A 53,578-nucleotide genomic window follows, 5' to 3' on the forward strand; every position below is an offset into this window, starting at 1 on the left:
AGTGGTGACCGAAGACACTGCCGGTCTGGGTAATATGGGCTGGCGGGAACTCTTCACCGATCCTTATCTGCAATCCCTCATCGAAGTGGGATTGCAGACCAATACCGATTATCAGTCCGCCCAGCTCCGTGTGGAAGAAGCACAGGCCGTACTTATGTCCGCCAAACTTGCTTTTCTGCCCGCTTTTGCTCTTGCTCCGCAGGGGACAGTGAGCAGTTTCGATACGCAGAAGGCTACGCAGGCTTATTCGTTGCCCGTTACTGCCAGTTGGGAGTTGGACGTTTTCGGGCGTATGCGCAACTCCAAGAAACAGGCGAAAGCGCTTTATGCTCAAAGCGAAGATTACCGTCAGGCAGTCCGTACACAGTTGATAGCAGGTATAGCCAATACCTATTATACCCTGTTGATGCTGGACGAACAACTCGACATCTCCCGTCAGACGGAAGAGGCATGGAAAGAAACCGTTGCGTCTACCCGTGCATTGATGAATGCGGGACTGGCAAACGAATCGGCTGTGTCGCAGATGGAGGCTGCCTATTATCAGGTGCAGGGTTCGGTCCTCGATTTGCAACAGCAGATCAGTCAGGTGGAGAATAGTCTTGCCTTATTATTGGCGGAGACGCCACGCAACTATGAACGTGGGATGCTGGCAAAGCAGCAGTTTCCTGCTGACTTCTCGATAGGGATTCCTGTCCGGATGCTTTCTTCCCGTCCGGATGTCCGCTCGGCAGAGCGGACGCTGGAAGCGGCGTTCTATGGCACCAATGCGGCACGTTCGGCTTTCTATCCTTCCATCACTTTAGGCGGAAGCGCCGGATGGACAAACTCCGCCGGGGCGATGATTATCAATCCGGGCAAGTTTCTCGCGTCAGCGGTAGGTTCGCTTACGCAGCCGCTCTTTAACAGAGGGCAGGTGGTGGCACAATACCGCATTGCCCGTGCGCAACAGGAAGAAGCGGCTCTCGGTTTTCAGCAAACGTTGCTCAATGCCGGTAGTGAGGTGAATGATGCTTTGATTGCCTATCAAACCAGTCAGGGAAAAAGAATCTTGCTGGATAAACAGATCACTTCCCTGCAAACGGCTCTGCGAAGCACTACTCTGTTGATGGAGCATGGTAATACAACCTATCTGGAAGTGCTTACTTCCCGGCAGTCGTTGCTTAGTGCGCAACTCTCGCAGACGGCCAATCATTTTACTGAAATACAAAGTTTAATTAACCTATACCGTGCTTTAGGGGGAGGTCAGGAATAAACTGTATCATACTCTCTGTTTTCTAATTTAATGAAAGAAGGGCTGCCGGAGAAGTGATTCTGTGGCAGCCCGCTTGTTGGGCATATATATTCAACGTGTTGGATATATAGATCCAACACGCTGGTCATATATGCCCAACACATTGGATCTATATGTCCAATACGCACGGTATATATAGCTTGCAAGTCACTGATAAACAGCGTTATTCTACCAGACTTTTTGCTCTTTCCAATGCTACGTTGATATTCGGGCAGATATTCTCTTTTCCCAGCAACTCGTAGAATCCGGCTTTTTCCAGTACATTATGCACGTTCTCGTTGACTCCCGAAAGAATAATGGTAGTCTTTTCCTTCTGCGACATTTCGCAGAGAGCAGTCAGGTTATGAATACCTGTGGAGTCGATGAACGGAACCTTGCGCATGCGGATAATACGTACTTTCGGGCGGTCTCCCAGTTGTGTCATTGTCTCTTCAAACTTGGTAGCGATACCGAAGAAATAAGGGCCGTTGATTTCGTATACCTCTATACCTTTGGGAATCATCAGGTTTTCTTCGTGTACGGTAATATCCGATTCTTTATTCGGGTCAATCTCATCGGTAATCACCGAGATTTCGGTAGTCTCCATGACACGTTTCATAAAGAGGACGCAGGCAATCACCAATCCTACTTCGATAGCGACGGTCAGGTCGAAGATAACGGTCAGGAAGAACGTGATAAGCAGTACGGTAACGTCCGATTTCGGATTCTTCAGTAAAGCTCTGAATACACGCCATCCGCTCATGTTGTAAGATACGATGACCAGTACTCCGGCAAGGCATGCCATCGGGATATATTGTGCGAGTGGCATCAGGAAGAGCAGAATCAACAGTAATACTACTGCATGAATGATTCCGGCTATCGGTGTCTTACCCCCGTTGTTGATATTCGTCATGGTACGGGCGATAGCTCCGGTGGCAGGAATACCTCCGAACAGCGGGGCTATGATATTGGCTGCTCCCTGTGCAATCAGTTCTGTATTGGAGTCGTGGCGGTCGCCTATCACACCATCGGCTACCGTGGCAGACAGCAGCGATTCGATAGCTCCCAATACGGCAATGGTGATAGCTACCGGAAACAATTCCCTGATAGCTTCCCAATCCAACGCAGGCACAACGGCATCGGGCAACTCCGATTTGATGGTGAAGCGGTCGCCGATTGTCTGGATGCAGTCGATTCCTCCGAAAGTTTTCATCAGGTAAACAGCTACCGTCACTACGATGATGGCAATCAGCGAGCCGGGAATTTTCTTTGAGAACTTCGGAGTGATAGCGATAATAATAATGCTGACAATACTAACGATGGTATTCCACCAGTTGATCGTGTCGAAGTGTCGGAAATAAATCAGCCACTTCCCGACGAAGTCTCCCGGCACTTTCTCATCTCCAAAAGATAAACCGAAAATATCAGCAATCTGGGTTGTGAAAATAGTGACGGCGATACCGCTAGTAAATCCGACGATGATAGGGTAAGGAATGAATTTGATGACAGCTCCCAGCTTGAACACTCCTAATAATACAAGGAGTACGCCCGCCATCAGCGTGGCTACAATCAGTCCGGCCTCGCCGTATTGTTGTATGATGCCATAGATAATGACGATAAATGCTCCTGTAGGACCGCCGATCTGGACTTTGCTGCCTCCCAACAGGGAAATGATGAATCCCGCAATGATAGCGGTGATAATACCTTTTTCGGGTGAAACTCCCGAAGCGATACCGAAAGCGATAGCCAGTGGAAGCGCCACGATACCTACGATGATGCCGGCCATCAGGTCCGCCATAAACGTTTCTTTCGAATAATTCTTTAGACAAGAAACCAGTTTGGGTTTAAATTCAAATAGCTTCATTTTTATATGTTGTTATACGTGTACTCTGTTCTTTTTTGCAAAGTAGAGGTTGCAAAATTAGATAAAATAATCGAAATAAGTATATTTTTGAACATACTATTTGTCTGTTGATAGATTTCATCAATGAGGTGATAGTTTTTATTCATTAAGAAAAGATGGTTTATTGTGAACAAATCGCTTATATTTGCGTTATAAATAGTACGACAAGTTACGTTTGGTAATCAACCAATTTAAAATATATATAGAATTATGGCTAAGAGTATTAAAGGAACTCAAACAGAGAAAAATCTGTTGACTTCATTCGCAGGAGAATCACAGGCTAGAATGCGTTACACTTATTTCGCAAGTGCAGCTAAAAAAGAAGGCTACGAACAAATAGCAGCTATTTTCACTGAAACTGCCGATCAGGAAAAAGAACATGCAAAACGTATGTTTAAGTTCCTCGAAGGCGGTATGGTAGAAATCACTGCCAGCTATCCGGCCGGTGTAATTGGTAATACACTTGAAAATCTTCGCGCTGCCGCAGCAGGTGAACATGAAGAATGGTCACTGGATTATCCTCACTTTGCCGATGTGGCAGAACAGGAAGGTTTCCCAATGATTGCTGCTATGTACCGCAATATCTCCATCGCAGAAAAAGGTCACGAAGAAAGATACCTGGCTTTCATGAATAACATCGAAAATATGACTGTATTCGCTAAAGAAGGCGAAGTGGTATGGCAATGTCGTAACTGCGGTTACATTGAAATCGGTAAGGAAGCTCCTGAAGTTTGCCCGGCATGTCTGCATCCACAGGCTTATTTCGAGGTGAAGAAGGAAAACTATTAATCTACGGATGGATAGATAAATCTCGGATGATTTAGATAAAGAAAATGCCGCTTGCAGTAATCTACAAGCGGCATTTTTGGGTAACGAGAAATACAAATTGCTATCTGAATGACAGATTGGCAGGATTTATCTATTGATTCCGGTAATCTTTGGGAGATACACCGTATTGCTTTAAAAACTCCCGATAGAAATAAGATTTATTAGAGAATCCACATTTAAACATAATCTCGGATACGGTCAACTTGGTTGTCCTTAATAACTTGGCTGCATATTCCAGTCTGATGCCTCGTACAAATTCACTCGGAGTCTTATCTATTATTTCTTTGAACTTCCGATACAAGGTAGCTTTGCTCACTCCTACAAATTCGGCAATAGAAGAAGGGCTTAATAACTCATCATCTATATTATTCTTTATGAAGTCTGTTACATTCTGTATTAACTCTTCGTCTTCCGGATGAAGAACAATCCCGTCTTTTACTTTCACAGAAGACATGCTGGAATTGAAATAGTCCTTTAAAAGCATTTGTCTCGACAGCAGATTTTCTATGGTGGATATAACCTGCCTCGGGTGAAATGGTTTGACGATATAAGCATCCGCACCATGGTTAAAGGCATTAATCTGGTCTTCTACAGAAGCTTTTGCCGATATTCCTATGATCGGAATATAACTTGTTTTCAAATCGGATTTCAATTTATTAATCAAGCTCAAGCCGTCCATGTTGGGCATAACAATATCACTTATAATTATATCAGGATGATTATGTTCTATCTCTTTCAAAGCCTCTACGCCGTCTTTTGCTTCATGTATCACATAATCAAAGAGGACATCTTTCAGCAGGTCTCTGATATTCTTTTCATCTTCCACTATCAGTATGACAGTATCTTTGCGAGGGGATAAGTGATCCTGCCCGTTCTTTTCTTTCTGCAACGAATCTTTTTCATCCGTTACAACAAGTGAATGATCGGATGGTAGAGAAGGAATCACGACTGAAAATTCAACACTTTTTCCCAGTTCACTATTTACACTTATCTGCCCGCCTAATAATTCAACCAGACTCTTTGTTAGATTTAAACCTATGCCATTGCTTACAGAGTTACCCAATTTCGGAGTATCAAATATCTTATACTTATCAAATATCTCTGCCATCTGTTGCTCGGTTAACCCCTTGCCGGAATTTCTTACGAGCAAGTATAAGGTTTTATCAGGTTCATTTTGTGATATCTCAACATGAATATATCCATAACGAGGAGTATATTTGAAAGCGTTCGACAGTAAATTGAATATAATTTTTTCCAAAGCATTGCGGTCGGAATAGATCTCTGACGTATCATGAGTCTCTACCTTGAAGTCTATTTTATTCTCTTTCAGGATATCCACATAATTGTTGGAAGCATATTCCATCAATGATTTTACGTTCACATTTTCAGGATGCAAATCCATATTGCTCGATTTAGTTTTACGAAACTCCATCAACTCACTAATCAGCTTCTGCATCCTTTCGGCATTATTCTTTATTATTTGGAGATATTTCTTTGTACTACCATCTAACCCGTCCTGTTCCAACAAGTGCTGTGCAGGTGTATAAATCAAAGTTAGGGGGGTAAAGAATTCATGTGCCACATTGGTGAAGAAATTGAGCCGGGATTCATAAATCTTCTGTTCATGCCGTTTCTCTACCTGGGCTATAAGAACCTGGCGGCTTAACCGTATGCGATTTTTGATAACAGACTTTGTGATGTAGAAGATAATAATGCACAATATGGCATAGATAATCAATGCAGGAACACTAAGCCACCACGGATAACCTACTTTTATAGTTAAGCGATAAATGTTATCTCCCCATACTTTGTCGCCATTCGTGCTCTTCACTTCAAGCTGGTACTCACCCGGAGGAAGTTGGGTAAAGATAATATTCGGATTATTACCCATCCCCACCCAATCATCCGAATGGTTCTTCAAGCGATAAGCATATTCACAGTTTTCATTATTAATAAAGTCTTTGGCTATGAAATTGAAAGTCATGAATCTTTCTTCATAGCTAAGTTTCAACACTCCTTTTCTGATACGTTCATTAATGTCCTGTACCGTATTATATATCTTCAAACTACTTAATATAAGTGGAGGATTAAACTCGCGCAAATGTATATTTCGAGGATTGAAATAACTAAATCCGCTTACTCCTCCAAAGTACAAGAAATCACGATGATCCTTGAAGAAAGCTCCATCAGAGAATTCATCATTCTGCAATCCGTCATTCAAGGTATAATTATCTATTTTATTGTTTTTTACATTCAGGCTAGACAATCCCTGGTTGGTGCCAATCCATATCTTTCCTTCGTGGTCTCTTAATATTCCATGAATCGTTTTATTATTCAATTTCTCGTCGGCATATTGTATCAGGTGAAAATCATTCTCCTCCTTTTTCAATTCGTTCAGTCCATAACTTGTTCCTATCCATATATTGGCATCATCACGCAGTAAGCACAATACATCATTATTGGTGAGTAAAATCCGACTGTCCATATCCTCCAATGATTTTATGCTGTTATCTTTCATATTGATACAGTTCAAGCCTCCGCCACGTGTGCCAAACCATAACATATTGTCTTCCGGATCGGATGTAATGGCATAAACAACATCGTTATTCAATGAGATATTCTTATCCGACGAATTATATTGCCTGAACCCTTTAACGTGATAACGACCTTGCTCTCTGGAAATATTTATTTTGATTAAACCATATCCTGATGTCCCCACCCATAAAAGAGAATCATTGTTCGTAAAATAAATGTTGTACACAGCCTTGAAAGGCGGGTATTTGTCAGGTATCTCTAGCTTTTCCAACCGTCCCGTAGCAGCATTCAATATATTGATTCCGGTTCCTTCCGTTCCGATAAAAATGTCATTCGCTTTATTTCTCCTCAAGGCATAGACAGAATTGGAAATCAATCCTTTACTCTCATTCAGATAATCTGTCAATTCTTTCGTTGCAGGATTCAACAGTTTTATTCCGCTTCCTTTTGTTCCTATCAGAATATTACCATCTTCATCTTCACAAAAACATCTCACAGGGTGACTGGTGTGAACGGTTTCAAATAAAGAGTCGTAATGATAAAGTTGAATTAATCCTTGTCCGTCCGTTCCTATCCACAATATGTTCTGACTACCGGAATAAAGAGTGAAGACTGATAACTGACTGGATAGTTCGTTCAGGTAGGTAAAAGTATTCTTTTTTAAATCATAATGAATACATCCCCCTTCTATAAAGCTGACGTACATCTTGTTCTCTGCTAAAATAACCTGCGATACAGGTTTGCTACTATCCAGCTCAATGCATTGGGAAACTGTAAAGTCGGGATTTAAAAGGAAAAGTTTGTTGTCTTTGTTTAAGATAAATCTGTCTTTCGACAGAAATATCTTATCTACAGGCGTCTGTATGTCGACTGTGCGTAAATCACTCTGTTTTCCTCCGTTAACGAGTAGATTGTAAGTCAGATGCACGGTATTTCCATTATTTAAAAGGAAAAGCATACGATCGGAATCACTCACGGAATAATCCTTTATATGACTTGCAAAGTCTGTGTTAATCGGATTAAACTCATCTTCAGAATCATTGTAGACAAAGAACCCCAGCCCCTTTATGAGGCAGATAATATCTCCTGCCGCACTCTTTCCTAAAATAAAAGACTTTTCCTGATTGGGTACTTTATTATCTGTTCTTAAATAATACCTTGTTATCTGACGGGTTCGTTTATCTAACCGATTGATTCCATTATCTGTTGCTATCCATAAACTGCCCTTACATTCGATAATCTGGCGGATAACGTTATTACTTATAGAATTCGGATTGTTTTTGCTATATCTGAATGTCGTAATTTCTCTTCCATTATATGCATTCAGTCCATCCCATGTCCCAATCCAGATTGTATGTTCTGCATCTTCCAAAATACAGTTTACTGAATTATTTGTCAGTCCGTTAACATTTGATATGTGTTTTGCCACATTAAAAGCATAAGACTTTGTGGAAGTGACAAATGCAATAATCAGAATAAAAAATAATTGTGCGTATAAGATGTTTCTCATGTAAATGAATGTTATTTATACGGTTAGGATAATAGCAAATATAAGGAATTTATTTTATTCCGCGCATATTTTCATCGGTAACGGAGGACTTATACAATTGTGGAATAGTCAAAATTACAAACGATAATCTACGATTTCACCGTCAACAATCAATTTACCATGTTTCTTTGTTTTTTTAGCGGAAGCAGGAATACAAACAATAGTTACGGCATTGTCCGGGTTCAGGATAATGCTTGTTTCGCCGGTACAATTTTTCTTTATGTATTTTTTGGATACCAGATCGTACAAGTCCGTCGGTTCCGTAAAGTGTTGATTCAAAGTTACCTCTTTTGCTTCAAAATAAGGATTGAATAAAAGATAAGTAGGATATTTTCTTGTGGAATAAAAGTCTGTGGCATTACAATCCAATTGAAGAATACATTCCACATTAGTAGTATCTACAATAGAGGCTAGCATACCCACCCAGGCCGAGCCATACAAGCAAATATCTGTAGCTGAAGACATGGTTTTTACTTGATCCCCAATAGCATAGGGACCCTCATCGGACAATAATCCCTGGAACGGTTCAAAATGATTGCCATGATACAAATCCTTCCTCAATCCTTCATAGCAAATGACGTGTTGAGGATCACCTTCCCAGATAGAACTCGACTGACGGTTGCGGGGGTGCTCGTCTGCATAAAATAAGCGGCAGGCGTTTGCCAGGTTCAGCATCCACTTGCCTATTGTGGAAGCATAAGCCGGGTTGTATTTTACAATTGGGACAAGTGCGGCAGCTTGTGAAAAGGTGTTCATGGCAAAAGCATATTGTTCATCCTTTTTTTGTCCTACCAATCCGTGTACGTCGTATTTGTTCCAACGCTCACACATCACTCCCCATCCGTCACGGTCTGAATTATTACCGTCGAAGCACCAGTTCAGCATTTTCAGCTCATCATAAGTAGTTCCAAGTTCCGCATTCATGCACACTGCCAGATAAGCCCCATAGGGCATCATTATCTCATAGAAAGTACCTTCTTTCTGGGGACGGTTTTGCAAGAATGCCATGCATTGGCGTGTAGCATTCAGATACTTTTTATCTCCGTATTTAATCCAGGAGATGTATTGCAACCAAGCAAGTCCTGCGGCTGCATCCGGTTCACGCCATACTTTATTATGGTACCCTTTACGGTTCTTAAAGTTGAAGGCGGTGAAGTTGAAGTCCGGATATTCTCTACCTTCACTCAAGTCTTGGATAGCAGCATACCAATTGTCAACAGTGATCTTCATCGGCTCCTGCATCTCTGTTTTTTGAGGATATAAATCTACCAGCATCGAATAAGCCATTGCCGGCCATATCTCGTACCAGAAACTTTCTCCGGCTTTCCTGTCGAGGCCGTTCAATATAAGATTGGTTCCGTTCTTCTTGTTGAAGAATTGTCGTATCATTGATACATAATCTTTTCCGTCATCATTGCTTTTGTCTACTCCTATCAGACTTGCACTAATGAGTGAGCCCATAGTGGGAAGAGATTCATAAGAATTTCCTCCTAACCGTCTTTTATCTACGTAGCTTGGAAGTCCGAAAGTGCGGAATGGAAAGTTTACTTGCGAATCGTCCCACCAGATAAGAGGCAGGTTCTGCCCTTTGGCGTTGAAATCGTAAAATAGTCTGTCCTGTTTCGTGGCTATATCTTTCCAGTTTTTCATTTTATAGGGGAAAGGTATATTGGGCATATACTGTACTAAGCGGATCTCTTTTTGTTCTATCGGCTTTTGTGCCGGCAGGTTGTTGAGAAAGAAAAAACCTGCTACGAGAAATAATAATGTCTTTTTCATGGTCAGTTGGTTGTTAAAAAAGGGCGGATTTTATAATCCGCCCCCTCATTTTATTCATATTAAAAACCCGGATTTTGGGAAAGAATATTGTTGCTCTTATCCCTTTCACCTTGCGGTATCGGAAACAGATAATCTCTGTCGTCCCTAAAATTGGCACCTTTCGAGGTATTATATTTGGTTGCATAAGCACGCATAACGGTTCCGAAACGTTTTTGTCTCATCAGATCATCCCGTCTCCATCCTTCCATCGCTAATTCACAACGGCGTTCCTTCCAGATGATTTCTTTCAGACGCTCTTGGTCGGTTTCTGTTATGTCGGGCAGTGTATTAGTTGTTGTAGCAGGGATATACGCCTGTTGATCTCTTCTCGGATCTATCGGATTAGTTTTGCGGGCTCTTTCTCTTACATCATTCAGGTAAGGAAGTGCAAGCCCTGGTTTTCCATTTTCGTTTAATACTTCGGCATACATCAAGAGAACATCGGAATAACGGATCAAACGAATGTTGTAACTAATCATCCAGACGTCGAAACCTGTTTTTTCTACTGCTGGCACAGTCATCTTGTAATCATGATAACCGCTTGGAGATTCAGCATTGTCCTGCGCTTCAGTATCACCTTTATATCTATCACCAGTTTGTGTGAATACATAAGTAATACGTGGGTCATCTGCGTCAAAGGCATCATGGAGATCTTGGGTTGGTACGTGAAATCCATATCCTTGATAACCGGAGATGCGTCTGCTTGTGAAGAAGTGAGGGACATTGGTACCTGTGGCTATGTTTTTGTCATATACTTTGTTAGCAATCTCAAATACTGATTCCGAGCTGTTTTCATATTCAGTACGCCAGTTCATGCCGTAATCGCTCAACAATGTATAGTCTTTGTCTACTTCAATAATATCATGAAGTACAGTTTCGGCAGAGGCAAAATCACCTTTGAACATGTATGTTTTAGCAAGCATTGTTTTAGCAAAGCCACGTGTTGCACGATAAGCATCATCTTCAGAGTAATCTCCTTTTGCAGGAAGTGCGGAGGCATCAGTTAAATCATTTACAATACATTCATATACCTTCTCCAATGGGGAGCGGGGTATTTGCAGTATTTCAGCGGGTTGCATCGGCGTAGTGATTAGAGGCACTTCTCCGAATGTAGTGACCAGACAATAGTACCCGAATGCTCTCAATGCTTTTGCCTCGTTTGCATAACGTTTCAATAGTTCTTCGTTTCCTATTGCATCAGGAGCATAATAAATCACATCGTTACAGCGATTGATTAATCTGTACAGAATCTCCCAACGACGTCCTACTTCACCATTGGTTGTGTAGATCGTAAAGTCGGACAAGTCGCGTACTTCGGCACGGTCACCGTCATTTCCTCCTCCTTTTAGAGCATCATCCGTACTGCAATCACCTACAAAATAATGATTTAATGCATATTCATTCCAAGTTGTACGTAATTGAAGATAAGCTCCAGTCAAGGCTTGTTCAATATCGCTTTCCTTCTGATAATAATTATCGCTTGTGGTTTTACCATAACTTGGTTCGTCGAGAGAGCAGCTATACAACCCCACTCCGGCAAGAGCCCAGCATATTATAAATAATATTTTTCTCATAATGTAATGTCTTTTTAGCTAGATTTAAAATTGCAAATTAACTCCAAAAGTGAATGTACGTGAAGACGGATAACGTGTAGTATCCACTCCCATATCCAATGGGTTATTGATACCCAGTTCCGGATCAAGTCCGGAATAACCGGTTAAAGTAAATATATTCTGACCGCTCACATAGAATCTACAACTTGAAAACAGTTTGCTCTTCTGGCAAATGTGACTCGGCAGTGTATAACCTATTTGCATATTCTGCAAACGCAGGTAAGAACCGTTCTCCACATAGAAAGAAGAACCTCTCATATTATTGTTAGAGTCAGAGTTGGTTATGCGTGGATATACAGCATCCAAATCCCCGTCTTTTGTCCATGCTTTTGTGTAAGCATCCGCCAACGCATTCTGGCGTCCTGCTGAAGCAAGGCTTCCTTTAGCAACGTTCCAGATGTCATTTCCAATAGTTCCCTGGAATGCCATACTTACATCAAAGTTCTTATAACTGAATCCTAAGTTGAAACCATAAATGAGGTCCGGATTAGGATCACCGATAAAAGTACGGTCATCATCATCGTTCAATTCGCCTGATTCTCCTAATTTGGCAAACTTAAAATCACCCGGTTGTGCATTAGGCTGAATCTTGGTACCATTCTTATCCACATAATTGTCTATCTCTTCCTGATTCTGGAATATTCCTATTTGTTTGTACCCCCAGAAACGTCCGATAGGACCTCCTACATACGTACGGCTGGTATTCCCACTCAAATATTCCGATGTAAGTTTGGTTACCTCTGTCTTATAAGTAGACATGTTCAGCCCTACATTGTAATTAAAGTCTTTTCCTATCTGGTTACGGTAGTTGACTACTATTTCAAAACCGGTATTCTTCAAGTCTCCCGCATTAAAGAAGGGGCTGTTAGGGAAGGCGCCAAAAGAAGGAATAGGCATATTCAGCAACATGTCACTTGTTTTCTTTACATAAAAGTCCATACTTACATCAAGGCTGTTTTTAAAGAAAGACATATCTAAACCGACATTGGTTTGCTGGCTGGTTTCCCATTTGATATCTGCATTTCCCACATAAGTCGGGACGTAACCTTGTGAGTACCCGTTTCCAAAGTACCACTGATTCTCATTATTGGTGCCAATCAACGTAAGAGGCGCGTCTCTATCAATTCGTTGGTTACCATTCTGTCCCCAACCTACACGCAGTTTTAAATTGGAAATTGTATTTTCAATGTTCAGGTTCTTAAAGAATTCTTCATTGCTCACTCTCCAACCTAATGAAACTGATGGGAAATAGCCCCAACGGTTACGTTTGGCAAATCTTGAAGAACCGTCGGCACGGAAATTGACTGTAGCAAGGTATCTGTCATCATATACATAGTTGATACGTCCCAGGTACGACAACATAGAAGATGTTTCTTTACCTCCCGAGGTGTTATCTCCGGCTGTTTGTGCATCAAGTATCTGATAGATTTCATCGTTACCTAAAGCCTTTCTCTTAAATGCATTAATGCCTTCGCTGCTGTTCTTCTCATAAGTCATGGCAACCATTGCATCCAGTTTATGCCTGCCTATTGTCGTGTTGTAGTTAAGGCGTTGTTCCACTTGATAATTAGAAGTAACAGCGCTATTATTATTCAATTGAGTTTCTTTATTATATTTACTTTCCTGATTCGCTAAGTTATCTTCCGAAAAAGTAGACGAATAGACAGGGCGGAAGTCTTTGAAAGTATCATGGTATCTTTCGAAGCTATACTGTACCCGATAGCTCAATCCTTTATACAATTTGATTTGGGCAAACACATTACCAAATACATTGAATATGTCATTGTATCTATTAGGAAGTTCGAGCATGGCTACCGGATTAGGGTCGTAAGACCACTCGGTAGGCGCATATTTGTTATATTCGTAATTTTCAGAAGACGGATCTACCAACGGGCTGATAACAGGGGTAAAAGGATCAGCTTTTTGAATGAAATCGAATGAAGGAATTGCTCCTGCGTCACGTTTTCTTATCTTTGCCAGATTGACATTGGCGCCAACAGTGATAAATTTGTTAATATCATATTCAAGATTCGCTTTAAGTGAAAGTCTCTTGAATTCAGTAGTGATGATTGCACCCTGATCGTCTACATATCCTAAACTTAAAGAAGATCTCGAATTATCTGTCCCTTTACGGATGCTTAGATTATAGTTCTGGTTGAAAGCTGTACGGGTTACTTCATTCCACCAGTTGGTATTATAACCTTTCTGATACTGATTGGTAAACTTATCCTTCATTGAGTTTTGAAAGCTTGCATCGTTTTCATACGCTTTCATGATGAAGTTGTAGTATTGGTCGCTGTTCATCATGTTCAATGCTTTATAACTGTTTTTTACACCTACATAAGCATCCAATGTTACAGTCGTTTCACCTTTCACCCCTCCCTTGGTAGTAATGAGGATTACTCCATTAGAACCTCTCGAACCATAGATAGCGCAGGCTGAAGCATCTTTTAATACTTCCATACGTTCAATATCAGATGGATTCAGGCTACTGATGTTATCCATGAACTGTCCATCAACTACGTACAATGGATTGTTGTCATTGACGGTCCCTAAACCTCTCACGCGGATCACTGCATCCGATCCCGGCTGACCGGAACTGGCGGCAACAAATACGCCGGCTGCCTTACCTGTAAGTAGTTCGGATGCATTGGATACTGCATAGTTCTTAATATCCTTACTACTTATAGAAGCCAAAGCACCGGTAAGGTCACTCTTTCTTTGAGTACCGTAACCAATAACCACAACCTCATCCAATTCATTATCGGACACTAGATTTACATTGTACGTTCCGCTATTTGTTACGTTTACAATTTCAGTTTTAAAACCGACATACGAGAATGAAACTTTATTTGACGATACTTTTAATGTATATTTACCGTCAAAATCAGTGATAGTACCATTGGTCGTTCCCACTTCAAGAACAGAAACTCCAATTAAAGCCTCTCCGGTATTACTGTCGTATACCACACCCGAAATACTCTTGGTTTGCTGTGCAAAGACATTTGTGCAAACAGCAAGAATAAGAATGAATAATAAATGCTTACTCATAGTTTATACACTTAGATTTAATTATATGAAATGATATTTTGTTTATTCGCAATAATCTTACCATCTTTCAGTTCTAATTCTGTTCCAGCGGGAAGTTCCACAATTACTCTTGCGTCATTGGCCGGGATCTCAACGGAACCATTTGTCTTTATATTTTTTGCTATATATTCTTTGGCAACAATATCAAACAAATCACATGGTTGAGTAGCCTGATAAGTAATGGCTTTGGTCTCTTTATGAGGGTTATAATAGAGATAGACCGGATAAGGTTTCTCTGTATAGAAGTCTGTGACATTACAATCCAGCCGGAGAATACCCTCCACATTCGTTTGACAAACAATGGCCCCCAAAATACCAACAGGAGAAGAACTGTAAACGCTGAACATGCTCTCCGTCGGATTACCTTTTATCCATTTGGGACCATCGCCGATTGCAACCGGACTAACTCCTTTTAATGATGCTTTTCCATAGTCATCCGTTTTTCGTAAACCTTCATAAGAAACATTATCATAAGTAATGTCCTTCAATTCCGGAGCCCATTGATGTGTTTCATCTATTTCCCCCGGATAGAACAAACGACATGCACTTGCATTGTTCAACATCCACTTGCCGATAGCTTTTGCATATTGAGGCTGATATTTCACCATCGGAATGAAAGGCCAGGCGGGTTTGATACTGTTCATAAGGAATGCATATCCTCCGCCGTCTGTGATACTTCCTTGCAGACCACTTACATCATAATCACCCCATTTTCCTACAATAATTCCCCAACCGGTTCTTCCTGCAGGGCTTTTACATCCGTCAAATACCCAATCAAGAAGTTTGGCTACATCATAGTTGGCTCCCTCTACTGCATTCAAATAGGCTGCCGTATACACTCCGAGTGGTAAAAGAGCCTCGTAAAAACGGCTTTCTTTCTGGGCAAGCAGGGCTTCGATGGCACTTTTACTATGTTGCAGATAACGTGGATCACCAAACTTATGATAAGCACATAACAATACATAAGCATGACCACCGGCGGCGTCTTGTTGCAATGGAATATTATTCACCATTCCTTTCATTTGGGCATAGTCAAAATAAGAATAGTCGTAATTTCCATTCAATACGGAATCTGCTTTAACAAACTGCTCCGCAATGCTTTTTTGTATCTTCTCTGCCCCGTCTACATCGGGGAAGACATCACATATCGCATAATATAAGGCATTGGGTAATACATCATACCACCAGTCGCGGCCATAGCCTCCTCCTAAAAGGGCTACTGACGGAGTCGTATTGTTCATGACTATATTCCAGCCGTTATCAGAATTGAAATAATTCTGCACCATTTTTACATAGTTATATCCGTCTTGATTCGTCTTGTCAATCCCTACAAGGCCGGCACCAAGAATAGCAGCCAATGAGTTCAGACTTTCATGGAACTCTCCGTTATTGGCATTCTTTCCCTGACGAATATCTTTAATGGCAGTATATAAGCCAAATGTAGTCTGGTCCATATTTCTGCGGGCGTCATCTAACCAGATTAATGGTCCGACTTCACTTTTATTATTCCAGTCAAAAATAAACTGGTCATACTTTTGGGCTTTTTGCTTCCAGTCCAGCATTTTATAAGTTTCAGGCATATCAGGCATAGAGTCTACCCTATGGATGGAAACCTGCTTTACCTTTTCACCAAAGTTATTTCCGTTGCCCGAGCAAGATGCCAGGAGACAAACGGTCATAAGTACAAAAACACCTTTACTTGTCATTTTCATGTTCAATAGTATCAGTTTGATTAGTAATATTCTTAGCTAAAGGATATGCCGCTAATTGTAATCCGGCAACAATCACCAGCGCATATTTCAATGCAAAATCCTGCGATACACAATAAGCAAGGAAGATAAACAGTAGTAAACCGAAAGCTCTTCCAAGGAAAAGGCCGAACTCATGACTTAGGATATATGCATATTCGTTTCTATTCTCAATCTTTGCAACTGCATCAATTGTTCTCATCATAATGGGGAAGTAAGCCAGGTCGAACAAAGGCTGGAATATCACTTTGCAAAGGACGAAAAGGATCACTCCCGTAGCAGAGAAGAGAATTCCGTTGAATAGTGTACCGACAAAGAATACGATTAGTCCTCCTACAAATATTTTCAAACGGTCTTGCGGGCGGGCCATACGTCCTAATACATACACCAGGACAGCGGTCAGTGCCCCGCTAACTCCCTGAATCAATCCTAACGCTCCTTCATCTCCTACCAGCTTCAATACCAATATAGCCGGTGCCGTTACTAAAAAACCTTGAACCATTCCTTTCAATCCGGCTAGCCACAGCATCTTTTTCCAAAGTATGTTGAAGCGGAAATAGAGGAAGTTCGTTTCTTTGGGGTTCTCGAATTTACCTTTCCACAGTGTCATGCAGGCGATAACGGTAATGACTACTGCTGCCATCGTAACTACACAGTAAGAGGTATTGATATTGAAGAGGAATCCGAAAACTTCTTTTCCATCTATCTGGCTGATAAATGCGCCTATAATTAAAGGAACACCGATGGAGGTAATAGAAAAGAAGAAAGACTCTAGTCCGAAGAAATAGTTACGGCTGTTGTCGTTGGTATTATAGAGAGCCAGCAGGTATCGGTTGGTCCAGAAGAAACCAGAAGCTGCTCCCATTAAAAAGCCGGCCAGACCAAGTTCGACGAAGCCAAGTGACTTGATAGTCATCATACCGAACATGGAAATGCCACTTACCAGGATTCCTACCGAATAAAGTGTCTTCACACTGTATTTCTTTAGCAGATAACCGTTAACAAGAGAGGTAGTAATGATGCCTATATACATTGCCAGCTGATAAAAAGCAACCATCACGGGGTCACTCGTGTTTCTCATGATATAGGCTCCCACAAAGATTTCTACTATCGGTAGTACCAATGCATAAAGCATATTGGTAACCAACAGTGTTCTCATGTTAGGTTCCTGTTGCTTAAAGAACAGATATTCTTTTTTCAGTTTATTCATTACTTCTCTTGTGTCTGTTTTAATACATTTAATATCTCTGAAATGGAAAGCTCTGCCTTACAAATCACTTCATCGCTTGCTCCATAATACATGGTTATCGTATCGTCGTCCACCAAATGCCCATTAGTGAAAACTACATTTCCGAAGAAACCTGTTTGCTCATAAGCGGCGATAGGTTCCATGATCGGTTCTTCGCTTCTTGCAATCACTTTTGACGGGTCATTTAAATCGAGTAATAAAGCCCCCAAGCAATAACGGTGATTAAAATCGGCTCCATGATAAATCTCCAGCCAGCCTTCTTCTGTCTTTATTGGAGCTGCTCCTGCCCCTACACGTGCGCAATCCCACATTCCGTCACGAGTGGTTGCCACACATTTGTGGTTTCCCCAATGCAAGCGGTCGGGCGATTCTGCCAACCATATATAATTGCCGCCAAGTTCGGGACTGCTTGGGCGATGAAGAGCGAAATACCTGTCACCTATCTTCTGTTCGAACAATGCACAATCTTTATTATGTGGTGGGAATATCATCCCATGCCGTGTATAGTTTTTCCAATCATTGGTGTGAATCAGTCCAACTCCTACAGCTACCGACGATACTTCTGTGAAAGTAAGGTAAAAACCATCTTCGGTTGTTGCAACACGGCAATCCTCAATACCGAATGCTTCCAGCTCTCCTTTTCCGAAAATAGGTGGAAATTCCGGTTCATCTTTGAAGTGAATACCGTCGGTACTTGAAACCAATCGTAAGTAAGACATCGTGGTCAGATAATTCTTTCCTTTGTAACCGATAACGCGTGGGTCTGAAGCATCCAAATCGGGATCATTCTTTAGAAACGAAACCACTTCTATTTTTCCTTTTTCATTATATATAGGAAAACTGATAATTCCTTCTTTCTGTATAGGTCTCTCTGCGACGCGCAAAAGTAACCAAATTTTGCCTTGATATTTGAAAACTCCGGGATTTAACAAACATGTAATTTCCATTCCGTTGATTCCCGCTTTTAAATCTTTTGGAGCCAGTAGGGGGTTCTGCTCACATCTTTTAGCTATATCCATAATATTTCGATTAGTGATTATTTCTGTGAACAAAAGTATGAGATGAGAGACAGGAAAGCGTTTACTATATTCTCAAAGAGGTGTACACATGCTCAAGAACATGTTTTTAAGAGGATGATATTAGGGAATGATTTTAGAAGAGGCAGAGATATTCGTATTTATATGCTGTTACAGTTTAAATGATTGGTTTATAGTTGAATAGACAGTGTGTTGAAGTGTATTATATTCTCATAAGTGTATAGTATAGTTTCTTTGAAGAGTGAAAAAGAAACATATAAAGATAAAAAAATAAGAGGCCAAACTCAAAAATATAATTTGAGGAAACCTCTTGTTTTTTCTTTTTAATAAAAATAATACTGTAAATCCTATTTCTTCACGTACGGATAATCTATCGTACATAATCTGTCAGAGTTTGTTTGATAGAGGTGAAGCCGTTAAAAAGAAATTTGTTAGACACCCTCTTTTCGTTATCGGTTTGGTATACTGTCTTTATAAATAGTAATTGTCCTTTTTCTTGTTGAATCATTCTTGATACTGGTTACATCTCCCCGGGTCGTGAAATACACATAGTTTCCCAGATCGAGAAAACGGTACACTTTCACTCCGTCGTGCTCGAACAGATAACTGATTTCATAAGTCTGGTTATTTTCCGATTTTCCACTTTTCAGTGGAATACCTGCATAGCAGGAAGCTAGTCCCGTTATGCAGAAGAAAAGAATAAAGGTCCGAATCAATGTTTTCATAATCATTTCTTCACGTGCGGATAATCAATCGTATAATGCAGTCCGCGGCTTTCTTTGCGTTCCATCGCCTGACGCATAATCAGATAACCCACATTCACCATATTACGCAATTCGCAGATTTCTCTGGACGCTACGCTACGTTTGAACAGGCTTTCAGTCTCTTCGTAGATAATATCGAGTCTGTCCCAGGCACGTTTCAGACGGAGGTCGCTGCGGACAATACCTACATACGTACTCATAATCTGGTTCACTTCTTTCATGCTTTGCGTAATGAGCACCATTTCTTCCGGCGAACGGGTTCCTTCATCGTTCCATTCGGGAATATCTTCATTATAAGAATATTGATCGACCACTTGTAGACTGTGTTTGGCGGCAGCGTCGGCATATACGACTGCTTCTATCAGTGAGTTGGAAGCCAGGCGGTTGCCCCCATGCAATCCTGTGCAGGAACATTCTCCCACGGCATAAAGACGTTCGATGGAAGATTGTCCGTCCAGGTCGACAAGGATACCTCCGCAGAGATAATGGGCGGCCGGGGCTACCGGGATATAATCTTTCGTGATGTCGATGCCCAGGCTAAGACATTTCTCGTAGATATTGGGGAAGTGTTTCTTTGTTTCTTCGGGATCTTTGTGGGTGACGTCCAGATATACATGGTCGTCTCCACGGTTCTTCATCTCGTTGTCGATGGCGCGTGCCACGATGTCACGGGGAGCGAGCGAAAGACGGGGATCATATTTCTGCATGAACTCTTTGCCGTCCATTGTACGCAGTACACCTCCGTAACCACGCATTGCTTCCGTTATCAGGAAAGAAGGGCGGTCTCCCGGATGATACAGGGCGGTAGGGTGGAATTGTACAAACTCCATATCCTTCACCGTACCTTTGGCACGGTAAACCATGGCGATACCGTCTCCGGTAGCGACTAGCGGGTTAGTGGTTGTTTTATAAACGGCTCCTACTCCACCGGTAGCCATCAGCGTCACTTTAGCAAGATAGGTATCTACTTTTCCCGTTTTCGGATCGAGGATATAAGCACCATAACATTTGATGTCCGGTGTCTGGCGGGTTACAGTCACTCCCAGGTGATGCTGTGTCAAGATTTCAATGGCAAACTGGTTTTCGATGACCGTGATATTCGGATGGCGTTGTACGGCTTTAATCAGGCTGTCTTGAATTTCTGCTCCTGTATTGTCTTTATGGTGAAGAATACGGAACTCCGAGTGTCCGCCTTCGCGGTGCAAGTCAAATTCGCCTTTCTCGTTTTTGTCAAAATCCACTCCCCACTTAATCAGTTCTTCAATTTGTGCGGGAGCTTCGCGCACTACCTTTTCTACTGCGGCACGGTTACTGATCCAATCGCCGGCAATCATTGTGTCTTCAATGTGCTTGTCGAAATTATCCACCAGAAGGTTGGTGACGGAGGCTACACCTCCCTGGGCGAAGTACGTATTGGCTTCTTCCAGCCCACTTTTACAGATAAGAGCAACTTTACCTTTGTGCGCCACTTTCAGCGCAAAACTCATACCGGCAATTCCGGAACCGATAACGAGGAAATCGAATTTTCTTACCATAATCTTGTTATTTCTCACCGCAAAGCTACAAAATAAGTTACTTCGTTGTACTTTTCGTTGTCACTAATTCATAAAATTGCTACCTTGCAGGCAAAAATCTGACAAAATGAATCGAATTTTTCATGCCCGCATCGCCTGGTACCAATATTTCCTGTTGGTGGTGCTTACTGTGAATGCCGTCGGCGCATTGTGGTGTAAGTATATCTTAGTGGCGGTACTGTTTATGTTGATGCTGATTGTAGTGATCGAACAAATTATACACACTACTTATACATTGACAACAAACGGTGATCTGGAAGTCTCACGTGGTCGTTTTATTCGCAAGAAGATCATCCCGCTTTCCGAAATTACCGCAGTCAGGAAATACCATTCCATGAAATTCGGCCGCTTCTCGGTGACGGATTATATCTTGATAGAATACGGAAAAGGGAAGTTTGTTTCGGTGATGCCTGTCAAGGAACAGGAATTTGCAGAACTACTCGAAAAGAGAATGTTTGAAAAGAAGATAAAAGAGTAACTGATTATATACTATGAAATATCAAGTGATTATCATCGGTGGCGGTCCTGCGGGATATACGGCTGCCGAAGCTGCCGGTAAAGGCGGTTTGAGCGTATTGCTTATCGAAAAGAATAGTCTGGGTGGCGTCTGTCTGAACGAAGGCTGTATTCCTACGAAAACATTGTTGTATTCGGCAAAGACTTATGACAGTGCAAAACATGCATCGAAGTATGCAGTCAATATCCCGGAAGTCTCTTTCGATTTGCCTAAGATAATAGCGCGTAAAAGTAAGGTAGTGCGTAAACTGGTGCTGGGAGTGAAAGCGAAGCTGACTGCCAACAATGTTACAATCGTATCGGGAGAAGCGCAGATCATTGATAAAAATACGGTTCGCTGCGGGGAGGAAATTTACGAAGGGGAGAACCTGATACTTTGTACAGGCTCGGAAACTTTCATTCCCCCTATTCCGGGAGTGGACGCGGTGAACTACTGGACGCACAGGGATGCTTTGGACAGTAAAGAATTGCCGGCTTCTTTGGCTATTGTTGGTGGCGGGGTAATCGGTATGGAGTTTGCGTCGTTCTTCAATAGTTTGGGAGTACAGGTGACGGTGGTTGAGATGATGGACGAAATCCTGGGTGGAATGGATAAGGAGCTTTCCGCTTTGCTCCGTGCAGAATATACAAAACGAGGTATTAAATTCCTGCTTAGTACGAGAGTGGTCGGCTTGTCGCAAACGGAAGAAGGAGCTGTTGTTTCTTATGAGAACGCAGAGGGAAACGGCAGTGTCATTGCAGAAAAGCTGTTGATGAGCGTCGGTCGCCGTCCTGTGACGAAAGGTTTCGGGCTCGAAAACCTGAATTTGGAGCAGACAGAGCGTGGCGCTATCAGAGTTGACGAAAAGATGCAGACTTCTGTGCCGGGCGTGTATGTTTGTGGTGACCTGACAGGATTCTCTTTGCTCGCTCATACGGCTGTTCGTGAAGCGGAAGTTGCCGTACATTCCATCTTGGGAAAGGAAGATGCCATGAGTTATCGGGCTATTCCGGGCGTAGTCTATACCAATCCGGAGATTGCCGGAGTGGGTGAAACGGAGGAATCGGCCTCAACGAAAGGAATCAATTATCAGGTTATCAAACTTCCGATGGCTTACTCCGGTCGTTTTGTGGCGGAGAATGAGGGCGTGAACGGAGTCTGCAAAGTATTGTTGGATGAACAGCAGCGGGTGATTGGCGCTCATGTGTTGGGAAATCCGGCTTCGGAGATTATCACTCTTGCGGGCACTGCCATTGAGCTCGGATTGACGGCAGCGCAATGGAAAAAGATTGTTTTCCCGCATCCTACGGTAGGAGAAATCTTCCGGGAAGCTCTATAAACGGATTCCGATATCTGACATCGTTCATTGATGAAGATACCTATCTGATTCATTGATGAGGGGGTATCTCACTGATAAATCGAATATATGATGAGAAAATATATAATCACTCCGGCCTTATTGGCAATAGTTTGTATGGTGATGTGTCATTGTACATTCAATCGTAAAGCGTCAGTTGCCGCAAATGAATATTTGATTCAGGGCGAATTGGCCAATCTTCCCGACAGCATTGTGATCGGCCTGTATGAGGAAGACGGAAGTATTCTCAACTGTGTATGGAGAGATACGCTTATGAATGGACAGTTCTCTTTCCGCGACACGGTTTCTACCACACGGAAAATGCTGATTATGTCTGATAATCGGGGCTTCCCGGGTACATGGCTGGAAGTGTGGATCGCACCGGGAGAATACATCGAAATCAAGGGGCAGGACAAACTGGTGAAAACATGGGAAGTAGTAAGCGATGTGCCGGAACAGCAGGAAGAAAACCGCTTTACGGCTTGCGCGATGGCCCAACAGAAAGAACTGATGCAATACATGGCAGCAGAATATGACTGGCAACGGATGATGTTCATAGACCATCCGGGCGACCGGGAGTTTGAAAGCCAGGCCTGGGCCAAAATAGATTCTATCCGGAAACTGTCAATGCCGTTGCAGCAGGAAATCTGGAAAAAGGAAATGGAATACATGGAAGAAGCGCCCGTCTCTCCGGTGTGGATGGACAGATTATTGTTATTTGCTTCCATGATGAAATATGAAACCATCATACCTTATAAAGAAGAGGTAAAAAAACTCTATGCCCGAATGTCCGAAGCCGATAAACAAACAGATGACGGACAGGAGATTACAACCTATGTTTATCCTCCCACTACAGTAGGGATTGGAGATATGATGGTGGATGGAGACCTATATGATGCGAATGATTCTCTCCGTCATATTTCCGAGTTCAAAGGAAAATTCATCTTACTCGATTTCTGGAGTAGCGGGTGTGGTCCTTGCGTGGAGTCGATACCCGAAATGGAGAAGGTGATGGATCTGTACAAGGATAAAATGACTGTGATTAGTATTAGTGAGGACCCGAAGGCACGTTGGAAAGAGTATATCAAGACGAAAGGAATGGGCGGTAACCAGTGGAACGAACTTCGTAAAGGACGTACCGGTCTTGCCCTAAATTATCAGGTACGGGGAATCCCTCATTATGTATTGATTGCCCCTGATGGAAAAATCCAGGATGTATGGTCCGGCTATGGCGCCGGTTCGCTTCTTGGACAGGTAGAGAAAAACTTGAAATAGATAGAGGTAAGATACGATCATTTGTTGATGTCATAAACAGTGTTATATGAAAAAAAGTCTTTTGTTAGTCGCCCTTTCAGTTTGTTTGTTGCCACTTTGGGGACAACAGAATTTCTCCCGGATAGATTCGCTTATCAAGAAGATGCTCCCCGAAGCATCCGAAGTCGGCATATCCGTCTACGATCTGACGGCTAAGAAATCACTTTATAACTATCGTGCGGAGAAACTTTCACGTCCTGCCTCTACCATGAAGCTGTTGACGGCTATTACCGCACTTTCCCGCCCCGAAGCCAACGAGCCTTTCCGCACCGAAGTATGGCACGATGGCGTGATAGAGCATGATACCTTGCAAGGCAACCTGTATGTGGTAGGCGGATTCGATCCGGAATTTGACAGCCAGTCGATGGATTCATTGATAGAAGAGGTAATCACTTTCCCTTTTTCGGTTATTAACGGGCAGGTCTATGGTGACGTTTCAATGAAAGACTCCCTTTATTGGGGCAGCGGATGGGCGTGGGACGATACACCTGCGGGTTATCAGCCTTATCTCTCTCCGCTGATGTTCTGCAAGGGGACTGTACAGGTTTCCGTAGTTCCATCCACGGTGCAGGGCGATACGGCAAGTGTTTCCTGCCAGCCTCTGTCTTCTTATTATACAGTGACGAATCAGACGAAAACACGTACCTCTTCTGCCGGGAAATTCTCTTTCACAAGAGACTGGCTGACGAATGGAAACAACCTCCTTATTTCGGGTAATGTCACTTCGATTCGAAAAGATGATGTCAACATCTATGATTCTCCCCGTTTCTTTATGCACACTTTCCTGGAACGCCTTCGTGGGAAAGGAATCACGACTCCCCAGTCGTATGGCTTTGCCGAATTACCTCGCGACAGTGTGAGAGTAGAGCGTATGGCTTGCTGGAACACTTCTGTGCAGAAAGTGCTGAACCAACTGATGAAAGAGAGTGATAACCTCAATGCGGAAGCATTTCTTTGTCGCCTGGGAGCGCAGGCTACGGGAAAGAAGCAAGTAGCTGCCGAAGATGGTATTGTCGAAATAATGAAGCTGATCCGCCGCCTGGGGCATGACCCGAAAGATTATAAGATTGCCGACGGTTGCGGACTGTCCAATTATAATTACCTCTCTCCTGCCCTGCTGGTGGACTTTCTAAAATATGCGTACTCGCAAACAGAAGTGTTTCAGATGTTGTATAAATCACTTCCCGTTGGTGGGGTGGACGGAACTTTGAAATTCCGGATGAAAGGTACTCCTGCTTTTCGGAATGTTCATGCCAAAACAGGCTCGTTTACGGCAATAAATGCGCTTGCAGGCTATCTGAAGATGAAGAACGGACATGAAGTGGCATTTGCCATTATGAACCAGAATGTACTTTCGGCGGCTAAAGCGAGAGCATTTCAGGATAAGGTGTGTGAGGTGATTATTGGGAAATAGGCTGATATGAATACATTAGCCCGTACAACCAAAGTGGAATTCCGTTGTTGAATCCGATTTCTATGTTGTCAAGGAGCAGGTACTATTCTCCATGGAGGGCTCTTTATTGATTCTTCTACAAAAAGACAATTGTATTCTCTAATAAGCAAAAATCGTAGGATTTTGTTTACCAGAGAATACAATTATACTTGTTTTGAATCGAATACTGTAAATTCTATACTCTATATTATATTTACTTTGAGTATTCAGCCCAATTAGTATTCTTCATATCGCCACTCTTAGCCAACTCTGCGTGCATACCAAGTGCAGCCTGAATAGCGTGTGGAGTCTGTGCCCGGTTACCGGCCAGTTTGAGGTAATCCCAAAGAAGCTGTTTGTAGTCAGGATGTGCACAGTTTTCGATGATGGCTTGTGCGCGTTCTTTCGGGCTCTTGCCACGAAGATCGGCAACACCTTGCTCGGTGATAACGATGTTGACATCGTGCTCCGTGTGGTCGTGGTGGGATACCATCGGTACGATCGCGCTGATCTTCCCTTCTTTGGCCACAGACGGACAAGTGAAGATAGAGATGTAAGCGTTGCGGGTAAAGTCTCCCGAACCACCGATACCGTTCATCATTTTTGTTCCGCCGATATGGGTAGAATTTACGTTGCCGTACAGGTCAACTTCGATGGCTGTATTGATAGAAATGATACCGAGGCGGCGTACTATTTCCGGGCTGTTTGAGATTTCCGACGGACGGAGAACCAGTTTGTCGCGGAAGAAATCCATATCGTTGTAGATGCCTTCCAGACAGTCATTTGTAACAGTCAGTGAACAGGCGCTACCGAATTTGATGCGTCCTTCGCGAATCAATCCGATCACGGAATTCTGGATTACCTCTGTGTACATTTCGAATGCAGGAATCGTTTTATCACGTCCCAATGCACCGAGTACGGCGTTGGCGATGTTTCCTACACCTGATTGCAAAGGCAAGAAACTGGACGGGATAATACCGCGTTTCATGTCGGCTGCAAGGAAGTCGGCAACATTCTGGCCGATTTTGTCGGTCAACGGATCAGCGGCAGCGAAAGAACGCGCTTCGTCCGGCCAGTTGGTTTCCACTACGCCTATAATTTTTTTCGGGTCTACCTGAACGTAAGGCAGTCCGATACGGTCACTCGGTTTATAGATCGGTATTTCGCGGCGGTAAGGCGGGTCGAGCGGTTCGTATACGTCGTGCATACCCATACCGGATTTGCTGTGTGCGCTATTCAACTCCACGATGATCTGGTCGGCAAGACGGCAGATGGTCGGGGCGATGCCGCCGGCGGCAGTCAGATAAATTTTTCCGTCCGGAGTTACTTCGCAGGCTTCGATGATGGCTACGTTCACTTTGCCCATGAACCCGTAGCGCACTTCCTGTGCCATTTGTGAGAGGTGTATGTCGTTGTAGGCAATCTCTCCGTTGTTCACAGCTTTGCGGAAGTCGGCGTTGGTAGTATAAGGAGCGCGGTAGCGGATGGCTTTGGCACGTGACAGTACGCCGTCACAGGATTCCCCTGTCGATGCGCCTGTGAAAATTCCTACTTGAAACGGGTTTCCTTTCGCATGTTCTGCTTCAGCAATTTTTGCGAGTTCGGCTGTTACAGCCTTGGCCGTTCCGGCGGGAGTAAATCCGCTTAGGCCGATGTTGTAGCCATGTTTGATTAGGCTTGCAGCTTCCGCTGCCGAAATACGATTGAGTGACATAAATAGTAAATTTCGTGTTAAATACAGTTGATATTTTTATTGATAATTAATTCTCTGTTTGTACGGCCTTGTACCAATGCTTGGCAATGACTCGTCACATAATGATTCGAAACTCAATGAGTTTACGGGCTCTCTCAATACTTCCGTTGAAGTATCTCTCCCCAGATAATAGCGCGGCGGGCTTCTTCTGCGGAGTGAATCGTGAAATCATGTTCGTTATCAGTTGATTCGGTGTGAGAGTTATAATGAGAACCTTGTTGGGAATTTCGTTTATCTTGCGCGGCACTGTTTGCCAGGGATGCGGAAACGGATATTTCTTCTTTTTTTCTTTTCTGCTGCGTTGCTGGTTTCGCCGTCTGTTTGGGAGACTGTTGCGGTGGCGTCTGTTTCAGGGGTTTAGGCTGGAATAATTCTTCCAGCGACTTGGGGCCACCCCATGCCTCGGACATAGGAACTGCATCCGGAGCTACTTCAACGGGGGATGGCATCGGGGAAACGGGGCGTTTATTCTTAGCTTTTTTCGATTTACTATTCTTATTCACCTCTTTGAATATTCCCACAAGAATGACACCTGCTATCAAGAGAAATTTCAAAAAATCTTCCATTGTGTTTCACTGCTAATTAGTTATCTGCCAAAGTTACGTATTTTATCTGGTTCAGGCTAACATTTTATTATGAAAAAAGGGCAGCTTCACAGCTCCCCTTAATTTTTTTAACCTAAACCTTAACTATGAAAAAATCTAATGTTTCTTTCATTGCACAAATGTGAAAAATAAATTTAAATTTGCCAAGCATATCGCCTAAAAATGTTTATTCTCTTAACATAAATTACAAATTTGCTTGCCAAATCATAAGTTTTTGCGTTATTTTGATATCAATTCACTACTTATTGAAAGCGAAGCCGTATCTTTGCATCCGAATTTTTAAACTAAGATTTGAGTATGAACGAATTAACGGGAGCGGACTTTAAATCCGCAACTGAAATGAAGGATGACAACAAAAAGTTGTTTATCGAAACCTATGGCTGCCAGATGAACGTAGCCGACAGTGAGGTGATTGCCTCGGTGATGCAAATGGCGGGTTATTCCGTAGCCGAAACGCTGGAGGAAGCCGATGCCGTGTTTATGAATACCTGTTCCATCCGCGACAATGCGGAGCAGAAGATTCTGAATCGCCTGGAGTTTTTCCACTCGCTGAAGAAAAAGAAAAAGCATCTGATTGTAGGTGTACTGGGCTGTATGGCCGAACGGGTAAAGGATGATCTGATAACGAATCATCATGTAGACCTCGTTGTGGGGCCGGATGCTTACCTGACGTTGCCCGACCTGATTGCGGCCGTAGAAACCGGTGAAAAAGCAATCAATGTGGAACTATCTACTACCGAGACTTATCGGGATGTGATTCCGTCGCGTATCTGCGGCAATCATATTTCGGGTTTTGTATCCATCATGCGTGGCTGCAATAACTTCTGCACCTATTGTATCGTGCCCTATACTCGTGGACGCGAGCGCAGCCGTGACGTAGAAAGCATCCTGAATGAAGTAGCAGACCTCGTGGCGAAAGGCTATAAGGAAGTCACCCTGTTGGGGCAGAACGTCAACTCTTACCGTTTTGAAAGACCGACAGGCGAAGTGGTTACTTTCCCGATGTTGCTCCGAACAGTGGCCGAGGCTGCTCCGGGAGTGCGTATTCGTTTCACGACTTCCCATCCGAAGGATATGAGTGATGAAACGCTGGAAGTGATTGCGCAAGTTCCGAATGTGTGTAAACATATCCATCTGCCTGTGCAGAGCGGCAGTTCGCGTATTCTGAAACTGATGAACCGTAAGTATACCCGTGAGTGGTATCTGGACCGGGTGGCAGCTATCAAACGTGTCATCCCCGATTGCGGACTGACTACCGATATTTTCTCCGGTTTTCATTCTGAAACGGAAGAGGATCATGCCTTGTCACTTTCGCTGATGGAAGAATGTGGATATGATGCTGCTTTCATGTTTAAATATTCCGAACGTCCGGGAACGTATGCGTCCAAGCATCTCGAAGATAATGTGCCCGAAGAGGTGAAAGTCCGTCGCCTGAACGAGATTATCGCTTTGCAGAACCGTCTGTCTGCCGAATCCAACCAGCGTTGCATCGGTAAAACGTATGAGGTGCTTGTGGAAGGTGTTTCCAAGCGTTCGCGCGACCAGCTGTTCGGTCGTACGGAGCAGAACCGTGTGGTGGTGTTCGACAGAGGTACGCACCGTGTCGGTGATTTCGTCAACGTGCGTGTCACGGAGGCCAGCTCGGCTACGCTGAAAGGGGAAGAGGTTGCTGCGGATTAGTTTGTTGCAGAATTTTAGGACCGAACAAGTGTTGCGTGGATTAGCATAGACTATTCCATTTAATATACTTCTCACTGTAGAGGATGCGAAGGGCACAGAGTTAGAGAAAAGCTCTGTGTCCTTCGTGTTTTCTGCACTCTCCATATTCTTCATATCTTGCGTGCTCTCTCTATGGTGAGACTTACATCATCATGTGCCTTCTGATGGAGAACTTCACAATCGCCATCGCATTGATGGACGCGAATGGAATATCCATCGGCTCATGATGAGTATTATAGCTCACGAGCTTGAGATACCCTTCTTTTTCCGAACGATTCACGTACTTCACCGCCAGATACTCGTCTCCGTCAATCATAAACGACACCAGGTATATTTCCCCGTAAATCACGTTGTCGAAACTGCTAATTTCCTTGTATCCGATAATATCTCCCGATTTCAGTATGGGATACATGCTGTCTCCGTTGACGTAGACCGCCCCGTCGCAGACGGAAATATTGGGAATCCATATCTTCCCCAGTGCATATTGCTGTTTGTTGGTGAATAATGTTTTCAGGTTCGCCGCCGCCGTAATATCGTATAATGTCACGCTACGGTCGTCTATTGGTTCGGGCGTTTTCGGATTGTGTATAATTTCGACTTCTCCCTGTACCAGCTCGCTTTGGCAAAATCTCGGCTGATGTTTCGGATTTCCTTTTCCCAATAATAGCCAGTTATAGTCCACCTTGTCTCCGAATTTGTCAAGCAGCAGACGGAAATCAATACTGTTTCGTGCTCCCCAATTGGTAACTGTTGCTCTCGAAACTTCCAGGTATTCAGCTAGTTCGCTGTCTCTCTTTAAGTTCAATGCCTGTTTGGCACGCTTGATGATACCTAATACATCCAAATTTGTATCCATTCTGTTTTTTTATTTAAAAGACTAATCTCGGATTTACAAATGACAGCTATAAAAATGGCTGCCTCAAAAATATGTTTACTATATGTTTATAATCAATGATTTGTGAAATAGTTGAGATTTAATATTGAAAATTGCTATTTTATTTATGAAAAATATTCTATCTTTGTCTCATTGATTAATAGAAAACGTTTCAAAAATATAAATTAAAAACGGATATGCCATGCAATACTTCAAGAAAAACACAAAAAACTTGAAATTTTCTCATCCGCCACCTGCGGAAAGCTTACTGATACCTGTTAACAGCTATTCTCTCAAGTGTTAATAGCTATTTCTCTAACCATTAATATCTGAAACGCCAGATGTTAATACCTGGCAATAGGATAACAAAAGGATAACATATTGTATACGAATACTCCGTATTTGAATGATTACAGACCTGACTGATAAAAACTAGCATTTATAATTTATAATTGGATAACAAAATGAAAAGCTCAAAAGTACAAACACTGTGCGTTTGCGGATGTTGCAAACGCTCTCTTCCGGCAAGTGCCTTTTATATCAATAAGAAAACCGGTCTTCCCGGCAACTACTGTAAGGAATGTCGTAAAACTGTCAGCCGGAACCACCGGAAGAACGAGAAACGCTCCCTGGCATGCAACAGGGAAAGCAGTTATCCGGTAATTACCTCTACAGAAGATCCCACGTTGCGGCGGGAACTTATTCTGCATGCCCTTGAAACCGTAGCTGCCAGCATTGAACGGAAAAGGCGGAAAGTCCGTGAATCGGAATTTGAATCCGAATCAGGTTCTGAATTCCAATCCGAATCAGTCTTTGAATTGGAATTAGAATCAAAATCAGGATCAAAATTAGAATTGGCAGACTGATTTATAAAAACAATTTATATCATGGGACGAATAAAACAAGGGCTTGACTATTTCCCTTTGAATACCGATTTTATGCACGACCGTGTCGTACGCCGTGTGATGAAGCGTGAAGGCGATTCCGCCTTCACGATCCTGCTCTATACCCTGTCTTATCTATATTCGGGCGAGGGTTATTATATTCATGTCGATGATGACTTCTATGACGAACTCTCCGACCAGCTCTTCAGCACGGATAACGATAGTGTCCGCCGGGTGCTTCGTCTATTTGTGGAGTACGGTTTCTTCGATTCCTCTCTCTACGAACGTTACGGCATCCTGACTTCCGCCGACATTCAGCGGCAGTTCCTTTTTATCACTAAACGCCGCAGCCGCCGTCATATTTCTCCGGACTACTGTCTGCTGCCGGATGAGGAAACCGTACACTCCATCCTTCCGGATGCTGTTGCAGAAACCCCGGATATTGTAACGCAAACCCTCGATACTGTAACAGAATCCCCGGATACTGCAACAAAAAGCAGTCTCATAAAAAGAAAAGAAAAAGAAAGGAAAGAAAATATCCTCCCTAACCCTCCTTTGCCCAAAGGAGGGGATGAGGAAGAAGAAGGAGGAGATTTTTCTAACAGAAAACCGGCAAAGAAGAAACGTGAACTGACACAGTCGGATATTGACCGGATGCAAGCTCCTGCTGACGGACACCCGCGCAACCTTTCCGGACTGTTGGATAACCTTCGCCTTTATCATATTCCTCCCTCCGAACAGTATGCAATCGTACTGAAAAGTAATTACGGAGAAATCGGTGGTAAGGTTTGGAAGGGTTTCGGTGTCATTCGGGCAAGTGCCGGAAAGATCAAACTGCCCGGTCATTATTTGTTGAGTGTCCTGAATAACTGAATTAATGAGGAATATGATGCTATTATGTTGTGTAATGTATTGTAAATTAGTGGTATAGTAACAATTTTTCATATTAACGAATTTATTAACGCACACTTTTAAAATCTCTTGCACAGACAGAAATAAGGTCTTATATTTGCATTGTCGATAAGCTTAAAGACACAGACAAACTAGAATTATTAACGACTAAAAACTATTACAATTATGCCAGTATTGTACAAACCCTTCCAGTCAACTCTGGAAGACAAAAAAAGCGGTAAAAAACTCTTCTATCCCCGAGTTGTACGTTCGGGAAACGTGGATTCCGCACAACTTTCGAAAGAAATAGCAGCCTACTCTTCCCTCTCTCCGGGTGACGTAAAAAACACACTCGACAACCTGGTGACGGTGATGGGGCAACACTTGCAATCTTCGGAAAGCGTAAGCGTGGACGGTCTTGGTACCTTCCGTATGGTGATGGTGGCTCGTGGCAAAGGTGTGGAAACTTCTGACGAAGTGTCGGCTGCACAGGCTACGCTTACCGTCCGCTTCCAACCGACAACGACTAAGAATCATGACCGCACTACCGCTACCCGTTCGATGGTGACCGGTGCGAAGTGTGCCCGTTATGATAAACTTGTTTCCGATGCAGGTAGTGCAGGAGGTGGCAACTCCGGTGGAAGCGACAGGCCCGGTGGAGGCGGTAATGAAGGAGGCGGAGAAGCGCCCGATCCGGCTGCATAAATGACGTCACGGCAGTGAGTAGTACACAAAATGTAAACGACAAATTTCGTAGGCTTAACTAAACATTTGACTTTTAACTAAACTAGAAATCATCCACTAACATGAGGATTATCAACTTGATTGTGGTGCATTGCAGCGCCACGAGGGAGGATTGTACACTTTCTCCGGAAGATTTGGACTGGTTACACCGGCGGCGTGGATTCAACGGAACAGGCTATCACTACTACATCCGCAAGGATGGAACAGTGCACCTCACCCGTCCGCTTGAACGTATCGGCGCACATGCAAAAGGTTTCAACGCTCATTCAATAGGTATCTGCTATGAAGGTGGTCTGGACTGCCGGGGACGCCCGGCAGATACCCGGACTCCGGCACAACGGGCTACGCTCCGGCAACTCGTTGGGCAACTACAGGAGAAATTCCCTGGCTGCCGGGTATGCGGACACCGGGATCTTTCACCGGACTTGAACGGAAACGGTGAGATAGAACCGGAAGAATGGATTAAACAGTGCCCGTGCTTTGAGGTGGCAAAGGAATTCAATGAGCTCGGAGCATTTGCCGATAGAACTGATGAGACTGGAAGTACGGAGAAACACAGAGTAACACAACACATTAAAGAACAGAAAGGAGGTAAATGATGGCAATGAAGAAATCAGTATGGGATATGATCCTGAAGGTGGTTATCGCAGTGGCTTCGGCTTTGGCAGGCGTTTTGGGCGCTAATGCGATGAATTTGTAAAGCAGAAAATTAAGTAGTAGTCCTTCCATAGATCATGATTGTGTGAAATGGAAGGACTCTGCTAATTCATTTTGTATTGACTAAACTATTTTATTGATAAATAATAGAAAAAACGAGTTATGAATAATCTATATACGAATAAAAAAATAATACTAAAGAGGCTGTTTCTTATATTATCAGCCTTTTTCGCGGTTTTATCTGCTAAGGGGCAGAGTGAAGATGGAATAAAGCTGGATGTTCCACGACTTGTACCACTTTCCCCAACGGCTACGGCTATGGTGAAATATCAGTCTTATCCTATAGATCATTGCACAGGAGTGCCTGACATAACAATTCCCTTGTATGATATAGTTGCAGGGGAGGTTACCATACCTGTTACTTTGTCTTATCATGCTTCGGGGCTTAAGCCCAAAGAAGGAAGCGGATATGCGGGAGCAGGATGGACATTGAATCTCGAACCGTCTATAGCCCGCCAGGTGATCGGGGTAGCAGACAATGACTATTATGGATGGTTTGATCGATATTTTTCTCAAAATACAGTCCCCGGTGATGAAAGAGACCGATTGATTTATTATGGGGAGATGGTAGATAATAAACGGGATACGCGTCCGGATAAGTTCACTTATAAGTTGCCGGGTGGCGGTGGAAGCGGATATTTTTCAGACAGGTCTTCCCCTCTTATTACTGTGCCTCATAACAGCGATGTGGTAAGGTATGCTGAAAGTGATATGAATATAACAGATGGAAATGGAGTCAAATATCTGTTCAATGGCGTACACGAGACGATGAATGATATTATTACCCGCTGGATGTGTACCTCTATTTGTTCAGCCCGTTATCCACATCCTACATTGGTTAGTTTTCAGTATCAAACCCTTCAGAATCAATGGGAACCTAGTGCTTATTATAATTTGAATGACAGGCTGGTCTTTGATGAAAGGGATAAAGACGGGAGTCCCAAATTGTATCTGATGGAACAAAAAAGCGGTGGCAATAACTATTATCAAATTACGGCAGGCAGATCGTCAGGTTCTTCCTCCTTGCCCAATGCCAATAAAGAGAGCGTTTCGAGCTATGTAGCGAATATGAGTTACCCGTCAGGTAGTTACTGTGCGGAGGGTAGGATGAGTACTACCCGATTGGCACAGGTGAATTTTATGGGAAACAGATTGTCTGTCAGTTATAAAGCAGTAGGTGAAGTGCCTAACAATACAAGTGTATTAGATAAAATGCAAGTGACGGATGAGAATGGAGAACTGGTGCGTACCATTAACTTTTATGTAACTCCCTATAATGGAAAAACCTCTTTGACTAAACTTGATTCTGTACGTATCTCCGCTCCCGGTGTAGAATCGCAAACTTATTCATTCAGGTATGTGGGTGTAAACAGCGTTCCTTCCATCTATACGAAGGCTGTAGATCATTGGGGATTTATGAACGGTTCGGAAGCGAGTGCTAATGGTAGTAAGTTGACAGTGCCGAACTTTTCGAAAAGAATACCTTTACCGGATACCAATAACACGGGAAGAAAAGACACTGTATTATTTGAGAATGCAGTCGGAATAGACCGTGAAGCGTCTGGTAACATTGTGGGTATTCTTGACCGGATAACAGATCCGCAAGGTATTGAAACCTCTTTCTCTTACGAAGGCAATTACGGCGCGTTTCGTGACAATAGCCAACAGCCGGAGTATCGAGACTACCTCTATCCGGTTGGCGGATTGCGGGTGAAGAGTATAGAAACCTATGATCCGAAGACAAGGAAAAGGCTCTGTAAGAATTATAGATATGGCCTGACGGTTATCAATAATGAGAAGTATGAATCCGTTTGGGGCGGCGGTGCTATTAAACACATAGTTACAGAGCGTGATTATTGTTCTACGGTAACGCAAGTAATGGACGACGGGCAAAGCCTTTGGAACGAATATTTGACAGTCTATCATTCGATGCCTGTCTCTAATATTACCTTTCGTAACGGAAGTCCGGTAATGTACAATATTGTCAGTGAAGAGATATTGGGAGGAGGCATTTCACAAAAGACCGTCTATTACTATGATGTGGATGCACATGCTTTTGAGGACGTTCTGCATTGGGAAAGTGGGGAGAATACATCCGCTTCTGTCCGGGAGTTTATGTTGAATCAACCGGAAAGCGTATTGAATCGACTTGGGCGGATGCTTCCCGGACATCCTTATGAACCTTCTGATGATTTTGTTACAGGCTATTTTGAGACCAATCAGAGAAATGGGGCTCTTATGGGTATAGACCGTTTCGACGGGCAAGAGCTAGTGTCATCTACCCGATACGAATATAAAAAAGTAATCGCGGGCCCGTATAATATTCCTGTGGATCTTCCTGTCCGGAAGCTGATAGTGGATGTTGATTTGTACATGAAAAAACCGAATAGCCTGCTTGGCAAGCCGGTATTTGTGGCTGACAATGACAATACCCATTCTGCTACGAATATGAGGACTACTTATTATTTGGATTGTGAAACGTATTGGGCACTTGATAAAGAAACGACACAATATTATTGCAAAGTGAACGGGAGACAACGGGTAATGTCGACGGAAAAGCAATATGCGTATGACGACCGCCATCTCTCCAATCCAGGTTCTTCGTTGAAGCCACGTAGGGTGGACTTTACAAACAGTGACGGCGTACAATTCTCGGATCATTATACTTATCTGGATGGTTATCCTGCCATACTCTCTTTGCATAAACACGTCGAAGACGAGCAATGCACGGAAAAGAGGATCTTGTTTAAGTCCGGCACCTGCCTCCCGGTGAGGGTGCAATTTAAAACTGACCGAATGGCGGACTTTCGTGATGAAGTCGTTTACCAATCGTATGACAGTAATAGTAATGTATGCGAAATTATGGCAAAAGACGATACGCCTGTTCTCTTCATTTGGGGATATCGCAACCGCTATCCTATAGCCAAGATAGAGAATGCTACCCGGCAGCAGGTGAGTGTGGCGCTTGGTTATGATGGAGACATCGAAGACGTTTTCGGTGATTGGGCCTCACTTGCCGTACCTACTGAAGAGATATGGGATAAGATAAACTCTCTTCGTGAGAGACTTCCCGGTAATACGCGGGTTACCACCTATGAATATGTCCCTTTGCAGGGAGTTGTTTCCATTACCGATCCCAATAATGTCATAACGAAATTTGAATATGATAATTATAGTCGGCTGACAGATAGTTATTATCTGGATGCGGACGCCCGTAAGGTAATGCTTCAACAGTATATTTATCATTTTGGTAAATGATAAGTAATTCAATGAATGGTTTAACTTGATAATGAAATTGATTTTTTATGAAAACTTATATATGTTTATTTTTCTTGTTATTCTGCTCTGTCTATTCGTGGGGACAGTCTTTGGAAGAACGAATGGCAACAGCTATTGACATTGGTACCTATTCGGAACCGTTTACTTATGAAGATACCCAAAGTACAGCTAATTTTAACTGTGGATTTATACCTCCGACCGATATGGATGATACGAGGGTGTTTATATCCAAGGATATTTTTTACAAACTAACAGTGACGCAGCCTATGAAGATTAGAGCCAGTGCAAAACCCAGTATCACTGATAGTGGTACTGTTTTCTTGCTCAATTCTTCGGGCATCCTCTTGAGTCGTACGATTTATGTGGAGGAAGCATGGGGAGATTATGGATATGGTTTGCTGCCTGGCGTGTACTATCTGGTTGCTAAACCTAACATCTATGAAGGGTATAAACCGGTGGATGCGGAAGATGTTACTATTTATGTAAAGACAACCCCTCGTGAATTGGGTGAAGATTTTTACAATCCGTTTGAGTTGGGGACATTTGGTGAGAATTTTGCATTGGCTGATTCTGCAAATACGATAGATTATCAATGTGATTATAATGCCAGTGATAACTATTGGGATAATTATTCTCGGCATGATGTAGTTTATCGCTTCACCCTGACAGAACCGATGGAGATTTGCCTGGATGATGATGGAACTGAATGTCCTTGGGAAGGGGATTCTTACAGTGTTCACCTTCTTTCAGCTTTGCATGATCCTGTTGTTCCCATCCGCACGCAAAAGCTTGGTACAGACTACGAGCTGAATGTGTATGATTTGGGAGCGGGCACCTATTATATTTATGTTTATGCTGACACGCCTATTTGGGCCGTGTATTATAGAATGAACTTGAGTGGGCGTACGTATGCTCCCGGAGTCAGTTTTTCTCGTCCTATTGATATAGGTAGCCGGGCGGACAGCTTTCAATATACAGATGTTCAGAACTCGGAACTCATGTCCGGCAATTTTCCGGAGAAAGCCGGCAATGAAGTTTTCTATCGGTTGGAGATTGAAAATCCGATGGAACTGACCGTTGATAATTGCGGTTCGGAAGTTGCGGACACCTATTTGAAAGTGTTTTCCCAAACGCAGAAGTTGCTGTATTTCAATGACGATTCGGATGGTGACGGAGCTTGTGCAAATGCCAAAAGTGCCCGTATTCATATACCCGTGTTGCTCCCGGGCGTCTACTATATTGTGACCGACGCGGAAAAGAACGGCAACATTTCCCTGTCCATAAACGGGCGACTTCTTGCACAAACGGGAGACACAAAAGCACTTGCTATCGACGCTGGAACATATAAGGCGGGACTCTTCTTTTCCGATACCCGAGATACCTCTGTAGACTATACGGATGCTTATCCGGCAAGACCTGCGAATGACGTTTTTTATAAGTTGGTATTGCAAAAGGAGATGGATGTGGTGTTTAGTCACTGTGGTTCGGAACTGGAAGATACTTATATGAGCATCTTGAATGGAGCCGGTGAGCTCCTTTACAGCAATGACGATTATGCGGGAGAAGGTCAGTGTGAGAATGAGAAACATGCCCGCATTGAGGTCAAGAAACTTCCTTCAGGCACCTATTATGTTGTTTCGGAAGGCAGTGTCGATAACGGACGGATCACGACGACGATAGAGGCACCGAACTTTAGTGATGCTTTGTGTACGACCGAGGGGCAGCCCTGTGTGATTACTCTGACTCCCACTGTCTCCACAGATGATCTCTCCCAATTGCACACCTGTGATTATCTTCGCGAGATACAGTATTTTGACCATTTCGGGAATCCTTCACTTCATATATCTCATGGCTTCACTCCTTATAAAACCGACCTGCTCACATTGCAGGAGTATGACGGAATCAACCGCGAATCTAAACTTTGGCTTCCGGTAGCAGAATCGACTGGTGGCGGTGCTTTTCTTCCATCCGCAGAAGTCAGTGAGGCCGTTTGTAAAGCAAGCTATTACGAGAAAGATAGCTCTCCCTTCAGCTATCCTGAATACGATAGTTCTTCATTGAACCGAATTGTCAAGAAGTATGGTCCCGGAGTTGCTTGGCAGAATCATCCGGTCAAAACAGACGTGTTGACCAATATAGAACGTAAAAACGCAGTTGATCGGGTAGACAGTTGCTTTATCGTGTGCCGTTATAGGATAAAGAATGACAGTTTGGTCTGTGCGGGTGAATATGATGCCGGAACATTGGAAGTGGTTCGTACGATAGACGAAGACAATCATGTGAGTTATGAATTTAAAGACAAGGCCGGTCGCATAGTTCTCGTTCGTCAGTCTGATGATAATCAAATATCTTATGATACGTACCATGTTTATGATAACTATGGCAACCTGTGTATGATGTTGCCTCCGATGGCAGCCGATTATTTTTTCGATGAAGGAGAATGGTCTGAAACGGCTCCCGTTCTTCAGCAATATGCCTATATTTATCATTACGATAAGTATAACCGCTGTATTTACAAGAAACTTCCAGGATGCGATCCTGTTTATACCGTTTATGACGCTGCCGATCATCCTGTCTTTACTCAAGACGGCGAACAGCGTGAGCGGAACGAGTGGAGTTTCAGTATTCCTGATGCTTTCGGTCGGACAGTATTGACCGGAGTTTGTGCGAATACGTTGGATTATGCTTCCAATCCTTTAGATACTATCGTCGTGTATGTCGATTGGGCAAATGAAGAGAACGGGTTGAAAGGCTATCAATTGAAAGGTGTAACCTTAAATTCTCCGAGCCTCCTTTCTGCCAACTATTACGACCATTATGAGTTTTTGGGCAAGAACGGCATTCCCAATGACATGACCACTGTTTACGTAGAGGAAACAGGCTATGGCAAGCGGAATGCAGGCGGTTGTAAAGGGCAGCTGACCGGGGTTTGGACATCGCTCCTCTCTGCCCGTCCGGGTACTTTTACGTATTCGGTAATGTATTATGACGACCGTTACCGGATAATCCAGCAAAGGGGTAATAATGAGTTGGGTGGTACGGAGATTGTCCATACAGCTTATAATTTCTCGGGAAATCCCTTGGAAGAAAAACGTATACATACATTTCCTGGTACTGGACCAACCGTAGAATTGCACCGGCATACGTATGACCATGCCAACCGTCTATTGAAGACTAGCTATCAGTTGAATGATAATACTCCTATTGTTTTAGTAGACAATGTGTATGATGAGATAGGTCGTTTGAAAACAGATAAACGTAATGGTGTATATGAGTTACGAACCGACTATGCATATAATCTTCGTTCGTGGATAAAAGGCATTAATGGTCCTTTGTTTAACCAAACGCTTAACTATCAGGAAACGCTAGAGGGGACTACTCCCTGTTATAATGGTAATATCAGCCGCATGTGTTGGCGTAGTGGCGAAAATGGTATGGCTACAGTTATTGATCCGCAAGAAAAGGGTTACAGTTTCACTTATGACGGTCTTTCCCGTTTGAAAGATGCTATTTATGGAGAAGGTACTAACTTAAAACAGAACCGTAACCGTTTCAACGAACAGATAACCGGCTATGACAAAATGGGTAATATCTTGGGGCTGCTTAGATACGGTCAAACGGGTACGGATTCTTATGGTTTGGTTGATAATCTGAATTTGATCTACCATGGCAATCAATTACAGTCGGTTTATGACAATGCCACCAACTCTGTATTTGGTAACGGTATGGAGTTTAAGGATAATGTCAATGAAACGGTAGAGTATGAATATGATAAAAATGGCAATCTGGCTAAAGATTTGAACAAAAAAATTTCTGAAATTCAATATAATATCTTAAATTTGCCTAGTCACATTAGCTTTGCTGATGGAAGTAGTATTGAATATGAATATGCTGCAGACGGCAGGAAAGTCCGTACCACGCATACTATAAACAATAACGTCACGTCCACCGTTTATTGTGGTAATGCGATCTATGAGAATGGCAGTTTGAAGATGCTCTTGAATGAGGCGGGATATTATAGTTTCCAAGATAATAAGTTTCATTTCTATCTGAAAGATCATCAAGGTAATGTAAGGGTTGTTACTGACGAGGCCGGTAATGTTGATGAAGTGAATGATTATTATCCTTTTGGTGGTTTAATGTCTAATGGATGTAATAACGTTCAGCCATATAAGTATAATGGTAAAGAGTTGGATCAGAAAGGTGGATTGGATTGGTATGATTATGGGGCAAGAATGTATGATGCAACATTGGGAAGATTTATGAAGACTGATAGATTTTTAGAAAAGTATGTTTCTCTATCTCCTTATCAATATGGAGCAAATAATCCAGTGAATAATATAGATATAAACGGAGATAGTATTTGGTATACTTTAAATGACAATATTGTGACTATGCATGTAACTGCCAAAATATTCAATAATTCAAGTGATAATATAAATATGAAGAGAGCTGCCAAAGATATAGTTTCTGATATAAAAAGTACTTATGAAGGAGAATTTGAATGGAGTGATGGCAAAACTTATAATTTAAAGGTTGATATGGATCTCAAAGTGGTAACTTCTATGAAGGATGTTGAAAGTGCAGACCATTTATTTGTATTGGCGGATAGTGATGGTGAAGGGGCTCGTGGAGTTACAAGTATGTCTGGTGGAAAAGTAATGACTTTGGCGTCAAGGGATTTTGCGAATAATAATTTATTGTCTAATAATCTGTCTCACAATAACACCTTTACTGCAACTCATGAATTTGGACATGCAGCCGGATTGCTACATTCAAAGAATCCATTTAATATAATGAAACAAGGAGGTGTTTTTCACAATAGTAATTCAACACAAAGAAAAGTTATGCTGCAACAACAATATAATATAAATAGAGGTAGTAATTCCTTGAATTATATGAATAGAAAAATACCTTATCCATATGTTCACTATGATAATAATATTGTTGATGTCTATAGTTTAGGTCTTAAATGGAGATGATATAAATGAATTTGAAAAATAGAAAAGTATTAATGGTAACAGTCGGGCTGATGTTATTATGTGTATGTATTGTTTGTTTTGCATCTAGATCTACATTGATCTTTGTAGGGAACTCGTATGAAAATAGCCAAGATATTAATACTATTATTTCATTGAATGATAAAATAATATATAGTGGTTTTATAAAGGCTTATGAACTTCCAAGATTGTTAGAAAAAAGAAATATGAAAATTGGCTTTTATAAAGTTTCTGCAAAGCTAAATAATGTATTGATAGAACAGCGATTTTTTTATTTTTTACAAAAAACTATTTGGATAGATTTTGATTGTGCAAACAGTAACTCTTTATTAATTTCGAAATATTACAGGCAAATTCCATTGTAATTTAGCACTATCTCCTACCCAGCGCAGAAATGCAGTTTATCTAAAAGATAATGGACTAAAGAAAGATAGAAAAGGAATGTTGTACGAATATACTAAAAATCAAAGTCGGGTAAAATCTATTCGAATATTGGGTAATACAGATTTAGTACGATATGTAAAATATTAATAATATACTTATGAAAAACTTGGTTTATGTTATCTTATTTATTTTATTGGGAGGATGTGTTTCCCCCTCTTTTTCGCCAGTGGAGATACATCAACGAGTGGCAGAACAAGTTAAAGTATTGATAGATAGTGGATATCTACAAACTCCATATATTGAAATAAATGAAGTATTATCAAATAATTCCAGCATTATTTATAGTATTAAAGGGGCGGATTCTCCAGGTTCGGATGGTGCAGAGTTACCTTCTAAAGTGATGACCTATAAAGGGAAATATCTTTGTTTTATAGAATTAGATGAGCAGGAAATGTCGCGAACTGAATTGTTTGAAAAAGGAATTGTGGCAGATTCTAATTTTCATGAGAATCTCCATTTGGACGATGGGTGGGTATTGGCTCTTCGAAAATATGAAAATGGGTCAACTTTGGTAAAAAAGGTATTATCATCGGCTTTTCTTTTTGAATATCCGCAACTTTGGTAGACCTTTCAATCAGATTATTAGAATAGGTGGTCGAAATATACAGTATACAGCTTTTAAACTTTCTGATGGAACATTTAATATAGGAAGAATACATGAAATTTTATAGAATACCGACTAAGCAAGAGGAACAACTTATTGAATTACTTGTTCATAAGTCATCTTTAGAAATGTCTGAAGATTGGAAGAATGGCTTATTAGTATGTCCAATGGATGATGGGGAAATGGGTAGTTTGTATTTGTTTCCACAGGGGAAAATAAATGAAAGTAGGAAATTGGGTAGACAAATTAGTGAATTTCAATTTACAGATATTGATGGAGTTGAGGTTATTGCATCCTTAAATGTGGATGTTGATGGAGTTCTATTTGAACTTGATATATGGAAAACTAATTTTGAAAAACTTGTAAAACTCCCTGATTTATAGCTCGATTACTACCTTGACATGTTATAGAAATATTCTTAAGTGTCAGGGTAGTTTTTTATATTATTGTTCGATAAAACAGAGTGTCTTACCCTGATATGGAATTAGAAAATATTCTGTGTCAGGGTATCTTTTTATAAATGCGGAAATGAAAGGTTGCTTTCTCAATATAATAGATTAAATTTGCCTAGCAACATGTCTACGCATACAGAATATGTACTTGATATTTCAGCTAGCCTAATTGTAGATACTGATGTCTTAATTGGTTTATCTATTAAAAGTCCTTAACGAAACCCCAATCCATCACTTTTTATTTGTTTCTTTGCACCAAATTCGGGTATAGTGTTGTCTTGTCATTCGAGGCAGCACTTAATTTTGCTTAGATAGTTAATGGAGAAACTCAGTATAAATGCTTGTCCGGTGTGTGGCGGTGCGCACTTGAAACGCGTCATGACTTGTACGGATTTTTATGCTTCGGGCGAACAGTTTGAACTGTATTCGTGTGAGGACTGTGGATTTACATTCACACAAGGAGTCCCCGTGGAAGCAGAGATAGGCAAGTATTATGAGACTCCCGACTATATCTCTCACACTGATACGCGCAAAGGCGCGATGAATAATATCTACCATTATGTACGTTCCTATATGCTGGGCCGCAAAGCGCGCCTGGTAGCTAAGGAAGCGCATCGTAAAACAGGGCGTTTGCTCGATATAGGTACGGGAACCGGTTACTTTTCTGATGCGATGGTTCGCCGGGGATGGAAAGTGGAGGCGGTGGAGAAAAGTCCGCAGGCACGTGAGTTTGCGAAGTTGCATTTCGATCTGGACGTAAAGCCCGAATCGGCTTTGAAAGAGTTTGCTCCCGGCAGCTTTGATGTTATCACTCTTTGGCATGTGATGGAACATTTGGAACACCTTGATGAGGTGTGGCAGCGACTTCATGAGTTGCTGACAGAAAAAGGAGTATTGATTGTAGCTGTACCCAACTGCTCTTCTTATGATGCTCAACGTTATGGCGAGTATTGGGCGGCATACGACGTTCCCCGTCATCTCTGGCATTTTACTCCGGGCACTATACAACAATTGGCTTCCCGTCATGGCTTTATTATGGCGGCGCGTCATCCGATGCCGTTCGATGCATTCTACGTATCCATGTTGAGCGAGAAACATCGTGGCAGTTCATGCAGTTTCCTGAAAGGGATGTTTGCCGGGACGTTGGCCTGGTTCAATGCTTTGGGACGGAAAGAACGCAGTAGTTCAATGATTTATGTATTCCGAAAAAAAAGATAACGCATGGGAAATCAAAACAAATATAAGTCAGGTTCGATTTTCGACATGCAGTTCATCACGTCGAGTATCAGTACGACATTAGTGTTGCTGTTGCTGGGACTGGTTGTCTTCTTCGTATTGACAGCACACAATCTTTCCGTATATGTCCGCGAGAATATCAGTTTCTCCGTTCTTATCAGTGACGACATGAAAGAAGCGGATATACTGAAACTTCAGAAGAAGCTGAATCAGGAACCTTTCGTGAAACAATCCGAATATATCTCTAAAAAACAAGCACTGAAAGAACAGACGGAAGCAATGGGAACCGATCCGGAAGAATTCTTGGGCTATAACCCTTTTACCGCTTCCATTGAAATCAAACTCCATTCCGACTATGCAAACTCCGACAGCATTGCGAAGATAGAGAAAATGATTAAAAAGAACACCAACATACAAGATGTGCTCTATCGAAAGGAGTTAATTGACGCCGTGAATGATAACATACGAAATATCAGTCTGGTACTGCTTGCCTTGGCGGTAGTGCTTACTTTTATCTCTTTTGCCCTGATAAACAATACCATAAGACTGGCTATTTACTCCAAACGCTTCCTCATTCACACCATGAAGTTGGTAGGAGCGAGTTGGGGATTCATCCGGGGGCCATTCCTTCGAAAGAATGTATGGAGCGGGATATTGGCAGCCATCGTTGCCGATTCCATATTGATGGGGACCGCTTATTGGGCCGTGACGTACGAACAGGAATTGCTTCAGGTCATCACGCCTGAAGTCATGTTGATAGTCTGTGCAAGCGTATTGGCGTTTGGAATTGTAATAACGTGGCTATGCGCCTATTTCTCCATGAATAAATACTTGAGAATGAAAGCAAACAGCCTGTACTATATTTAGCGGATGGCGAATGGCTGACGGCAAACCTGTGTTTGCGTGTGATTAGCATCCGTAACAACCGACTGATAGATTAAGGGAATGATTGAAATTAGTAATTTGTAATTAAATAAACTATGTCTGACAAGCAGAAATTTGCCTTTGATAAAGTGAACTTTATCTTGCTCGCGATAGGGATGGCGATTGTTATTATCGGCTTTCTATTGATGACGGGACCTACATCGTCCGAAACCTCTTTTGAACCCGATATTTTCAGTGTACGCAGAATCAAGGTAGCGCCAGTCGTTTGCCTGTTTGGCTTCTTGTCTATGATTTACGCTGTATTACGCAAACCTAAAACACAAAAAACAGAAGAATAAAGATGGGGGATTTAACAACATTTGAGACGATTATTATTGCTATTGTAGAAGGGTTGACAGAGTTTCTACCGGTTTCTTCTACAGGACACATGATTATTACACAAAACATATTAGGAGTAGAAAGTACAGAATTTGTAAAAGCATTTACTGTAATTATTCAGTTTGGCGCGATTCTTTCAGTGGTTTGTCTTTATTGGAAGCGTTTTTTCCGGTTGAACCATACGCCGGCTCCTGCGGGAGCTTCCGCTTTGAAGTGTTTTCTGCATAAATTTGATTTCTACTGGAAATTACTGGTAGCTTTTATTCCTGCCGCCATTTTGGGATTCCTGTTCAGCGATAAGATAGACGAGATGCTGGAGAGTGTAGCAATAGTGGCAGTGATGTTGGTGATCGGTGGTATATTCATGTTGTTCTGCGATAAGATCTTTTCGAAAGGAAGCGAAGATACGGTGCTGACTGAAAAAAAGGCATTCAATATCGGTTTGTTTCAGTGTATTGCTATGATACCGGGAGTATCCCGTTCGATGGCTACCATTGTCGGAGGTATGGCCCAGAAGCTGACTCGTAAGGATGCTGCCGAATTTTCATTCTTTCTTGCCGTGCCAACTATGTTTGCGGCAACCGGTTACAAGGTGTTGAAACTCTTCCTGGATGGTGGCACCGAGATTCTTGTCAACAACATGCCGGCACTTATTATCGGTAATGTGGTGGCTTTTGTCGTTGCTTTGCTGGCTATCAAGTTCTTTATTAGCTTTGTTACGAAATATGGCTTTAAGGCGTTTGGCTGGTATAGAATTATTGTTGGCGGAACCATTCTGGTAATGCTGCTGCTTGGATACAACTTAGAAATTGGCTGATGAATTTTAAAAAGGGAGAAGTACTGTTTTTCAATAAACCTTTCGGATGGACTTCATTTAAAGTAGTAGGGCACGCCCGCTATCATATTTGCCGTCGGATCGGAGTGAAAAAACTAAAAGTCGGGCATGCCGGAACACTGGACCCTCTTGCAACAGGGGTGATGATTGTATGTACAGGCAAGGCAACCAAACGAATAGAAGAGTTTCAATATCATACGAAGGAGTACGTAGCAACGTTGCGCTTGGGCGCTACTACCCCGTCATACGATTTGGAACATGAAATAGATGCCACCTACCCTACCGAGCATATCACAAGGGAACTGGTGGAAGAAGTGCTGACGCACTTTATCGGTGCCATCGATCAGGTCCCCCCTGCCTTCTCTGCCTGTATGGTAGACGGCAAGCGTGCTTACGAACTGGCCCGGAAAGGAGAGGAAGTCGAACTAAAAGCAAAACAGCTTGTTATCGACGAGATTGAATTGCTGGAATGTCGCCTGGATGATCCGGAACCGATGATTCAAATCCGTGTCGTATGCAGCAAAGGGACCTATATCCGTGCCCTGGCCCGCGACATCGGCGAAGCACTCCATAGCGGAGCTCACCTGACAGGATTGATCCGTACCCGTGTAGGTGATGTCCGGTTGGAAGACTGTCTGAACCCCGAACACTTTAAAGAGTGGATCGACGGGCAGGAAATAGAAAATGAGGAAGAAAATAATTAACGTAATAAGGAATAGATATGAAATTATCACAATTCAAATTTAAGTTACCCGAGGATAAGATCGCTCTACATCCTATGAAATATAGAGATGAGTCGCGTTTGATGGTATTGCATCGTAATACAGGTAAGATTGAGCACAAGATGTTCAAAGATGTATTGAACTACTTTGATGATAAGGATGTGTTTATATTCAACGATACGAAGGTGTTTCCTGCCCGTTTGTATGGTAACAAGGAAAAGACAGGTGCTCGTATCGAAGTATTCTTGTTGCGTGAGTTGAATGAAGAGCTTCGTTTGTGGGACGTATTGGTTGATCCGGCACGTAAGATCCGTATCGGTAACAAACTGTATTTCGGGCCGGACGATTCAATGGTGGCTGAAGTGATTGATAACACCACTTCTCGCGGACGTACGCTCCGTTTTCTTTACGACGGACCTCATGACGAGTTCAAAAAGGCACTGTATTCTCTGGGTGAAACTCCACTCCCCCACTCTATTATCAACCGTCCCGTAGAACCGGAAGATGCTGAACGCTTCCAGTCTATTTTTGCAAAGAACGAGGGTGCGGTGACTGCTCCGACTGCTAGTTTGCACTTCAGTCGTGAGTTGATGAAACGTCTGGAAATCAAAGGTGTGGACTTTGCATATATCACTTTGCACGCTGGTCTGGGTAACTTCCGCGACATCGACGTAGAGGACTTGACGAAGCATAAGATGGATTCGGAACAAATGTTTGTAAACGAAATGGCGGTGAAAACCGTGAATCGTGCCAAAGATAACGGTAGAAATGTATGTGCGGTAGGTACGACAGTGATGCGTGCTATTGAAAGCGCAGTCAGCACTGACGGACATCTCAAGGAATTTGAAGGATGGACGAACAAGTTTATCTTCCCTCCGTATGAATTTACCGTAGCCAATTCAATGATTTCCAATTTCCACATGCCACTTTCTACCTTGCTGATGATTGTAGCTGCTTTTGGTGGTTATGACCAGGTGATGGATGCTTATCATGTAGCATTGAAAGAAGGTTACCGTTTCGGCACGTATGGAGATGCAATGCTGATTTTGGACAAATAATGGCAAAAGTTTATCTGGGACTCGGCACTAATCTTGGGGATAAAGAACAAAATCTTCGGGATGCCGTGCAAAAAATAGAAGAGCAGGTAGGGAAAATTGTTTCCCTGTCTGCTTTTTACGTTACTGCTCCTTGGGGATTTTCTTCCGATAACAGTTTCCTGAATGCGGCGGCTTGTGTGGAGACAAAATTATCTCCATTGGAGGTATTGCAAGAGACGCAAATGATTGAAAAAGAATTGGGGCGTACCCAAAAGTCCGTTAACAGAATGTATAGCGACCGCCTGATTGATATTGACCTGTTACTTTATGAGGATTTAGTGCTTTCTGTGATTTCTGCTTCCGGAGTAGAGTTAACCCTCCCCCATCCGTTGATGGCAGAACGCGACTTCGTTATGAAACCACTAGCGGAAATTGCTCCCGGATTAGTTCATCCGGTACTCGGAAAAACGATGAAAGAGCTTACTTCTTCTTTTTCTCCGCAATAAACACCGGCAAATAGGCGATACATCCTATTAGTACTGCATACAGCAAATGGATCTCCTGAAACGGCTTGTCAATGAAATGGCAGACAATGGCGTAAATAGCAATCGTGAATCCGACATAGAGCGCCAAGACCAAAAGCGTTTTTAATTTCTTATTTAGAATCATTATAAATCTATTTATGTGTTAAATACGTGGCAAAGATACTCATTATCTCCGAAATCTCTTTATCTTTGCAACCGAAATGAAAGTGTGGACAGATTTGAGTAGCTTGCAACCACGGAAAAAAATGCTAAAACACGTCTGATTGACGCCTTTCGGTTTATCCTTTGCAGCACTCGCCTCTCCTACTCTCTCTCATTTTTTAATTTTCAATTTTTAATTCTTAATTTAAAAAGATGGGATACTTATTTACATCCGAATCGGTGTCAGAAGGACACCCCGACAAGGTAGCCGATCAAATATCGGATGCTGTGCTTGACAAACTGTTGGCTTACGACCCCAGTTCGAAAGTAGCTTGCGAAACACTAGTGACTACCGGACAAGTGGTGCTAGCGGGTGAAGTGAAAACAAAAGCGTACGTTGATCTCCAACTCATCGCACGTGAAGTGATTAAGAAAATCGGTTATACCAAAGGAGAGTACATGTTCGAAAGTAACTCTTGTGGTGTGCTTTCTGCTATTCATGAGCAAAGCCCCGATATCAACCGTGGTGTAGAGCGTCAGGACCCGATGGAACAGGGTGCAGGCGACCAGGGTATGATGTTTGGTTATGCTACCAATGAAACGGAAAATTACATGCCGCTTTCTCTTGATCTGGCACACCGCATTCTGCAAGTGCTGGCGGACATTCGTCGTGAAGGAAAGGTGATGACTTATCTCCGCCCCGATGCCAAAAGCCAGGTTACTATCGAATATGATGACAACGGAGCTCCTGTTCGCATCGATACAATCGTTGTTTCTACGCAACATGATGACTTTATCCAACCGGAAGATGATTCTCAAGCCGCCCAGCTGAAAGCTGACGAAGAAATGCTGTCTATCATCCGCCGTGATGTGATTGAAATTCTGATGCCTCGTGTCATTGCTTCTATCCATCACGATAAAGTGTTGGCACTGTTTAATGATAAAATCATTTATCATGTGAATCCTACGGGCAAGTTTGTAATTGGTGGTCCTCACGGAGATACCGGTTTGACAGGTCGTAAGATTATCGTTGATACTTATGGTGGTAAAGGTGCTCACGGTGGTGGTGCTTTCTCCGGAAAAGATCCTAGCAAGGTAGACCGTAGTGCAGCTTATGCAGCACGCCATATCGCAAAGAATATGGTTGCGGCAGGTGTAGCAGATGAAATGCTTGTACAGGTGAGCTATGCTATCGGTGTGGCTCGTCCGATCAATATTTTTGTAGATACTTATGGCCGTTCCCACGTTAACATGACGGATGGTGAGATTGCCCGCGTTATCGATCAGTTGTTCGATCTTCGCCCGAAAGCAATCGAAGAACGTCTGAAACTTCGTAATCCTATTTATCAGGAAACAGCCGCTTATGGTCACATGGGACGTGAACCGCAAGTGATAACGAAGAAGTTTTCTTCTCGTTACGAAGGAGATAAAACAGTGGAAGTGGAACTCTTTACATGGGAGAAACTCGACTACGTAGATAAAATTAAAGCTGCTTTTGGTCTGTAAAACAGTCTGAAAGCGAGCTTAGCTCATTCGATAAGAGCCACAATCTCAACTCCTTCTAGTAGGATATGAGGTTGTGGCTCTTGATTTTAAATAAGTTATATTTAAATAAATATCTTTTGGATATTAAACTTCTTTTGCCGGAATTTGCTACTTTTGACCTGTAAATAAACGGACTGCCTAATGAAAACAAGATGTTGTTATCCTAAACGCTATTTATTGTTGTTCTTTAGTTTACTTGTCAGCGTAGGTAGCATTCTGATGTCTGTCTCTCTATCTTCCTGCTCTTCTTCGGTGAAGAGTCCATTGCTACTATCTGCTGACTCATTGATGGAAATATATCCTGATAGTGCATTATCCATTTTGGAATCAATTTCCTCCCCACAGAAATTACCACGTGCTGACAGAGCACTTTATGCGCTATTGCTTACGCAAGCAAGGCATAAAAATTATATTGCTTTAGGAGATGACTCGCTGATAAAAACGGCTGTTGAATACTATGGTGATAAGAAGAAAAGTGTACGTGCTGCAAAAGCTCATTATTATTTGGGAGCTACCTATTGGGATATGAAATGTATTTCTTTTGCTGTCGAGGAGTATTTGGCAGCTATTCGACTGATGCCTGTTGAGGATGAATTTTTAGCAATGATATATGATAATCTTGCAGAATGTTATGAAGAAGATCGTTTGTATAATGTAGCAATAGAAAACTATCGTGCGGCTTATCATATATTGAAAGGCAAAAATGAACAGATATATCCGATGAGAGGGATTGCGCGTGTGTTTTTGTTGCAAAATGAAAAGGATAGTGCATTATATTATTATCAACAAGCTCTTGATTGTGCATTGGTAGATCAAGATTCTAGTTTGATAGGAGCTCTTTATCACGATTTAGCAATGGTCTATAATGAGAAAAAAGATTATGTGCAAGCGGATAAATTTGTGTCGAAAGCAATTCTATTACAGGGGCAGGATGCTATTAATACTTGTTTGTCAAAGGCTCAAATTATGTTGAATCTGAATAAACTAGATTCTGCCAGTTATTTTTTTAGTAAGAACATGGACCAGCTTGATATTTATGGAAAGGCCGTTTGTTATGATGGTATGTATCAGATAGCGAAGAAAAAAGGAGAGTGGAAAACTACAACAGAGAATGTGGACGCTTATAAGATACTTTATGATTCTATGCAGATTATGACTGATAATGAGGAACTAAACCGCCTTATGGATAAACATCAACTGGAAGAGCATAAAAGGTTATTGTCAGAGCATACTAGAACGCTAATTTTTAGTTTGATTACTGCATTTTCTTCTTTAATGATTATATGTGTTTTCTGTTTTATGTGGAACGACAGAAAAAGGAAAAAGCATTATATAGCTCTACAACATGAATTGACCCAAAAACGAGTGGATACTATGCTGTTAAAAGAAGAAGAGGTTTCTGAATCTAATAAAGAACATATAGATAAGAAAAGATCGGAATTGACCGAACAACAGATTCAATTATGTATATCTGTACTTAAGACAACTGATTGTTACGATCAATTGGAAGCGTTGGAGAGAGCAACTCCTAAACAGTTATTGGTGATGCGTAGCTTGAGGAAGGAAATACGTTCTGATATTTCTAATGCATTTGTTGATGTGATGGTGAATTTAAAAGAACGTTATCCTGCTCTAACTGGTGATGATGTGTTTTTTTGTGTTCTTTCATTGCTTTGTTGTTCAAAAACTGTAATGATGGAGTTAATGGATGCTACGTCAGATGCTCTTAAAACACGTAAAAATCGCATAAAGAATAAAATGGATGTACAAATTTTTGAACGTGTATTTGGTGTTGATAATCAGTGAAATATGGTGTGGTTTCTTTGTTTGTTTTATCTTTAAATGAATGTCTGTTACCATTGTTACCACATAAAAATCGTTTCTTTTGCTTCATCTGTGTATTTTTGAAGCGAAATTTTAAACCCATTTATTATGAAAGCTAAATTCTTACCTTTTTTATTGTTGGCTGTTTTACTTCAAGTGAGTATGTTTTCCTTTGCAGATGAAATGATATCTGCGCGTGAAATTAGATTGAAAAATAAAACTAAGGTGCAACATCGGTCTATTCCTGTTACTCCTGAAGCTTTTATTGAAAACTCATTATTGTCTATTGACTTTCTTTCTACTGTTCCTACTGTGACAGTCATTATAAAAGATGCAGAAACAGAAGAGGTGGTTTATACATCTACTGATTTAAATGTAGATAAGGTCTATATTGATCTTGCAGGTGAGGAAAAAGGTAAATATACTTTGGAGATACAACTTCCGAAGGAAGCCTTTATCGGAGATTTTGAATTAGATTAAATCTTTGGAATATATATTATTTGCAACTAACATAAGATGATATACCTAAATCATTAACTGTTGAAGCCCCGCTGCTGAAATATATGGCGCATTGCTGAAATGACGATTTAGATGACCGAAAGGGGAAAGAATCGGTTAACTTTTATTCGTGGGCTTAATAAGCCTTGTGAAAGGTCCATTAAGGTATATTGAAACGTAAAATTAAAATCACTTTTTTTAGTTGTGTGCTGAAATACTACTGGTAGGGTGTTCGAACGATTTTATAGTTCGGATAATGAAGTTCATTCAGCAACAATGTGATACACCTGTTAGTAGATGAGAAATCTGTGATAGATGTATTCTCTGTGAGAAAAGCGAGGTTGTGTCAAAACGTTGGCACAACCTCTTTTATATTTTACAGTTCTGCT

The 53,578-nt window shown here is 42.1% G+C and carries 40 protein-coding genes; 26 read left to right on the top strand and 14 right to left on the bottom strand.

The window, feature by feature from the left end; all coding sequences use genetic code 11:
- Positions 1-1,252, top strand: a 1,252-nt coding sequence (locus DWZ47_RS12405; RefSeq protein ID WP_233525040.1) for an efflux transporter outer membrane subunit, incomplete at its 5' end; no start/stop codon positions are given.
- 202 nt (positions 1,253-1,454) lie between these two features.
- Here DWZ47_RS12405 and DWZ47_RS12410 read toward each other — a convergent pair.
- A complete protein-coding gene (locus DWZ47_RS12410; RefSeq protein WP_004298804.1) occupies positions 1,455-3,134 on the bottom strand; it encodes a SulP family inorganic anion transporter in 1,680 nt (559 codons plus the stop codon).
- Positions 3,135-3,383: 249 nt separating this feature from the next.
- Here DWZ47_RS12410 and rbr point away from each other — a divergent pair, with 249 nt between their 5' ends.
- Positions 3,384-3,962, top strand: a complete 579-nt coding sequence (gene rbr / locus DWZ47_RS12415; protein ID WP_074707036.1) for a rubrerythrin — start codon at positions 3,384-3,386, stop codon at positions 3,960-3,962.
- Between the two features lie 130 nt (positions 3,963-4,092).
- On the opposite strand, the gene DWZ47_RS12420 is transcribed toward rbr, so the two are convergent.
- The 9 genes from DWZ47_RS12420 to nadB all read right to left on the bottom strand — a co-directional run bounded on the left by DWZ47_RS12420 (position 4,093) and on the right by nadB (position 20,939).
- Entirely contained in the window at positions 4,093-8,046 is a 3,954-nt protein-coding gene (locus DWZ47_RS12420; protein WP_117513310.1) for a hybrid sensor histidine kinase/response regulator transcription factor, read from the bottom strand.
- Between the two features lie 114 nt (positions 8,047-8,160).
- Positions 8,161-9,864, bottom strand: coding sequence for a hypothetical protein (locus DWZ47_RS12425; protein WP_117513312.1), 1,704 nt, complete (start codon positions 9,862-9,864; stop codon positions 8,161-8,163).
- Between the two features lie 59 nt (positions 9,865-9,923).
- Complete coding sequence (locus tag DWZ47_RS12430) at positions 9,924-11,477, bottom strand: RagB/SusD family nutrient uptake outer membrane protein (protein WP_117513314.1); 1,554 nt, start codon at positions 11,475-11,477, stop codon at positions 9,924-9,926.
- Between the two features lie 24 nt (positions 11,478-11,501).
- Positions 11,502-14,567: a SusC/RagA family TonB-linked outer membrane protein gene (locus tag DWZ47_RS12435; RefSeq protein ID WP_004298825.1), complete on the bottom strand. Its 3,066-nt coding sequence runs from the start codon at positions 14,565-14,567 to the stop codon at positions 11,502-11,504.
- A 17-nt stretch (positions 14,568-14,584) separates the two neighbouring features.
- The gene (locus DWZ47_RS12440) at positions 14,585-16,318 is read right to left on the bottom strand and encodes a hypothetical protein (RefSeq protein ID WP_117513316.1); all 1,734 of its coding nucleotides are present in this window, start codon (positions 16,316-16,318) and stop codon (positions 14,585-14,587) included.
- Complete coding sequence (locus DWZ47_RS12445; protein WP_004298829.1) at positions 16,302-17,564, bottom strand: MFS transporter; 1,263 nt, start codon at positions 17,562-17,564, stop codon at positions 16,302-16,304. Before DWZ47_RS12445 ends, DWZ47_RS12440 begins: the two co-directional genes overlap by 17 nt.
- Positions 17,564-18,622 (bottom strand): glycoside hydrolase family 130 protein, encoded by a 1,059-nt coding sequence (locus DWZ47_RS12450; RefSeq protein ID WP_117513318.1) that lies wholly within the window; start codon positions 18,620-18,622, stop codon positions 17,564-17,566. Before DWZ47_RS12450 ends, DWZ47_RS12445 begins: the two co-directional genes overlap by 1 nt.
- A gap of 467 nt (positions 18,623-19,089) precedes the next feature.
- Positions 19,090-19,365, bottom strand: a complete 276-nt coding sequence (locus DWZ47_RS12455) for a DUF4884 domain-containing protein (RefSeq protein ID WP_117513346.1) — start codon at positions 19,363-19,365, stop codon at positions 19,090-19,092.
- Positions 19,366-19,367: 2 nt separating this feature from the next.
- Complete coding sequence (nadB, locus tag DWZ47_RS12460) at positions 19,368-20,939, bottom strand: L-aspartate oxidase (protein WP_004298834.1); 1,572 nt, start codon at positions 20,937-20,939, stop codon at positions 19,368-19,370.
- Between the two features lie 106 nt (positions 20,940-21,045).
- On the opposite strand from nadB, the gene DWZ47_RS12465 reads away from it, so the two are divergent.
- The 4 genes from DWZ47_RS12465 to dacB all read left to right on the top strand — a co-directional run bounded on the left by DWZ47_RS12465 (position 21,046) and on the right by dacB (position 25,559).
- Positions 21,046-21,456: a PH domain-containing protein gene (locus DWZ47_RS12465; protein ID WP_004302851.1), complete on the top strand. Its 411-nt coding sequence runs from the start codon at positions 21,046-21,048 to the stop codon at positions 21,454-21,456.
- Between the two features lie 13 nt (positions 21,457-21,469).
- Positions 21,470-22,813 (top strand): dihydrolipoyl dehydrogenase, encoded by a 1,344-nt coding sequence (gene lpdA / locus DWZ47_RS12470; protein WP_117513320.1) that lies wholly within the window; start codon positions 21,470-21,472, stop codon positions 22,811-22,813.
- Between the two features lie 90 nt (positions 22,814-22,903).
- Complete coding sequence (locus DWZ47_RS12475; protein WP_117513348.1) at positions 22,904-24,106, top strand: TlpA family protein disulfide reductase; 1,203 nt, start codon at positions 22,904-22,906, stop codon at positions 24,104-24,106.
- A 46-nt stretch (positions 24,107-24,152) separates the two neighbouring features.
- Positions 24,153-25,559 (top strand): D-alanyl-D-alanine carboxypeptidase/D-alanyl-D-alanine-endopeptidase, encoded by a 1,407-nt coding sequence (gene dacB, locus DWZ47_RS12480; RefSeq protein ID WP_074638645.1) that lies wholly within the window; start codon positions 24,153-24,155, stop codon positions 25,557-25,559.
- Positions 25,560-25,791: 232 nt separating this feature from the next.
- On the opposite strand, the gene DWZ47_RS12485 is transcribed toward dacB, so the two are convergent.
- Positions 25,792-27,291 carry an acetyl-CoA hydrolase/transferase family protein gene (locus tag DWZ47_RS12485; RefSeq protein ID WP_004310132.1) on the bottom strand — a complete coding sequence of 500 codons (1,500 nt, stop codon included), beginning with the start codon at positions 27,289-27,291 and terminating at the stop codon, positions 25,792-25,794.
- A gap of 134 nt (positions 27,292-27,425) precedes the next feature.
- Positions 27,426-27,896 carry a ferrichrome ABC transporter substrate-binding protein gene (locus DWZ47_RS12490; protein WP_117513322.1) on the bottom strand — a complete coding sequence of 157 codons (471 nt, stop codon included), beginning with the start codon at positions 27,894-27,896 and terminating at the stop codon, positions 27,426-27,428.
- A 336-nt stretch (positions 27,897-28,232) separates the two neighbouring features.
- On the opposite strand from DWZ47_RS12490, the gene miaB reads away from it, so the two are divergent.
- Positions 28,233-29,615, top strand: coding sequence for a tRNA (N6-isopentenyl adenosine(37)-C2)-methylthiotransferase MiaB (gene miaB, locus DWZ47_RS12495; protein ID WP_117513324.1), 1,383 nt, complete (start codon positions 28,233-28,235; stop codon positions 29,613-29,615).
- 181 nt (positions 29,616-29,796) lie between these two features.
- On the opposite strand, the gene DWZ47_RS12500 is transcribed toward miaB, so the two are convergent.
- Positions 29,797-30,510, bottom strand: coding sequence for a S24 family peptidase (locus DWZ47_RS12500; RefSeq protein WP_008775392.1), 714 nt, complete (start codon positions 30,508-30,510; stop codon positions 29,797-29,799).
- Positions 30,511-30,992: 482 nt separating this feature from the next.
- Between DWZ47_RS12500 and DWZ47_RS12505 the strand changes: the two genes are divergently transcribed.
- The 16 genes from DWZ47_RS12505 to folK all read left to right on the top strand — a co-directional run bounded on the left by DWZ47_RS12505 (position 30,993) and on the right by folK (position 49,142).
- A complete protein-coding gene (locus DWZ47_RS12505) occupies positions 30,993-31,394 on the top strand; it encodes a hypothetical protein (protein ID WP_004302867.1) in 402 nt (133 codons plus the stop codon).
- Between the two features lie 21 nt (positions 31,395-31,415).
- A complete protein-coding gene (locus DWZ47_RS12510) occupies positions 31,416-32,285 on the top strand; it encodes a DUF4373 domain-containing protein (protein WP_117513326.1) in 870 nt (289 codons plus the stop codon).
- Between the two features lie 204 nt (positions 32,286-32,489).
- The gene (locus tag DWZ47_RS12515) at positions 32,490-33,008 is read left to right on the top strand and encodes an HU family DNA-binding protein (RefSeq protein ID WP_117513329.1); all 519 of its coding nucleotides are present in this window, start codon (positions 32,490-32,492) and stop codon (positions 33,006-33,008) included.
- Positions 33,009-33,109: 101 nt separating this feature from the next.
- Complete coding sequence (locus tag DWZ47_RS12520) at positions 33,110-33,646, top strand: N-acetylmuramoyl-L-alanine amidase (protein WP_117513331.1); 537 nt, start codon at positions 33,110-33,112, stop codon at positions 33,644-33,646.
- Positions 33,647-33,651: 5 nt separating this feature from the next.
- On the top strand, positions 33,652-33,747 hold the full coding sequence (locus tag DWZ47_RS30430; protein ID WP_005681936.1) for a smalltalk protein: 96 nt from the start codon (positions 33,652-33,654) through the stop codon (positions 33,745-33,747).
- Between the two features lie 119 nt (positions 33,748-33,866).
- On the top strand, positions 33,867-37,022 hold the full coding sequence (locus DWZ47_RS12525; RefSeq protein ID WP_004307786.1) for a hypothetical protein: 3,156 nt from the start codon (positions 33,867-33,869) through the stop codon (positions 37,020-37,022).
- 47 nt (positions 37,023-37,069) lie between these two features.
- Positions 37,070-42,025: an RHS repeat domain-containing protein gene (locus DWZ47_RS12530; protein WP_233525042.1), complete on the top strand. Its 4,956-nt coding sequence runs from the start codon at positions 37,070-37,072 to the stop codon at positions 42,023-42,025.
- Between the two features lie 559 nt (positions 42,026-42,584).
- On the top strand, positions 42,585-43,052 hold the full coding sequence (locus tag DWZ47_RS12540; protein ID WP_004307789.1) for an Imm65 family immunity protein: 468 nt from the start codon (positions 42,585-42,587) through the stop codon (positions 43,050-43,052).
- Between the two features lie 92 nt (positions 43,053-43,144).
- The gene (locus DWZ47_RS12545; protein ID WP_008646988.1) at positions 43,145-43,474 is read left to right on the top strand and encodes a DUF6984 family protein; all 330 of its coding nucleotides are present in this window, start codon (positions 43,145-43,147) and stop codon (positions 43,472-43,474) included.
- Between the two features lie 387 nt (positions 43,475-43,861).
- The gene (locus tag DWZ47_RS12550) at positions 43,862-44,761 is read left to right on the top strand and encodes a methyltransferase domain-containing protein (RefSeq protein ID WP_004313682.1); all 900 of its coding nucleotides are present in this window, start codon (positions 43,862-43,864) and stop codon (positions 44,759-44,761) included.
- Positions 44,762-44,764: 3 nt separating this feature from the next.
- Positions 44,765-45,646 carry a cell division protein FtsX gene (locus tag DWZ47_RS12555; protein ID WP_117513332.1) on the top strand — a complete coding sequence of 294 codons (882 nt, stop codon included), beginning with the start codon at positions 44,765-44,767 and terminating at the stop codon, positions 45,644-45,646.
- A gap of 113 nt (positions 45,647-45,759) precedes the next feature.
- The gene (locus DWZ47_RS12560; RefSeq protein ID WP_004298881.1) at positions 45,760-46,002 is read left to right on the top strand and encodes a DUF3098 domain-containing protein; all 243 of its coding nucleotides are present in this window, start codon (positions 45,760-45,762) and stop codon (positions 46,000-46,002) included.
- A gap of 2 nt (positions 46,003-46,004) precedes the next feature.
- Complete coding sequence (locus tag DWZ47_RS12565; protein WP_004322592.1) at positions 46,005-46,859, top strand: undecaprenyl-diphosphate phosphatase; 855 nt, start codon at positions 46,005-46,007, stop codon at positions 46,857-46,859.
- Positions 46,859-47,581, top strand: coding sequence for a tRNA pseudouridine(55) synthase TruB (truB, locus tag DWZ47_RS12570; protein ID WP_004298886.1), 723 nt, complete (start codon positions 46,859-46,861; stop codon positions 47,579-47,581). Before DWZ47_RS12565 ends, truB begins: the two co-directional genes overlap by 1 nt.
- A 17-nt stretch (positions 47,582-47,598) precedes the next feature.
- Positions 47,599-48,657: a tRNA preQ1(34) S-adenosylmethionine ribosyltransferase-isomerase QueA gene (gene queA, locus DWZ47_RS12575; protein ID WP_022198917.1), complete on the top strand. Its 1,059-nt coding sequence runs from the start codon at positions 47,599-47,601 to the stop codon at positions 48,655-48,657.
- Positions 48,657-49,142 (top strand): 2-amino-4-hydroxy-6-hydroxymethyldihydropteridine diphosphokinase, encoded by a 486-nt coding sequence (gene folK / locus DWZ47_RS12580; RefSeq protein ID WP_117513334.1) that lies wholly within the window; start codon positions 48,657-48,659, stop codon positions 49,140-49,142. The genes queA and folK overlap by 1 nt, the downstream gene beginning before the upstream one ends.
- Here folK and DWZ47_RS12585 read toward each other — a convergent pair.
- Positions 49,117-49,305, bottom strand: a complete 189-nt coding sequence (locus DWZ47_RS12585; protein ID WP_008023736.1) for a hypothetical protein — start codon at positions 49,303-49,305, stop codon at positions 49,117-49,119. The two genes, folK and DWZ47_RS12585, sit on opposite strands and share 26 nt — an antisense overlap.
- A gap of 230 nt (positions 49,306-49,535) precedes the next feature.
- Here DWZ47_RS12585 and metK point away from each other — a divergent pair, with 230 nt between their 5' ends.
- The 3 genes from metK (at position 49,536) to DWZ47_RS12600 (ending at position 53,171) form a co-directional block, all read left to right on the top strand.
- Positions 49,536-50,828 (top strand): methionine adenosyltransferase, encoded by a 1,293-nt coding sequence (gene metK, locus DWZ47_RS12590; RefSeq protein WP_004307795.1) that lies wholly within the window; start codon positions 49,536-49,538, stop codon positions 50,826-50,828.
- 180 nt (positions 50,829-51,008) lie between these two features.
- A complete protein-coding gene (locus tag DWZ47_RS12595) occupies positions 51,009-52,673 on the top strand; it encodes a tetratricopeptide repeat protein (RefSeq protein ID WP_117513336.1) in 1,665 nt (554 codons plus the stop codon).
- 126 nt (positions 52,674-52,799) lie between these two features.
- Positions 52,800-53,171, top strand: a complete 372-nt coding sequence (locus DWZ47_RS12600) for a DUF3244 domain-containing protein (RefSeq protein WP_117513338.1) — start codon at positions 52,800-52,802, stop codon at positions 53,169-53,171.
- Positions 53,172-53,578: the final 407 nt, after the last annotated feature.

Origin of the sequence: Bacteroides sp. AF32-8BH (assembly GCF_003435205.1) — a bacterium.
GTDB lineage: Bacteria > Bacteroidota > Bacteroidia > Bacteroidales > Bacteroidaceae > Bacteroides > Bacteroides ovatus.

Excerpts from the sequence above, each read along its gene's own strand:
- DWZ47_RS12410 (WP_004298804.1), bottom strand. The coding sequence starts at position 3,134 with ATGAAGCTATTTGAATTTAAACCCAAACTGGTTTCTTGTCTAAAGAAT.
- rbr (WP_074707036.1), top strand. The coding sequence starts at position 3,384 with ATGGCTAAGAGTATTAAAGGAACTCAAACAGAGAAAAATCTGTTGACT.
- DWZ47_RS12420 (WP_117513310.1), bottom strand. The coding sequence starts at position 8,046 with ATGAGAAACATCTTATACGCACAATTATTTTTTATTCTGATTATTGCA.
- DWZ47_RS12425 (WP_117513312.1), bottom strand. The coding sequence starts at position 9,864 with ATGAAAAAGACATTATTATTTCTCGTAGCAGGTTTTTTCTTTCTCAAC.
- DWZ47_RS12430 (WP_117513314.1), bottom strand. The coding sequence starts at position 11,477 with ATGAGAAAAATATTATTTATAATATGCTGGGCTCTTGCCGGAGTGGGG.
- DWZ47_RS12435 (WP_004298825.1), bottom strand. The coding sequence starts at position 14,567 with ATGAGTAAGCATTTATTATTCATTCTTATTCTTGCTGTTTGCACAAAT.
- DWZ47_RS12440 (WP_117513316.1), bottom strand. The coding sequence starts at position 16,318 with ATGAAAATGACAAGTAAAGGTGTTTTTGTACTTATGACCGTTTGTCTC.
- DWZ47_RS12445 (WP_004298829.1), bottom strand. The coding sequence starts at position 17,564 with ATGAATAAACTGAAAAAAGAATATCTGTTCTTTAAGCAACAGGAACCT.
- DWZ47_RS12450 (WP_117513318.1), bottom strand. The coding sequence starts at position 18,622 with ATGGATATAGCTAAAAGATGTGAGCAGAACCCCCTACTGGCTCCAAAA.
- DWZ47_RS12455 (WP_117513346.1), bottom strand. The coding sequence starts at position 19,365 with ATGAAAACATTGATTCGGACCTTTATTCTTTTCTTCTGCATAACGGGA.
- nadB (WP_004298834.1), bottom strand. The coding sequence starts at position 20,939 with ATGGTAAGAAAATTCGATTTCCTCGTTATCGGTTCCGGAATTGCCGGT.
- DWZ47_RS12465 (WP_004302851.1), top strand. The coding sequence starts at position 21,046 with ATGAATCGAATTTTTCATGCCCGCATCGCCTGGTACCAATATTTCCTG.
- lpdA (WP_117513320.1), top strand. The coding sequence starts at position 21,470 with ATGAAATATCAAGTGATTATCATCGGTGGCGGTCCTGCGGGATATACG.
- DWZ47_RS12475 (WP_117513348.1), top strand. The coding sequence starts at position 22,904 with ATGAGAAAATATATAATCACTCCGGCCTTATTGGCAATAGTTTGTATG.
- dacB (WP_074638645.1), top strand. The coding sequence starts at position 24,153 with ATGAAAAAAAGTCTTTTGTTAGTCGCCCTTTCAGTTTGTTTGTTGCCA.
- DWZ47_RS12485 (WP_004310132.1), bottom strand. The coding sequence starts at position 27,291 with ATGTCACTCAATCGTATTTCGGCAGCGGAAGCTGCAAGCCTAATCAAA.
- DWZ47_RS12490 (WP_117513322.1), bottom strand. The coding sequence starts at position 27,896 with ATGGAAGATTTTTTGAAATTTCTCTTGATAGCAGGTGTCATTCTTGTG.
- miaB (WP_117513324.1), top strand. The coding sequence starts at position 28,233 with ATGAACGAATTAACGGGAGCGGACTTTAAATCCGCAACTGAAATGAAG.
- DWZ47_RS12500 (WP_008775392.1), bottom strand. The coding sequence starts at position 30,510 with ATGGATACAAATTTGGATGTATTAGGTATCATCAAGCGTGCCAAACAG.
- DWZ47_RS12505 (WP_004302867.1), top strand. The coding sequence starts at position 30,993 with ATGAAAAGCTCAAAAGTACAAACACTGTGCGTTTGCGGATGTTGCAAA.
- DWZ47_RS12510 (WP_117513326.1), top strand. The coding sequence starts at position 31,416 with ATGGGACGAATAAAACAAGGGCTTGACTATTTCCCTTTGAATACCGAT.
- DWZ47_RS12515 (WP_117513329.1), top strand. The coding sequence starts at position 32,490 with ATGCCAGTATTGTACAAACCCTTCCAGTCAACTCTGGAAGACAAAAAA.
- DWZ47_RS12520 (WP_117513331.1), top strand. The coding sequence starts at position 33,110 with ATGAGGATTATCAACTTGATTGTGGTGCATTGCAGCGCCACGAGGGAG.
- DWZ47_RS30430 (WP_005681936.1), top strand. The coding sequence starts at position 33,652 with ATGAAGAAATCAGTATGGGATATGATCCTGAAGGTGGTTATCGCAGTG.
- DWZ47_RS12525 (WP_004307786.1), top strand. The coding sequence starts at position 33,867 with ATGAATAATCTATATACGAATAAAAAAATAATACTAAAGAGGCTGTTT.
- DWZ47_RS12530 (WP_233525042.1), top strand. The coding sequence starts at position 37,070 with ATGAAAACTTATATATGTTTATTTTTCTTGTTATTCTGCTCTGTCTAT.
- DWZ47_RS12540 (WP_004307789.1), top strand. The coding sequence starts at position 42,585 with ATGAAAAACTTGGTTTATGTTATCTTATTTATTTTATTGGGAGGATGT.
- DWZ47_RS12545 (WP_008646988.1), top strand. The coding sequence starts at position 43,145 with ATGAAATTTTATAGAATACCGACTAAGCAAGAGGAACAACTTATTGAA.
- DWZ47_RS12550 (WP_004313682.1), top strand. The coding sequence starts at position 43,862 with ATGGAGAAACTCAGTATAAATGCTTGTCCGGTGTGTGGCGGTGCGCAC.
- DWZ47_RS12555 (WP_117513332.1), top strand. The coding sequence starts at position 44,765 with ATGGGAAATCAAAACAAATATAAGTCAGGTTCGATTTTCGACATGCAG.
- DWZ47_RS12560 (WP_004298881.1), top strand. The coding sequence starts at position 45,760 with ATGTCTGACAAGCAGAAATTTGCCTTTGATAAAGTGAACTTTATCTTG.
- DWZ47_RS12565 (WP_004322592.1), top strand. The coding sequence starts at position 46,005 with ATGGGGGATTTAACAACATTTGAGACGATTATTATTGCTATTGTAGAA.
- truB (WP_004298886.1), top strand. The coding sequence starts at position 46,859 with ATGAATTTTAAAAAGGGAGAAGTACTGTTTTTCAATAAACCTTTCGGA.
- queA (WP_022198917.1), top strand. The coding sequence starts at position 47,599 with ATGAAATTATCACAATTCAAATTTAAGTTACCCGAGGATAAGATCGCT.
- folK (WP_117513334.1), top strand. The coding sequence starts at position 48,657 with ATGGCAAAAGTTTATCTGGGACTCGGCACTAATCTTGGGGATAAAGAA.
- DWZ47_RS12585 (WP_008023736.1), bottom strand. The coding sequence starts at position 49,305 with ATGATTCTAAATAAGAAATTAAAAACGCTTTTGGTCTTGGCGCTCTAT.
- metK (WP_004307795.1), top strand. The coding sequence starts at position 49,536 with ATGGGATACTTATTTACATCCGAATCGGTGTCAGAAGGACACCCCGAC.
- DWZ47_RS12595 (WP_117513336.1), top strand. The coding sequence starts at position 51,009 with ATGAAAACAAGATGTTGTTATCCTAAACGCTATTTATTGTTGTTCTTT.
- DWZ47_RS12600 (WP_117513338.1), top strand. The coding sequence starts at position 52,800 with ATGAAAGCTAAATTCTTACCTTTTTTATTGTTGGCTGTTTTACTTCAA.